General features: G+C 66.4%; 46 protein-coding genes, 1 tRNA gene, 1 rRNA gene and 1 other RNA gene. 38 read left to right on the top strand and 11 right to left on the bottom strand.

All coding sequences use genetic code 11. The annotated features are described in order from the left end of the window. The first annotated feature begins 164 nt into the window (after window positions 1–164). Together rrf and JL37_RS05700 are read left to right on the top strand one after the other, a co-directional pair. Window positions 165–277, top strand: a 5S ribosomal RNA gene (gene rrf, locus JL37_RS05705). 171 nt (window positions 278–448) lie between these two features. After that, entirely contained in the window at window positions 449–814 is a 366-nt protein-coding gene (locus JL37_RS05700) for a membrane protein (protein WP_043542576.1), read from the top strand. Between the two features lie 69 nt (window positions 815–883). On the opposite strand, the gene JL37_RS05695 is transcribed toward JL37_RS05700, so the two are convergent. After that, complete coding sequence (locus tag JL37_RS05695) at window positions 884–1,441, bottom strand: LysE family translocator (protein ID WP_231570302.1); 558 nt, start codon at window positions 1,439–1,441, stop codon at window positions 884–886. 191 nt (window positions 1,442–1,632) lie between these two features. Here JL37_RS05695 and gcvA point away from each other — a divergent pair, with 191 nt between their 5' ends. Beyond that, window positions 1,633–2,508, top strand: coding sequence for a transcriptional regulator GcvA (gene gcvA / locus JL37_RS05690; protein ID WP_043542574.1), 876 nt, complete (start codon window positions 1,633–1,635; stop codon window positions 2,506–2,508). 154 nt (window positions 2,509–2,662) lie between these two features. Here gcvA and JL37_RS05685 read toward each other — a convergent pair whose 3' ends face one another. Next, on the bottom strand, window positions 2,663–2,941 hold the full coding sequence (locus JL37_RS05685) for an SWIB/MDM2 domain-containing protein (protein WP_006217453.1): 279 nt from the start codon (window positions 2,939–2,941) through the stop codon (window positions 2,663–2,665). A 147-nt stretch (window positions 2,942–3,088) separates the two neighbouring features. On the opposite strand from JL37_RS05685, the gene JL37_RS05680 reads away from it, so the two are divergent. Together JL37_RS05680 and pyrC are read left to right on the top strand one after the other, a co-directional pair. After that, complete coding sequence (locus JL37_RS05680; RefSeq protein WP_043542573.1) at window positions 3,089–4,282, top strand: M20 aminoacylase family protein; 1,194 nt, start codon at window positions 3,089–3,091, stop codon at window positions 4,280–4,282. Between the two features lie 11 nt (window positions 4,283–4,293). Further along, complete coding sequence (pyrC, locus tag JL37_RS05675) at window positions 4,294–5,358, top strand: dihydroorotase (RefSeq protein WP_043542572.1); 1,065 nt, start codon at window positions 4,294–4,296, stop codon at window positions 5,356–5,358. 71 nt (window positions 5,359–5,429) lie between these two features. On the opposite strand, the gene JL37_RS05670 is transcribed toward pyrC, so the two are convergent. Continuing rightward, entirely contained in the window at window positions 5,430–7,256 is a 1,827-nt protein-coding gene (locus JL37_RS05670; RefSeq protein ID WP_043542571.1) for an ATP-binding cassette domain-containing protein, read from the bottom strand. A gap of 136 nt (window positions 7,257–7,392) precedes the next feature. Between JL37_RS05670 and rnpB the strand changes: the two genes are divergently transcribed. The 16 genes from rnpB (at window position 7,393) to lpxC (ending at window position 26,464) form a co-directional block, all read left to right on the top strand. Further along, window positions 7,393–7,798, top strand: an RNA gene (rnpB, locus tag JL37_RS29670) — RNase P RNA component class A. A gap of 353 nt (window positions 7,799–8,151) precedes the next feature. Beyond that, window positions 8,152–8,580, top strand: coding sequence for a division/cell wall cluster transcriptional repressor MraZ (gene mraZ / locus JL37_RS05665; RefSeq protein ID WP_043542651.1), 429 nt, complete (start codon window positions 8,152–8,154; stop codon window positions 8,578–8,580). Between the two features lie 7 nt (window positions 8,581–8,587). Beyond that, window positions 8,588–9,685, top strand: a complete 1,098-nt coding sequence (rsmH, locus tag JL37_RS05660; RefSeq protein WP_043542570.1) for a 16S rRNA (cytosine(1402)-N(4))-methyltransferase RsmH — start codon at window positions 8,588–8,590, stop codon at window positions 9,683–9,685. After that, window positions 9,685–9,975: a cell division protein FtsL gene (ftsL, locus tag JL37_RS05655; protein WP_043542569.1), complete on the top strand. Its 291-nt coding sequence runs from the start codon at window positions 9,685–9,687 to the stop codon at window positions 9,973–9,975. Before rsmH ends, ftsL begins: the two co-directional genes overlap by 1 nt. Further along, window positions 9,972–11,702, top strand: a complete 1,731-nt coding sequence (locus JL37_RS05650; RefSeq protein WP_043542568.1) for a penicillin-binding protein 2 — start codon at window positions 9,972–9,974, stop codon at window positions 11,700–11,702. The genes ftsL and JL37_RS05650 overlap by 4 nt, the downstream gene beginning before the upstream one ends. Continuing rightward, entirely contained in the window at window positions 11,699–14,560 is a 2,862-nt protein-coding gene (gene murF / locus JL37_RS05645) for a bifunctional UDP-N-acetylmuramoyl-L-alanyl-D-glutamate--2,6-diaminopimelate ligase MurE/UDP-N-acetylmuramoyl-tripeptide--D-alanyl-D-alanine ligase MurF (protein WP_043542567.1), read from the top strand. The genes JL37_RS05650 and murF overlap by 4 nt, the downstream gene beginning before the upstream one ends. Continuing rightward, entirely contained in the window at window positions 14,550–15,719 is a 1,170-nt protein-coding gene (gene mraY / locus JL37_RS05640) for a phospho-N-acetylmuramoyl-pentapeptide-transferase (RefSeq protein WP_043542566.1), read from the top strand. Before murF ends, mraY begins: the two co-directional genes overlap by 11 nt. Beyond that, window positions 15,716–17,248 (top strand): UDP-N-acetylmuramoyl-L-alanine--D-glutamate ligase, encoded by a 1,533-nt coding sequence (gene murD, locus JL37_RS05635; RefSeq protein WP_043542565.1) that lies wholly within the window; start codon window positions 15,716–15,718, stop codon window positions 17,246–17,248. The genes mraY and murD overlap by 4 nt, the downstream gene beginning before the upstream one ends. Continuing rightward, the gene (gene ftsW / locus JL37_RS05630; RefSeq protein ID WP_043542564.1) at window positions 17,245–18,438 is read left to right on the top strand and encodes a putative lipid II flippase FtsW; all 1,194 of its coding nucleotides are present in this window, start codon (window positions 17,245–17,247) and stop codon (window positions 18,436–18,438) included. The genes murD and ftsW overlap by 4 nt, the downstream gene beginning before the upstream one ends. Next, on the top strand, window positions 18,435–19,511 hold the full coding sequence (gene murG / locus JL37_RS05625) for an undecaprenyldiphospho-muramoylpentapeptide beta-N-acetylglucosaminyltransferase (RefSeq protein WP_043542563.1): 1,077 nt from the start codon (window positions 18,435–18,437) through the stop codon (window positions 19,509–19,511). The genes ftsW and murG overlap by 4 nt, the downstream gene beginning before the upstream one ends. Continuing rightward, the gene (gene murC / locus JL37_RS05620) at window positions 19,508–20,914 is read left to right on the top strand and encodes a UDP-N-acetylmuramate--L-alanine ligase (RefSeq protein WP_043542562.1); all 1,407 of its coding nucleotides are present in this window, start codon (window positions 19,508–19,510) and stop codon (window positions 20,912–20,914) included. Before murG ends, murC begins: the two co-directional genes overlap by 4 nt. After that, window positions 20,911–21,861: a D-alanine--D-alanine ligase gene (locus JL37_RS05615; RefSeq protein WP_043542561.1), complete on the top strand. Its 951-nt coding sequence runs from the start codon at window positions 20,911–20,913 to the stop codon at window positions 21,859–21,861. The genes murC and JL37_RS05615 overlap by 4 nt, the downstream gene beginning before the upstream one ends. A 12-nt stretch (window positions 21,862–21,873) precedes the next feature. After that, a complete protein-coding gene (locus tag JL37_RS05610; protein WP_043542560.1) occupies window positions 21,874–22,698 on the top strand; it encodes a cell division protein FtsQ/DivIB in 825 nt (274 codons plus the stop codon). 4 nt (window positions 22,699–22,702) lie between these two features. Then, window positions 22,703–23,929, top strand: a complete 1,227-nt coding sequence (gene ftsA / locus JL37_RS05605; RefSeq protein WP_043542559.1) for a cell division protein FtsA — start codon at window positions 22,703–22,705, stop codon at window positions 23,927–23,929. 188 nt (window positions 23,930–24,117) lie between these two features. Further along, a complete protein-coding gene (ftsZ, locus tag JL37_RS05600; RefSeq protein ID WP_043542558.1) occupies window positions 24,118–25,299 on the top strand; it encodes a cell division protein FtsZ in 1,182 nt (393 codons plus the stop codon). A 241-nt stretch (window positions 25,300–25,540) separates the two neighbouring features. Continuing rightward, on the top strand, window positions 25,541–26,464 hold the full coding sequence (lpxC, locus tag JL37_RS05595; RefSeq protein WP_043542557.1) for a UDP-3-O-acyl-N-acetylglucosamine deacetylase: 924 nt from the start codon (window positions 25,541–25,543) through the stop codon (window positions 26,462–26,464). 321 nt (window positions 26,465–26,785) lie between these two features. Here the strand turns inward: lpxC and JL37_RS05590 are convergent, their stop codons facing one another. Then, the gene (locus JL37_RS05590; RefSeq protein ID WP_081954982.1) at window positions 26,786–27,193 is read right to left on the bottom strand and encodes a DciA family protein; all 408 of its coding nucleotides are present in this window, start codon (window positions 27,191–27,193) and stop codon (window positions 26,786–26,788) included. Between the two features lie 127 nt (window positions 27,194–27,320). Between JL37_RS05590 and JL37_RS05585 the strand changes: the two genes are divergently transcribed. The 9 genes from JL37_RS05585 to JL37_RS05545 all read left to right on the top strand — a co-directional run bounded on the left by JL37_RS05585 (window position 27,321) and on the right by JL37_RS05545 (window position 37,929). After that, window positions 27,321–28,289, top strand: coding sequence for a M23 family metallopeptidase (locus tag JL37_RS05585; protein ID WP_043542650.1), 969 nt, complete (start codon window positions 27,321–27,323; stop codon window positions 28,287–28,289). Window positions 28,290–28,480: 191 nt separating this feature from the next. Next, window positions 28,481–31,216, top strand: coding sequence for a preprotein translocase subunit SecA (gene secA / locus JL37_RS05580; RefSeq protein ID WP_043542555.1), 2,736 nt, complete (start codon window positions 28,481–28,483; stop codon window positions 31,214–31,216). Between the two features lie 16 nt (window positions 31,217–31,232). Then, window positions 31,233–31,952: a VOC family protein gene (locus JL37_RS05575; protein ID WP_043542554.1), complete on the top strand. Its 720-nt coding sequence runs from the start codon at window positions 31,233–31,235 to the stop codon at window positions 31,950–31,952. A gap of 283 nt (window positions 31,953–32,235) precedes the next feature. Further along, on the top strand, window positions 32,236–32,988 hold the full coding sequence (locus tag JL37_RS05570) for a GntR family transcriptional regulator (RefSeq protein WP_043542553.1): 753 nt from the start codon (window positions 32,236–32,238) through the stop codon (window positions 32,986–32,988). Further along, on the top strand, window positions 32,985–33,971 hold the full coding sequence (locus JL37_RS05565) for a tripartite tricarboxylate transporter substrate binding protein (protein ID WP_043542552.1): 987 nt from the start codon (window positions 32,985–32,987) through the stop codon (window positions 33,969–33,971). Before JL37_RS05570 ends, JL37_RS05565 begins: the two co-directional genes overlap by 4 nt. A gap of 52 nt (window positions 33,972–34,023) precedes the next feature. Then, window positions 34,024–35,718: a thiamine pyrophosphate-binding protein gene (locus JL37_RS05560; protein ID WP_043542551.1), complete on the top strand. Its 1,695-nt coding sequence runs from the start codon at window positions 34,024–34,026 to the stop codon at window positions 35,716–35,718. A 127-nt stretch (window positions 35,719–35,845) separates the two neighbouring features. Beyond that, entirely contained in the window at window positions 35,846–36,628 is a 783-nt protein-coding gene (locus JL37_RS05555; protein WP_043542550.1) for an SDR family oxidoreductase, read from the top strand. A gap of 72 nt (window positions 36,629–36,700) precedes the next feature. After that, a complete protein-coding gene (locus JL37_RS05550; RefSeq protein ID WP_043542549.1) occupies window positions 36,701–37,159 on the top strand; it encodes an Lrp/AsnC family transcriptional regulator in 459 nt (152 codons plus the stop codon). Window positions 37,160–37,317: 158 nt separating this feature from the next. Then, window positions 37,318–37,929, top strand: coding sequence for a gamma-glutamylcyclotransferase (locus JL37_RS05545; protein WP_043542548.1), 612 nt, complete (start codon window positions 37,318–37,320; stop codon window positions 37,927–37,929). Between the two features lie 17 nt (window positions 37,930–37,946). Here the strand turns inward: JL37_RS05545 and pagP are convergent, their stop codons facing one another. The 4 genes from pagP to JL37_RS05525 form a co-directional block, all read right to left on the bottom strand. Next, window positions 37,947–38,504 (bottom strand): lipid IV(A) palmitoyltransferase PagP, encoded by a 558-nt coding sequence (gene pagP, locus JL37_RS05540; RefSeq protein ID WP_043542547.1) that lies wholly within the window; start codon window positions 38,502–38,504, stop codon window positions 37,947–37,949. A 137-nt stretch (window positions 38,505–38,641) separates the two neighbouring features. Then, window positions 38,642–40,114, bottom strand: coding sequence for a magnesium transporter (gene mgtE / locus JL37_RS05535; RefSeq protein ID WP_043542546.1), 1,473 nt, complete (start codon window positions 40,112–40,114; stop codon window positions 38,642–38,644). Between the two features lie 10 nt (window positions 40,115–40,124). After that, window positions 40,125–40,535, bottom strand: coding sequence for an acyl-CoA thioesterase (locus tag JL37_RS05530; protein ID WP_043542545.1), 411 nt, complete (start codon window positions 40,533–40,535; stop codon window positions 40,125–40,127). A 104-nt stretch (window positions 40,536–40,639) separates the two neighbouring features. Continuing rightward, the gene (locus tag JL37_RS05525; RefSeq protein ID WP_052096879.1) at window positions 40,640–41,725 is read right to left on the bottom strand and encodes a YeiH family protein; all 1,086 of its coding nucleotides are present in this window, start codon (window positions 41,723–41,725) and stop codon (window positions 40,640–40,642) included. A 113-nt stretch (window positions 41,726–41,838) separates the two neighbouring features. On the opposite strand from JL37_RS05525, the gene JL37_RS05520 reads away from it, so the two are divergent. After that, on the top strand, window positions 41,839–42,732 hold the full coding sequence (locus tag JL37_RS05520; RefSeq protein WP_043542544.1) for a LysR family transcriptional regulator: 894 nt from the start codon (window positions 41,839–41,841) through the stop codon (window positions 42,730–42,732). Between the two features lie 11 nt (window positions 42,733–42,743). Here the strand turns inward: JL37_RS05520 and JL37_RS05515 are convergent, their stop codons facing one another. Further along, window positions 42,744–43,940, bottom strand: a complete 1,197-nt coding sequence (locus tag JL37_RS05515) for a M20 aminoacylase family protein (RefSeq protein ID WP_043542543.1) — start codon at window positions 43,938–43,940, stop codon at window positions 42,744–42,746. Between the two features lie 78 nt (window positions 43,941–44,018). Here JL37_RS05515 and JL37_RS05510 point away from each other — a divergent pair, with 78 nt between their 5' ends. Then, window positions 44,019–45,716: an AMP-binding protein gene (locus JL37_RS05510; protein WP_043542542.1), complete on the top strand. Its 1,698-nt coding sequence runs from the start codon at window positions 44,019–44,021 to the stop codon at window positions 45,714–45,716. A 10-nt stretch (window positions 45,717–45,726) separates the two neighbouring features. Here the strand turns inward: JL37_RS05510 and JL37_RS05505 are convergent, their stop codons facing one another. Next, entirely contained in the window at window positions 45,727–46,602 is an 876-nt protein-coding gene (locus JL37_RS05505) for an inositol monophosphatase family protein (protein ID WP_043542541.1), read from the bottom strand. Between the two features lie 139 nt (window positions 46,603–46,741). Between JL37_RS05505 and mnmC the strand changes: the two genes are divergently transcribed. The 6 genes from mnmC to JL37_RS05475 all read left to right on the top strand — a co-directional run bounded on the left by mnmC (window position 46,742) and on the right by JL37_RS05475 (window position 54,119). After that, complete coding sequence (mnmC, locus tag JL37_RS05500) at window positions 46,742–48,625, top strand: FAD-dependent 5-carboxymethylaminomethyl-2-thiouridine(34) oxidoreductase MnmC (RefSeq protein ID WP_043542540.1); 1,884 nt, start codon at window positions 46,742–46,744, stop codon at window positions 48,623–48,625. 271 nt (window positions 48,626–48,896) lie between these two features. Beyond that, complete coding sequence (locus JL37_RS05495) at window positions 48,897–51,122, top strand: glycoside hydrolase family 31 protein (RefSeq protein WP_043542539.1); 2,226 nt, start codon at window positions 48,897–48,899, stop codon at window positions 51,120–51,122. A gap of 248 nt (window positions 51,123–51,370) precedes the next feature. Next, window positions 51,371–52,459, top strand: a complete 1,089-nt coding sequence (locus tag JL37_RS05490) for a methionine ABC transporter ATP-binding protein (RefSeq protein ID WP_043542538.1) — start codon at window positions 51,371–51,373, stop codon at window positions 52,457–52,459. After that, window positions 52,416–53,069, top strand: coding sequence for a methionine ABC transporter permease (locus JL37_RS05485; protein ID WP_043542537.1), 654 nt, complete (start codon window positions 52,416–52,418; stop codon window positions 53,067–53,069). The genes JL37_RS05490 and JL37_RS05485 overlap by 44 nt, the downstream gene beginning before the upstream one ends. A 40-nt stretch (window positions 53,070–53,109) precedes the next feature. Beyond that, window positions 53,110–53,907, top strand: coding sequence for a MetQ/NlpA family ABC transporter substrate-binding protein (locus tag JL37_RS05480; RefSeq protein WP_043542536.1), 798 nt, complete (start codon window positions 53,110–53,112; stop codon window positions 53,905–53,907). Between the two features lie 136 nt (window positions 53,908–54,043). Then, window positions 54,044–54,119, top strand: a tRNA-Lys gene (locus JL37_RS05475). A gap of 72 nt (window positions 54,120–54,191) precedes the next feature. Here JL37_RS05475 and JL37_RS05470 read toward each other — a convergent pair. Beyond that, a complete protein-coding gene (locus JL37_RS05470; RefSeq protein ID WP_043542535.1) occupies window positions 54,192–55,085 on the bottom strand; it encodes a LysR family transcriptional regulator in 894 nt (297 codons plus the stop codon). Window positions 55,086–55,096 lie beyond the last annotated feature (11 nt).

Below are 55,096 nucleotides of genomic sequence, written 5' to 3'. Positions count from 1 at the left end.
TCAGGCTTTTATTGCTCAAAACCCCACAGGTACATCCTGTGGGGTTTTGTTTTTTGTGAGAGCCCATTGTCAGCGTCTGTCGAGCCAGTCTCCAGGCGCCAGGGTTGGGCTTCAGATCCAGATTGGAGCGTTTGCCAGGCAAGGCGGGCGTTCAAACAGCTATGCCTGACAACCATAGCGAGGTGGTCCCACTCCTTCCCATCCCGAACAGGACAGTGAAACGCCTTTGCGCCGATGATAGTGGACGGACGTCCGTGAAAGTAGGTCATTGTCAGGCTTCAATCCCGAAACCCCACAGCATGCGCTGTGGGGTTTTTTCTTTGAGGATTGTCAGCTGCATACCAGGCTGCAAGCCGCGCCAGCATTGATTGTGCCCAAATAACAACGGCCGTGGGCGGGGTAGCTTTGTGCGGTAAGATTGACCGAGTCAATTCGTTGGAGCGTTATCGTGAGTGATCCCCAGACCCCCGTGCCCGGTACGACTTTAGACCTGCGCACGCTGACCCACGTTGCTTACGGCCTGTACGCGCTGGGCTTCCTGACGAGTGGATTTCTGGGCATTGCGACATTGGCGGCCGTTGTGCTCATGTACGTCAAGCGCTCGGATGCTGCCGGCACGGTCTACGCCTCTCATTTCGACTGGTTGCTGCGCACCTTCTGGTGGGCCTTGCTGTGGCTGGCCATCAGCGCCATCGCGACACTCATCTTCATCGGCTGGATCGGCTTGGCCGCCACTGTGGTGTGGGTGCTGTATCGCTTGATCAAGGGCTGGCTGGCCTTGCTGGAAGGCGCGGCGCCGACCACATACGCCTGAGCGCATCGATCCCCACGCATAAGGCCGGCTTTCGCCGGCCTTTTCAATTTACGCGTTGCCGCTGGGGTGTCAGGAAAGGATCACGTAGGCGGCGACGACAAGCATGGAGCTGCCGAACACCAGGGCCTGAATGCGCAAGGCGCGCGGAGAGGTAAAGCGACCGAGGACGATCTGTCCGCCGTAGATCCAGGGAAAATGGCAGAACAGGCCTAGAGCCACGAAGGCCATGCCCAACTGAGCCACTTGGCTCGCCAGGCCGGCGTCGGGCACAAGGAATTGCGCGAACATCACGATGATCATGGAATGGATTTTCGGGTTGAGGATCACGCAAACGAAACCGTCCAGCAACCCCAGCCGCCTGCCGCCGGCTTGTTGGCCTGGCGGCGTGGCGGAGGCCCGGAAGAAGCCCCACGCCAGGTACAGCAGATAAGCGGCGCCTGCCCATTTCAGCACGGCGTGCAGTTGCGGATACTCGTGAAGCGTGCCGCCCAGACCCAAGCCGTAGAAGGCGCAAAGCGAGGCGTTGCCGGCTTCGAAGCCAATCCAGAATGGCACGGAACCGCGCAGGCCATAGCGGCCGCCGGCGGTGGCCAGCAAGGTGTTGCCCGGCCCCGGGCTGGCGATCATAGGCACCGCATATCCGAGGAACACCGCCCAAACCTCCCACGCTATCATTGCCGCCGTCCTTTTATTGTGTGGCACGGGCCCGGCGGCAATCGGTGTCCGCAGGCCGGAAAGGGCTCTAGTAGATAGCGCTATGTGGCCGGCGCAAAACGATCTATTCTCATACGCTTCATAAATACAGCTAATCAAGCATCATGCGACGCCTGCCGCCTCTCGGAGCGCTGCGTGCCTTCGAGGCCGCGGCCCGCCACTTGAGTTTCACCCGTGCTGCGGGCGAGCTGTGCGTCACCCAGGCTGCTATCAGCCACCAGGTGCGCCAGCTTGAAGACTGGCTGGGCGAACCCATGTTTACGCGCCGGGGGCATGCTTTGACGTTGACCCGCAAGGGAGCGTCCTATCTGGCGGAGCTGTCGCTGGCGTTCGACCGCATTGCAGAGGCAACCGGGCAAGTGAGGAAAGCAAGAGAGGGGCCCTTGCGCATTACGGTGTTGCCCTCATTCGCCTCGCGTTGGCTGCTGCCGCGCCTTCCCGCCTTTCGTGCCCGCCATCCGGAGGTGGATTTGCGCGTGACGAGCTCGCTGGAGACGTGGGACGGTAGAGATGAATTCGATGCCGGCATTCGTTCGGGACTGGGCCGTTGGCCAGGCCTCAAGGCGGATCTGCTGGCTCGCGAGTCGTTGTCTCCCGTGTGCAGCCCCGCGCTGGCGCAAGGTCCGCCGTTGTTGGCCGAGCCGGCGGACCTGGTTGCGGCTCCACTGTTGCACGATCAGCCGCGAGCCGCGTGGGAGCAGTGGTGCCGCCATGCGAATGTCTCGCTGGATCTCTCGCAAGGCCCGGCATTCAACGATTCTGCGTTGGTGCTGCAGGCCGCGGTCGAGGGCCAGGGCGTTGCCTTGGGGCGTTTGACGCTGGCAGGCGACGACCTGCGCAAAGGGCGCTTGGTGCGGCTCTTCGATCTGGCTTTGCCAAACGATTACAGCTACTGGATCGTCTATCCGCGCCTGGCTACGCAGCGTCCGGACTTGGTGGCATTTCGCCGCTGGCTGCTCGAAGAAGCGCGCAGGGCTTGACGATTGGGGGATGCGGGTAAGGCGATGTAGGCGCGGTTGCCGCAGCCGGAGGGGGAATGGCGCCAGACACGGGTAAGGCGGGCTCGCCCGGCACTGAGCCAGGGCGTCGAGGCGAGCTGGAGGCAGGGACGTACGGGGTACGCCCTTTGCCTGCTTACTTCAGATGAGCGTTGACCAGCTTGGTCAATTCGAACATCGTGACCTGATCCTTGCCGAAGATCGGGCGCAGCTTGGCATCGGCGTTGATGTTGCGCTTGTTGCTGGCATCTTGCAGGTTGTGCTTCTTGATGTATTCCCAGATCTTCTTGGTGACCTCGGTACGCGGCACGGCTTCCGAGCCGATGACGGCAGCCAATTCGGCGCTGGGGGTCAGGGGCTTCATGAATGCAGCGTTCGGCTTGCGCGCGGTCGCGGGTTTGGAGGTTGTGGCCATAATGCGGCGCTCCTTCTCTGGCTGTTGGAAAAATTGTCCTGCGGCCGGAGCATAACGTGTCTCTCCCGTAAAGACAAAGGCATTTATCCTCTGTAGCAACTAAAATGCACAGATTGTCCTCCCTCTCTCGTCATTCTGTAACCTCCTATGTACGCACGATCTCCATTGGAATCAATTCGACTGTTTCATGACGAATTGACGGCGCTTCGGCGCGATTTGCATGCCCATCCTGAACTGGGATTCGAGGAGGTGCGCACATCCGGAATCGTCGCGGGCTCGCTCGAAGCGCTGGGCATCGAGGTGCATCGCGGCATCGGCAAGACGGGCGTGGTGGGCGTTATCCGCGGAAAACGCTGCGATAGCGGGCGCATGATCGGCCTGCGCGCCGACATGGATGCATTGCCCATGACGGAGGACAATGATTTCGGCCACAAGTCGACGAAGCCGGGCCTCATGCACGGCTGCGGCCACGATGGCCACACCGCCATATTGATCGGCGCGGCGAAATACCTGGCGCAGACGCGCAATTTCGACGGAACTGCCGTGCTGATTTTCCAGCCGGCGGAAGAAGGGCGAGGCGGCGCGCGCGCCATGCTGGAAGACGGCCTGTTCGACACTTTCCCATGCGACGCCATCTATGCGCTGCATAATTGGCCGGGCCTGAAGCCGGGCACCGTGGGGATCAACCCCGGGCCGATGATGGCGGCTGCCGACCGTTTCGAGATCCAGATCACGGGGCGCGGCGGGCACGGCGCGCATCCGTACCAGACCATCGATCCCGTCACCATCGCGGGCCAGGTCATCACGGCCTTGCAGACTATCGTGTCGCGCAACGTGAATCCGCTGGATTCGGCCGTGGTGTCCATCGGCTCCCTGCAGGCCGGGCATCCTGGCGCGATGAGCGTGATTCCGCGCGAAGCGAAGATGGTGGGCACGGTGCGCACGTTCCGCAAGTCCGTCCAGGAAATGGTGGAAACGCGCATGCGTGAACTGGTGTCTGCAATCGCGGGCGCCTTCGGCGGCACCGCCGAAGTGGTCTATGAACGCATTTACCCCGCGACCTTGAATACGCCGCAGCATGCCAATCTGGTGGCCGACATCGCCACCGAGATGATAGGCAAGGAGAATGTGGTGCGCGACCTGGTGCCGTCGATGGGGTCCGAGGATTTCTCCTTCATGCTGCAGAGCAAGCCGGGCGCATACTTCAGGCTCGGACAGGGCGGAGCCGATTCCGGCTGCGTGCTGCACAACTCGCATTTCGATTTCAACGATGCGGTCATTCCCCTGGGCAGCGCAATGTTCTGCGCGCTGGCTGAACGGGGCATGCCGCTGGCAGATTAAGAAGCCTTTTCATGTCTACTCAAAGCACGACTCAGCTCACCATTACCCGTCCGGACGACTGGCACCTGCACCTGCGCGACGGCGCCGCGCTGGAAGCCGTGGTGGCGGACACCGCGCGTCAGTTCGCGCGCGCGATCATCATGCCGAACCTGAAGCCGCCGGTGACTACCACCGAGCAGGCGCTGGCCTATCGCGGCCGCATCCTCGCGGCATTGGGCAAGGCGGGCGGCAATCCCGCGGCGTTCACGCCGTTGATGACGCTCTACCTGACGGACAACACGTCCGCGGAGGAGATCTTCCGGGCGCACGAGTCGGGCCAGGTCTATGCGGTGAAGCTGTACCCCGCCGGCGCCACCACCAACTCGGACGCGGGCGTGACCGATCTGCTGGGCAAGTGCACGAAGGCGCTCGAAGCGCTGGAGAAATGCGGCATGCCCTTGCTGGTGCACGGCGAAGTGACGGATCCGTCGATCGACGTGTTCGATCGCGAAGCGGTGTTCGTCGACCGCGTCATGAAGCCGCTGCGCCGCGCGTTTCCTGCCTTGAAAGTCGTGTTCGAGCACATCACGACGAAAGAAGGCGCCGAGTACGTACGGGATGCCGAAGGCCCCATCGCCGCGACCATCACGCCGCAGCACATGCTTTACAACCGCAACGCGATTTTCCAGGGCGGCGTGCGGCCGCATTGGTATTGCTTGCCGATCCTGAAGCGCGAGACGCACCGGCAGGCGCTGGTCGACGCGGCCACCAGCGGCAGCCCGCGCTTCTTCCTGGGCACCGACAGCGCGCCGCATGCGCGCGGGCTGAAGGAGCATGCCTGCGGCTGTGCCGGCTGCTACACCGCGCTGCATGCGATGGAGCTGTACGCCACCGCGTTCGAGGCGGCCGGGAAGCTGGACAAGCTGGAGGGCTTCGCCAGCTTCCATGGCCCCGACTTCTACGGCCTGCCGCGCAACACTGGCACGCTGACGCTGGTGCGCGAGGCCTATCAGGTGCCTGACGGCCTGCCTTTCGGCGATACGACGCTGGTGCCGCTGGCCGCGGGCGAAGCGCTGGCCTGGCGGGCGCACGCCTAGATGTCGAAACGGGCTGTCGCAAGACAGCCCGTTTTCATTGCCCCTCTATATGTATATAGAGCTGCCTTAAATCACAGCGTGCCCTCGCGGCGCGCCTCAAGCAGTTCCCAGCGGGCGAACCGTTCTTCCAGCTCGCTTTCCAGCTTGGCCAGTTCGCCGTTGATGCGCTCGACCTCGGCCGGCGCGTCGCGGTACAGGCTGCCATCCGCGAGCTTTCCAGCCAGTTCGGCCTGCTGCGCCTCCAGCGCGGCGATGGCGTCGGGCAGCCCCTCCAGTTCGCGCAGCTCCCAGGAGTTCATCTTGGCGGAGCGGGCGGGTTTGGGGCGGGCGGCCTTGGCGCGAGCCGCGCTGTCATCGGCGGGCCGGGCGGCAGCGCCGGCGTCTTCGGCGGGAGCGGCGGGCGCGGGGCGCTGGGCGACCCATTCGTCATAGCCGCCGACATAGTCGCGCCAGCGCCCATTGCCTTCGTATGCGATGGTCTGCGTGACCACATTGTTGAGGAAGGCTCGGTCGTGGCTGACGAGCAGCACGGTGCCCGAGTATTCCTGCAGCAACTCTTCCAGCAGCTCCAGCGTTTCAATATCGAGGTCGTTGGTGGGCTCGTCCAGGACCAGCACGTTGGCGGGGCGGGCGAACAGGCGGGCCAGCAGCAGACGGGCGCGCTCCCCGCCCGACAGGCTGCGCACGGGCGAGCCCGCGCGCGCCGGCGAGAACAGGAAATCGCCCAGATAGCTCATCACGTGCTTGCGGGTGCCGCCGATTTCGACCCATTCGCTGCCCGGGCTGATGATGTCGACGAGCGTGGCGTTCTCGTCCAGCTGCGCGCGCATCTGGTCGAAATAGGCGACCGACACGTTGGTGCCCATCCGCGTGGCGCCGCTGTCGGGCTGCATTTCGCCCAGGATCAGCTTGAGCAGGGTGGTCTTGCCGGCGCCATTGGGGCCGATGATGCCGATGCGGTCGCCGCGCAGGATGGTGGTGGAGTAGTCGTCCACCACGATCTTCTCGCCAAAGGCTTTGACCACGTGCTCGAGCTCTGCCACGAGCTTGCCCGAGCGCTGGCCTTCGGCCAGCGCCAGCGAAACATCGCCGACGCGTTCGCGGCGTTCGGCGCGTTCGACGCGCAACCGCTCCAGGCGGCGCACGCGGCCTTCGTTGCGAGTGCGGCGCGCTTCGACGCCCTTGCGTATCCAGACTTCTTCCTGCGCCAGCAGCTTGTCGAAGCGGGCCTGCTCAAGCCGTTCGGATTCCAGCCATTGGGCCTTGCGTTCCTGCCATTGCGAGAAGTTGCCGGGAAAGCTCAGCAGCCGCCCGCGGTCGAGTTCGACGATGCGCGTGGCGATGGCGTCCAGGAAGCGGCGGTCGTGGGTGATGATGACCGCGGCGCCTTTCCAGCCGCGCAACATGTCTTCCAGCCAGGCGATGCCTTCGAAGTCGAGGTGGTTGGTGGGTTCGTCCAGCAGCAGCAGGTCAGGTTCGTCGACCAGCGCGCGGGCCAGCGCGACGCGCTTGCGCGTACCGCCGGACAGGCCGGCGATCTGCACGTCGGCGGGCAGGCCGAGCTTTTCGAGCACGGCGCGCACGCGCGACGGGCGCTGCCAGTCTTCGTGGTCGCCTTCCACGTTGCAGACCACATCGAATACGGTGGCGTTCTCGTCGAGCTCGGGCTCTTGTTCGACGGTGGCCACGCGCAAGCCGGAGCTGCGCGCGATGTCGCCGTCGTCGGGCAGGGTCCTGCCATCCAGCAGTCTCAGCAGGGAGGACTTGCCGGCGCCGTTGCGGCCGATGAGGCCGATGCGCTCGCCCGCCTGGATGGCGAAATCGGCGTGGTCCAGCAACGGGTGGTGGCCGTAGGCCAGCTGGATGTCGGTAAGAGTGATGAGAGTAGCGAGGGCCATGTAATGGGGGTAGCGTCTGCGTCTGTGCGAATCAAGGCGTATTGTCGCAGGAACGCGCCGGACCGTTTGGCGCGGACGGTCCGCGGGGGGGGGGCTTCGGGGACGGAGCCGCCACCTGTACTAGAATACGAACCGCAAGGCGGGTCGGGCGATCGCGGTGGATGCGAATCCATCGAGGAAGGTCCGGACTCCACAGGGCAGGGTAACGGCTAACGGCCGTCCGGCCGCGTCTTCGGGGGCGGTTGAGGAATAGGGCCACAGAGACGAGTCTGCGGGGTGGGCGCGCATCGCGCGCACAGATACGGCCATCTCCGTATCGCGCCGTCCGGCAACGGGCGGCGGCATCGCAGGGTGAAACGCGGCAACCTCTATCCGGAGCAACATCAAATAGGCATGCGTGCGGTCTTCGGGCCGCGAAGGGCGGCTCCGTCCAAGCATGCGGGTAGATGGCTACAGCGGGCCAGCAATGGTCAGCGCAGAGGAATGATCGTCCGCCAGGGAAACCTGGTGTACAGAATCCGGCCTATAGATCCGTCTTGCAACTCATTCTCAAAACCAGCGGCCGCCGGGCGGTCTCCGGCGCCGCGCGGATCGGGTCGCGCCCTTTTTTTGGCGGTTGTGGGCGCTGAGCTCGCCGGGAAGCCTCGCCAATAGGCGCAAACGACCGATCGTAAAACAATGCAAAGTCATTGTTAGGCGCCACTTCTGAAGAAGGACTTTTAGATAATGTCGCAACCTCCTGATTTATTGGGAGGTTTTTGTTTTTGCGGATTTACATATTGATCTAAGTCCTTGTTGTGATTGAAAAAATTGCAACCACGCGCTTGACCGCCCCTGTCCCATACCGTAGAGTGGGAAATAGTAGGAAATTGTGCAATTAAGTGGGGTAAAAGTGGTGTTTCAGGGAAGCAGCGCGCTCACGCTGGATGCCAAGGGACGGATCTCGATTCCGACCCGGCATCGTGACGCGCTCATGTCGCAGGCCGATGGTCGGCTGACCCTGACTCGCCACCCTGACGGCTGCTTGCTGGTCTACCCGCGGCCCGAGTGGGAAAAGAAGCGCGAACAGATCGCCGCTTTTCCCATGTCGGCCCGCGCGTTGCAGCGGCTGTTGCTGGGCAACGCTCAGGACGTGGAACTGGACGGCTCCGGCCGCGTCCTGATCGCTCCTGAACTGCGCAACGCTTCCGGTATGACGCGCGATGTGATGCTGCTCGGTTTGGGCGCGCACTTCGAGCTGTGGGACGCCGCTACCCTGGCCAGCCGCGAGGCTGAGGACCTGGCCAAGGGTATGCCGGATGTGTTGAATCAGTTTTCGTTCTGAAAAAGTTATGGAATTCGAACATCGGCCCGTCTTGCTGGAGCCGACGGTGGACGCGTTACTGCTGGCCGGATTCGGCGGCAAGGGCGCGGCACGGTCGCAAGAGCAAGGCGGGCCGGCTGCGGCTACGCGAGCGGAGAGCGGCGTCTTCGTCGACGGCACCTTCGGGCGTGGCGGGCACAGCCGCGAGCTGCTTGGCCGTCTGGGCCCGGGCGCGCGGCTGGTTGTGTTCGACAAGGATCCGGAGGCGATCGCGGTGGCCAATGCGTTGGCGGCAGCGGACCCGAGGGTCACCGTGGTGCATGGGGGCTTTGCCACCATGGCCGAAGAGTTGGAGCAGCTCGGCATCGGCAAGGTCGATGGCGTGATGCTGGATCTGGGCGTTTCGTCGCCTCAGATCGATGATGCCGAGCGCGGTTTCTCGTTCATGCGAGACGGCCCGCTCGACATGCGGATGGACACCACTCGTGGTCCCACGGTGGCGGATTGGCTGGCGCAAGCCAGTGTGGATGAGATGCGGGAGGTCATAGCGGATTATGGCGAAGAACGGTTTGCTTTTCAGGTTGCAAAGGCGATTGCTGCTCGCCGCGCAACAAGGCCGCTGCGCACCACGCTCGAGCTTGCCGAGTGCGTCGCCAGCGCCGTCCGCACGCGCGAAAAGGGGCAGCATCCGGCCACACGCACCTTTCAAGCTTTACGGATTTACATCAATCGGGAACTCGAAGAGCTCGCGCGCACCCTCGCGGCAGCTCTAGACCTGCTGGCTCCGGGGGGGAGATTAGCGGTGATCAGCTTTCATTCGCTTGAGGACCGCATGGTCAAGCAGTGCATCGCGGCGGCGGCTCGTCCGGCTGCGGCGCACGCGCGCCTGCCTCTGCGCGAAAGCGAAATGCCCCAGCCCGTGCTGCGTTCCCTCGGGCGCGTGGTGGCCGAAGACGAAGAAGTCTCGTCGAATGCCCGCGCCCGTTCCGCCATCCTGCGCGTTGCCGAACGCACGGAAACCCCGCTGCCCGCCGAGGGCGGCTTTGCGTTCGTGAAGATCGGTTCCCTGCCCGGCAGCGACCTGGCTCCGCCGCCCCGGCGCGGCGGCAAGGGAGGGCGCCGCTGATGGGTCGCGTCAATCTGATCGTTGCGGCTTTGCTGATGCTGTCGGCCATTTCCCTGGTCACCAGCCGGTATCAGTCGCGCCAGCTCTTCGTCGAGCTGGGACGCGATCAGGCCCAGGCGCGCGACCTGGAAACCAATTGGCGGCGCTTGCAGCTCGACCGCGCCGAACTCGCCCGCAACGCGCGGGTGGACGCCATCGCGCGTGACGGCCTAAAGATGATCTCCATCGTTCCGGACCGCACGCTGTATATGAATCAGGCGCCCGTCTCCGCCAACGGAGGCGCGCAATGAAACGCGTTCCTTTCTTCGACAACCCCGTGCTGCGAGGGCAATTGCCCACGTGGCGCGCGCGCCTGGTGCTGATCCTGCTGTTCGGCGGGTTTACCGTGCTGGCCGGCCGAGCGCTGTTCCTGCAGGGGCTGTCGACCGAATTCCTGCAGCAGCAGGGCGAGCGGCGCTATGAGCGCACGCTGACCCTGGCCGCCACGCGCGGCAAGATCATGGACCGCAATGGCGCGGTGCTGGCCTCGAGCGTGCCCGCGCGCGCAATCTGGGCGATTCCCGAAGACACCAAGCAGGCCACTCCGGCCCAGCTGGATGCCTTGGCGAAGCTGCTGGATACGCCGGTGGCCGACCTGCGCCATCGCCTCGTCGACGAAGACAAGAATTTCGTCTACCTGAAGCGCCAGGTCGCCATGGACGTGGCCGACAAGATCAAGCAGTTGGGCATGCCTGGCGTGCACCAACAGCCCGAGACCCGCCGCTACTACCCGGACGGCGACGTGATGGCCCACGTGGTGGGCTTCAACAGCGTCGAGGATCAGGGGCAGGAGGGCGTCGAACTGACGTTCAACCAGCAGCTTTCGGGCCGCCCGGGCAGCCGCCGTGTCATCAAGGACCGGCTGGGCCGCGTGATCGAGGACGTGCAGGCCGTGACCTTGCCCGTCGACGGCCGCGACCTGCGCCTGTCGATCGACACGCGCTTGCAGTACCTGGTGTTCAAGGCGTTGAAGGACGCCATGGACAAGCACCAGGCCAAGGGCGCGACCGCCGTGGTCGTGGACGTGCATACGGGCGAGATTCTGGCCCTGGCCAACGTCCCCACTTTCGATCCCAACAAGCGCGAGACCTTTCACGGCGCCAATCTGCGCAACCAGGCGATCACCGACACGTTCGAGCCCGGCTCGATCATGAAGCCGTTCACCGCCGCGCTGGCGCTGGACCTGGGCCGCATCAGCACGAAGACCCTGTTCGAAACCGGCAATGGCCGCTTCCAGTACCAGGGCAGCACGATCAGCGACGTGAGCCGCAACGGCACGCTGGACGTGGCTGGCGTGCTGCGCAAGTCCAGCAACATCGGCATGACGATGATCTCGGAGAAGCTGGAAGCCCGCGAAATGTGGGACCGCTTCACGGAACTGGGCCTGGGCCAGGCGCCCCAAGTTGGATTTCCCGGCGCGGCGCCCGGCCGCCTGCGTCCCTGGGATCGCTGGCGCCTGATCGAAAAGGCCACGATGGCCTATGGCTACGGCCTGTCGGTGTCGCTGCTGCAGGTGGCGCGCGCCTATACCGTCTTCGCCCGCAACGGCGACATGGTGTCGCTGACACTGGTCAAGCGCGACAGCGACCCGACCAGCGTCAAGATCTATACGCCGAGGACCACCGAGCTGGTGCGAGGCATGCTGGAGGCCGCCGCCGGTCCCGAAGGCACCAAGGCCGCCCAGGTGCAGGGTTACCGCGTGGCCGGCAAGAGCGGCACCGCGCGCAAGATTGTCGACGGCAAGTACAGCACGCAGCGCTACCGGAGCTCGTACGTGGGCTTTGCGCCGGTGTCCGATCCGAAGATCGTGGTGGCCGTGTCCATCGACGAGCCGACGGTGGGCGGTTATTACGGCGGCGCGATCGCCGCGCCCGTGTTCTCCCAGATCGTGGGCGGCAGCCTGCGGTTGATGGGGGTGCGTCCGGACGCACCCTTCGAATCCACTATTGTTGCTGGTCTCAAGGAGCCAGGCAGATGAACGCCAAAGGCTTCCATACTTCTTCCCCCGTCGCCACGGTTGCCGAGATCGTGGCGTGGTTGCATGCGCGCGTTTCGTTGACGGCGCATCTCAAGCTGGACTCCCGCGAGATCGAGCCTGGCGACGTGTTCGTCGCCTGCCCGGGCCTGTCCAGCGATGGGCGCCTCTATATAGAGAAGGCGTTGGCGCTGGGCGCCAGCGCGGTACTGTTCGAAGCGCCCGCCAGCGAGGCCATCGAGGCTTCGGCAGCGCAGGCCCAGATGCTGCCGGTGACCGGTTTGCGCGCCCTGCTGGGCGAGCTGGGCGACACCTGGTATGGCCGGCCGTCCGCCGCGCTGGCCGTGGTGGCCGTGACGGGCACCAACGGCAAGACGTCGTCGGTGCAGTGGATCGCCCACGCGCTGAGCCGCAATGACAAGCCCTGCGGCACCATCGGCACCCTGGGCGCGGTGCTGCCCGACGGCCGCACGCTGGGCGGCGACCTGACGACGCCCGATGTGCTGACCGTGCACCGCACGCTGGCCGCGATGCGCGACGCGGGGGCGAAAGCCGTCGCGATGGAGGCATCGTCGATCGGCATCGAACAGGGCCGGATGGACGGAGTGCGGGTTGCGCTCGCGGCGTACACCAACCTGACCCGCGACCACCTCGACTATCACGGCACGATGGAGCGGTACGAAGCGGCCAAGGCGCGCCTGTTCCGCTGGCCGGGCCTGACGGCCGCCGTGGTCAACGCAGACGACGAGGCCGGGCGCCGCTTGATCGCGAGCCTGCCCGCTGACATGGCGATGGGCTACAGCCTGAGCGATGCGTCCGAGATTCCCGCCGCGATGCGCGCGCGCGATCTGCAGGCCACGTCCCAGGGCCAGATCTTCACGCTGGTGTCGCCGCACGGCGAAGCCCAGATCGTGACGCGCCTGCTCGGCGCGCACAATGTCTCGAACCTGCTGCTTGTCGCGGGTGTGCTGTATCAGCTTGGCCTGCCGTTCGCGCAGATCGCGCGCGAGCTGGCGGCGACCGACCCGGTCGATGGCCGCCTGCAGACCGTGGAGCCGCTTGGCTCCAGCGGCGCCCAGGCCGGCACCGGCCGCGGTCCGCTGGTAGTGGTGGACTACGCCCATACTCCAGACGCGCTGTCGCGGGCGCTGGCCGCCTTGCGCGCCGTCGCCGTGGCGCGTTCGGGCCGTCTGGTCTGCCTGTTCGGCTGCGGTGGCGAGCGGGATCCGGGCAAGCGCCCCGAGATGGGACGCATCGCCGCCGACCTGGCCGACCACGTGGTCGTGTCCAGCGACAATCCGCGCACCGAATCGCCCGAAGCCATCGTCCAGCAGATTCTTGCCGGCATCCCCGAGGCGGCGCATGCCGACGTGCAGGTGGATCGCGCGCGCGCCATCATGCAGACCATCTGGGCGTCTTCGCCCGAAGACGTGGTGCTGCTGGCCGGCAAAGGGCATGAAACCTACCAGGACATCGGGGGCGAGAAACTGCCCTTCGACGATCGCGAATGGGCGCGCCTGGCCATGCTGTTGCCGCAGGTCAAGGGCGTGTCCACGGACACGCGCCGCATCGGCGAGGGCGAACTGTTCGTGGCGCTGGTGGGCGAGAATTTCGACGCGCACGACTATCTGGACCAGGCCGAGGAACGCGGCGCGTGCGCGGCCGTGGTGGCGCATGCCGTGTCCGACTCCCGCCTGCCGCAACTGGTGCTGGGCGACACCCGCGTGGCGCTGATGCGCATCGGTTCGGCCTGGCGCGCGCGGTTTTCCCTGCCCGTCGTCGCGGTGACCGGCAGCAACGGCAAGACCACGACCAAGGAAATGATCTCGGCCATGCTGGCCGATTGGCGTGGCGAGGCGGGCCGCCTGGCCACCGCCGGCAACCTGAACAACGATATCGGCGTGCCGCTGACGCTGCTGCGCCTGCGTCCCGAGCACCGCGCGGCGGTGTTCGAGCTGGGCATGAACCATCCCGGCGAAATCGCGCAATTGGCGGCCATGGCGGCGCCCACGGTGGCGCTGGTGACGAACGCCCAGCGCGAGCACCAGGAATTCATGCACAGCGTGGAGGCGGTTGCGCACGAGAACGGCGCCGCCATCGCCGCGCTGCCCGAGGATGGCGTCGCCGTCTATCCGGGCGATGAACCGTATTCGAAAATCTGGGACGCCCTGGCCGAGCCGCGCCGCGTGCTGCGTTTTGGCCTGCAACCGGGCCTGGACGTGTACGCGGAGCAGATCCTGGCCGACGTGCATGCAACGCGCTGCCGCGTGGTGACGCCGGTCGGCACCGCCGACCTGGCGCTGCCGGTGCCCGGCCTGCACAACCTGCGCAATGCCTTGGCGGCCATCGCCAGCGCCATCGCCGCAGGGGCGCCGCTGGAAAGCGCGGTGCGCGCGCTGGCCGGTTTCAGTCCGGTCGCGGGCCGCATGCAGCACAAGAAAATGAGTGACGGTACGTTGCTCATCGACGACACCTACAATGCGAACCCCGACTCGGTTCGCGTGGCCATCGACGTGCTGGCGCGCATTGCCGGCACGCGTGTCCTCGTACTGGGCGACATGGGCGAGGTCGGGGACAACGGCCCCGCCATGCATGTAGAGGTGGGGAATTACGCGCGCGAGCAAGGGCTCGACGCGCTCATCACGCTAGGCGAAGCCAGCCGGGCGGCATCGGCCGCATTCGGTGTGGGGGCGCACGCCTGCGCATCGGTAGACGAAGTCGTTGCCGCCTTGCGCGGCCTGCGCCCGTCCTGCGTATTGGTAAAGGGATCGCGCTTTATGCGCATGGAGCGGGTAGTGACGGCTTTTTCCACGAATGAAAACACGGCGGCCCAGGGGCAGGGAGAGCACGATGCTGCTTGAAATCGCCCGCATGCTGTCTGACGATGTGCGCGCACTGGGGGTGTTCGAATACATCACCCTGCGCGCTGTCCTGGCATGCGCGACCGCGCTGCTTATCGGCCTGGTGGCCGGCCCGCGCGTGATCCGCAAGCTGACCGAGATGAAGATCGGCCAGGCCGTGCGCTCCTACGGTCCCGAAACCCATCTGGTCAAGACCGGCACCCCCACCATGGGCGGTGTGCTGATCCTCATTTCCATCGCCATCAGCACGCTGCTGTGGGCGGACTGGACCAACCGTTTCGTGTGGGTGGTGCTGCTGGTCACGTTCGGCTTCGGCTGGATCGGCTGGATGGACGATTACCGCAAGGTGGTCTACCGCGATCCCGAAGGCATGCCCGCCCGGCAGAAATTCTTCTGGCAAGCCTCCATCGGCATGGTGGCCGCGGTGTATCTGGCGTTCGCCGTGTCGGCCCCCGCCAATACTGAACTGTGGCCCCTTTTCAAGGCCTGGGTGGGCAGCGGTTTCACCATGTCGCTGCCGACGCGCGCCGACCTGATCGTTCCGTTCTTCAAGAGCGTGAGCTACCCGCTGGGCGTGCTGGGCTTCGTGGCGCTGACCTGGGCGGTCATCGTCGGCACCAGCAACGCCGTGAACCTGACCGACGGCCTGGACGGCCTGGCGATCATGCCCACCGTCATGGTCGGCAGCGCGCTGGGCATCTTCGCGTATGTGGTCGGCCGCGTGGACTATTCCAAGTACCTGCTGTTTCCCTATATCCCGGGCGCGGCGGAACTGATGGTCCTGTGCGCCGCGATCGGCGGCGCCGGCCTGGCATTTTTGTGGTTCAACGCGTATCCGGCGCAGGTCTTCATGGGCGATGTCGGCGCGCTGGCGCTGGGCGGAGCGCTGGGCACCATCGCGGTCATCGTGCGCCAGGAGATCGTGCTGTTCATCATGGGCGGCGTGTTCGTGGTTGAGACCCTTTCCGTGATGATGCAAGTGACTTGGTTCAAGTACACCAAGCGACGTTATGGAACAGGTAGACGCATTTTCCGCATGGCCCCGTTGCATCATCACTTTGAAGTGGGTGGCTGGAAAGAAACCCAGGTGGTCGTGCGTTTCTGGATCATCAGCATGATGCTGGTGCTGATCGGCCTCTCTACTCTGAAGTTGCGATGAATACGATGGAAACCTCCCGCGCAGACGCGCCGCTCGTCCTGATCCTCGGATTGGGCGAGACGGGTGTCGCCGCCGCTCGCTGGTGCGCCCGCCAAGGCGCCCGCCTGCGCGTGGCCGACACGCGCGCCGAGCCGGGCGGGCTGGCCGCGCTGCGCGAGTCGCTGGCGCAGAGCGACGTGGAATATCGCCTGGGTTGCGACGAGTCCTTCGACGCGGCGCTGCTGGACGGCGTGGACCAGGTGGTGCTGAGTCCCGGTCTGGCGCCCGCCCAGGCCCCCGCGGCCGATCTGCTGCGCGAGGCCGAGGCCCGCGGTATCGAGATCGTCGGCGAGATCGAATTGTTCGCGCGCGCGCTGGCCGGTCTGGCCGAAACGCGCGAGTACCGGCCGCGTCTGCTGACCGTGACCGGCACCAATGGCAAGACCACCGTCACCGCGTTGACGCGGCAGCTGGTTGAAGCCAGCGGGCTGTCGGCCGTGGCGGCGGGCAATATCAGCCCTGCGGCGCTGGCCGCGCTGATGGCGGCGCTGGACGCCGATACGCTGCCGCAGGTCTGGGTGCTGGAGCTGTCGAGCTTCCAGCTGGAAACCACGCGCTCGCTGATGGCCGACGCGGCCGTCGTGCTGAACGTCACCCAGGATCACCTGGACTGGCACGGCGGCATGGAAGCGTACGCGCAGGCCAAGGCGCGTCTGCTGAAGATGGCCCGGGTCGCCATCGTCAACCGCGACGACCCCTATACCGTCGACATGGTCGCCACCCTGAACGCGCTGAACGTGCGCAGCTTCGGCCGCGACGTGCCGGAGCTGGTCGGCGACATGGGCCTGGAACTGGGCCAGGGCGTGGCCTGGCTGACGGCCTGCGAACCCAACGATTTCGATGAGCCTGCGCCGCCTCCGCGCCGCAAGAAGGACGCGCCCGAACCGGTCCGCGCCAAGGGCCGCATGAGCCGCCTGATGCCCGTGGACGCCCTGCGCATCCGAGGCATCCACAATGCCTTGAACGCGCTGGCCGCGCTGCAGTTGGCGCGCTGTCTGGACCTGGGCTGGGGCGCCATGCTGCGCGCGCTGCGCGAGTACACGGGTGAACCGCATCGCGCGGCCTTCGTGCGCACGATCGGCGGCGTCGACTACATCAACGACAGCAAGGGCACCAACGTGGGCGCCACCGTTGCCGCGCTGGAAGGCCTGGGCCAGCAGGTGGTGCTGATCGCGGGCGGCCTGGGCAAGGGCCAGGATTTCTCGCCGCTGATTCCGGGCGTGGCTCGCCATGCGCGCGCCGTGATGCTGATCGGTCAGGACGGCGCCGAGATCGGCCGTGTGCTGGCGCCGACCGGCGTGAAGTGCATCACGGTCGAGACGCTGCGCGACGCGGTGCGCGGCGCCGCCGAACTGGCGCAGCCGGGCGATGCCGTGCTGCTTTCGCCCGCCTGCGCCAGCATGGACATGTTCCGCAACTATCCGCATCGCGGACAGGCGTTCGTGGAAGAGGTGGAAGACCTTGCCCGCGACCGAGGAGAGGTGGCATGAGCCTGATCGCCGATCTCACCGCCAGCGTCAACGCCGTACGGCCCGGCCGTACCCGCATGCGCAACTTCGATCTGCCGCTGGTCATCGCGGCATCGACGCTGCTGCTGCTCGGCCTGCTGATGGTGTATTCGGCGTCGATCGCGCTGGCCGACGGCCCGCGCTACGCGTCTTATGGCCGCTACTATTTCGTGATCCGCCACGGATTGTTCGTCAGCGCGGGCCTGATCGGCGCCGCCGTGGTGCTGGCCATTCCCATCCGCGTCTGGCAGCGCCTGGCGGTGCCGCTGTTCGGGGTGGCGATGGCGCTGCTGGTCGCCGTGCTGATCCCAGGCATCGGCCGGGAAGTGAACGGCGCGCACCGCTGGATCCCGCTGGGGCCGCTCAACTTCCAGCCGTCCGAGCTGATGAAGCTGGCCGCGCTGCTCTACGCCGCCGACTACACGGTGCGCAAGCAGGAGCACATGCAGGCATTCGCCCGGGGTTTCCTGCCCATGGCCGTCGCGCTGGGCGGCGTGGGCATGTTGCTGTTGCTGGAGCCCGACCTGGGCGCCTTCATGGTGATCGTGGCGATCGCCATCGGCATCCTGTTCCTGGGCGGCATCAACGGCAAGTATTTCAGCAGCCTGCTGGCGGTGCTGGTCAGCACGTTCCTGATGCTCATCTGGCTGTCGCCGTGGCGCCGCGCGCGTCTTTTCGCCTATCTGGATCCCTGGAACGAAGACAACGCCTACGGCAGCGCCTACCAGTTGTCGCACTCGCTGATCGCGCTGGGCCGCGGCGAATGGCTGGGCGTGGGCCTGGGCGCCAGCGTCGAGAAGCTGCATTACCTGCCCGAGGCGCACACTGACTTCCTGATGGCCGTGGTGGGCGAAGAGCTGGGCTTTGCGGGCGTGATGCTGGTCATCACGCTGTTCGCGATCATCGTGTACCGCGGCTTCGATATCGGCCGCCAGGCCATCGCCATGGAACGCACTTTCGCGGGCCTGGTGGCGCACGGCGTCGCCATGTGGTTCGGCGTGCAGGCCTTCATCAACATGGGCGTATGCCTGGGCCTGCTGCCCACCAAAGGCCTGACCCTGCCGCTGATGAGCTATGGCGGCTCGGGCGTGGTGATGAACCTGTGCGCGCTGGCCATGCTGATCCGGGTCGACGTGGAAAACCGCATCATGATGCGCGGGGGGCGCGTATGACCGCATCCCGCACCATCCTGATCATGGCCGGCGGCACCGGCGGGCACATCATGCCCGGCTTGGCCGTGGCCGACGTGCTGCGCGAGCGGGGCTGGCGCGTGCTGTGGCTGGGCAATCCCGAAAAGATGGAAGGGCGGCTGGTGCCGCCCCGCGGCATCGAGCTGGTGCCCCTGCGTTTCCAGGGCGTGCGCGGCAAGGGCGCGTCGGCGCTCCTGAAGCTGCCGTTCCTGTTGCTGCGCGCGTTCGCGCAAGCCTGGTCGCGCCTGGCCGACGTGCGCCCCGACGTGGTGCTGGGCATGGGCGGCTACGTGGCTTTCCCGGGCGGCGTGGTTGCCGCGCTGCGCGGCACGCCGCTGGTCGTGCACGAACAGAACGCCGTGGCCGGCACCGCGAACAAGTGGCTTGCCAGGATGGCGCGCCGCGTGCTCAGCGGCTTTCCGGGCGTGCTGCCCAAGGGCGAGGCCATGGGCAACCCCGTCAGGGCGGATATGTGCGCGCTGCCGGATCCGGCCGAGCGCTATGCCGGCCGCAGCGGCGCGCTGCGCGTGCTGGTAGTCGGCGGCAGCCTGGGCGCTCTGGCGCTGAACACCACGCTTCCGCAGGCGCTGGCGCTCCTGCCGCAGGAAAGCAGGCCGGAAGTCGTCCACCAGGCCGGCGAACAGCATTTGCCCGCGCTGCAGCAGGCCTACGCCCAGGCGGGCGTGGCGGCCGACTGCCGCGCGTTCATCGACGACATGGCGGGCGCCCTGGGCGCGGCCGACCTGCTGATCTGCCGCGCGGGCGCCATGACGGTGTCCGAAGTGGCGGCGGCGGGAGTGGCGGCGCTGTTCGTGCCGTTCCCGCATGCCATCGACGACCACCAGACCGCCAACGCGCGCTTCCTGAGCGACGCGCAGGCCGCCTGGCTGCAGCCTCAGACCGCCTTGACGCCCGAGTGGCTGGCGCAGTGGCTGGGCCAGCGTACCCGACAAGAACTGCAAGCCGTCGCAGAACGGGCCCGTGCGCATGCGCGCCCCGAGGCGGCGGCCCATATCGCCGACGCCTGTGAACAAGCAGCGGGGCGTTCATCATGAAACACAGAATCCAACATATCCATTTCGTAGGCATCGGCGGCTCGGGCATGAGCGGCATTGCCGAAGTGCTGCTCAACCTGGGCTACACGATCAGCGGCTCCGACTTGAACGAGTCGGCCGTGACGCGCCGCCTGGCCGCGCTGGGCGTGAAGATCTCCATCGGCCACGTGGCCAGCAATGTAACCGGCGCCGGCGCCATCGTGACGTCCACGGCGGTGGCCGGCGACAACCCCGAGGTGATCGCGGCCCGTTCGGCCCGCATCCCCGTGGTGCCGCGCGCCATCATGCTGGCGGAGCTGATGCGCCTGAAGCGCGGCATCGCGGTTGCCGGCACTCATGGCAAGACGACCACGACCAGTCTGGTGGCCAGCGTGCTCGCCGCCGGCGATCTCGATCCCACTTTCGTGATCGGCGGCCGCTTGAATTCGGCCGGCGCCAACGCGCGGCTGGGGCAGGGCGACTACATCGTGGTCGAGGCCGACGAATCCGACGCTTCGTTCCTGAACCTGCTGCCCGTGATGGCCATCGTGACCAATATCGATGCCGATCACATGGACACCTACGGGCACGACGTGGCGCGCCTGAAGAGCGCGTTCATCGAGTTCACCCAGCGCCTGCCGTTCTACGGCAGCGCCGTGCTCTGCCTGGACGACGCGAACGTGCGCGAGATCATGCCCTTCGTGTCCCGGCCGATCACTACCTACGGGCTCAACCCCGAAGCGCAGGTGCATGCCTACGAAGTGCAGCCGGAAGGCACGAGGATGCGCTTCAACGTGCAGCGCACCTATCTCGATACGCTGTTGCCGCCCCTGGAAGTGGAGCTGAACCTGCCGGGCCTGCACAACGTGCGCAACGCGCTGGCGGCGATCGCCGTGGCGACAGAACTGGGCGTGTCCGACAACGCGATCCGCGAAGCGCTGGCGTCGTTCAAGGGCGTCGGCCGCCGCTTCACCCAGACCGGCGAATTCCCGGTGCCCGCCAGCCATGGCGGCGGCACCTTCACGGTGATCGACGATTACGGCCACCACCCCGTGGAAATGGCGGCCACGCTGGCCGCCGCGCGCGGCGCCTGGCCCGACCGCCGCATCGTGCTGGCGTTTCAGCCGCACCGCTACACGCGGACCCGGGATTGCTTCGAGGATTTCGTGCGCGTGCTGAGCACGGCGGACGCCGTGCTGCTGACCGAGGTCTACGCCGCGGGCGAGCCGCCGCTGGTGGCGGCGGACGGCCGGGCCCTGTCGCGCGCATTGCGGGTGGCCGGCAAGGTCGAACCGGTGTTCGTCGAGGACGTGACCGAGCTGCCGCAAGCGGTGGTGGACTTTGTCCGTGACGGCGACGTCGTGGTTGTCATGGGAGCGGGTTCGATCAGCAAGGTCCCCGCCCAAGTAGGAGAGCTGGCATGAGCGCGCAATTCGGCAAAGTGGGTGTGTTGTACGGCGGGCGTTCCGCCGAGCGTGAGGTGTCCCTGATGTCGGGCGCGGGCGTGCACCAGGCGCTGCTCAGCGCCGGCGTCGACGCCCATCTGTTCGACACCGGCGAGCGCAGCTTGTCCGAACTGGCGGAGCAGGGGTTTGACCGCGTGTTCATCGCCCTGCATGGCCGCTACGGCGAGGACGGCACGATCCAGGGCGCGCTGGAGCTGCTGGGCATCCCCTACACCGGAAGCGGACCGCTGGCTTCCGCGCTGGCCATGGACAAGACCATGACCAAGCGCGTGTGGCTGCAGCACGGCCTGCCTACGCCCGAATTCGAAGTGCTGGATGCCGACACCGAGCTGCGCCTGGTGCCCGACCGCCTGAGCCTGCCGCTCATCATCAAGCCGCCGCATGAAGGATCGACTGTCGGCATCACCAAAGTGGTGGGCTATTCCGACATGAAGGAAGCGTATGCCGCGGCCGCGCGATTCGACAGCGAGGTGCTGGCCGAGCAGTTCATCTCCGGCCGCGAACTGACCGTGGCGGTGCTGGGTTCCGGCAAGGCCGCGCGCGCGCTGCCGGTGATCGAGATCGCCGCGCCGGGCGGCAACTACGACTACGAGCACAAGTACTTCTCCGACGATACGCAGTACTTCTGCCCGGCCACCCTGCCGCCCGAAGTGGCGGAGGCAGTCGCCGGGATCGCCGTGAAGGCATACCAGGCGCTGGGCTGCGAAGGCTGGGGCCGTGCCGACTTCATCCTCGACCAGGACAACCGGCCGTGGCTGCTTGAAATGAATACCTCGCCTGGCATGACCAGCCACTCTCTCGTTCCCATGGCCGCGAAGGCGGTGGGAATCAGCTATGCCGATCTGTGCGTGGCCATTTTGTCCGAGGCCGCGTGCAAGGTGCACAGCCCGGCCCGCAACGCTTGACCTGGATAATCTGTGTGGAACGACGCTCGCACTACCAACCTGATCGCCAACACGCTGGCCGTGCTGGCGGTTTGCGCCATGCTCGTCGCGGGCGTGGTGTGGGTAGCGCAACGTCCGTTCTTCACGCTGTCGGCCATCGAGTTGGAATCGATGCCGGACACCGAACTGCACTATGTGTCGCCGGCGGCGGTGCGATCGGCGATCGCCGGCCGCTTCAAGGGCAACTTCTTCACGGTGGACCTGGACGACGCGCGGGAGATCTTCGAGTCGGTTCCCTGGGTCCGGCATGCCACCGTGCGGCGCATCTGGCCGAACGTGCTGCGCGTGCGGATCGAGGAGCAGCAGCCCCTGGCTCTGTGGAACGAGAACCAGATGATCAACACCTGGGGCGAGGCGTTCACGGCGAACACGGGCGAGGTGGACGACGAGACCGTGCTGCCGCAATTCTTCGGCCCCGAGGGCACCGAGTCGCTGGTCGTGCAGCGCTATGCCGAACTGGCGCGCTGGTTCGCCCCGCTGGACATGCACGTCAAGCAGCTGGAACTGAGCCCGCGCTATGCCTGGCGCGTCGTGCTGTCCAACGGCATGTCGCTGGACCTGGGACGCGATCCGGGTGCCGATGCGCCCGACCCGCATGGCCTGCCCGGCGCGTTGCCGTTCGCGGCCCGTATTCAACGCTTTGTGCAGGCGTGGCCCGCCGTGGCGGGGCGCCTGGAAGGGCGCACCGTGACACAGGCCGACCTGCGCTATCCGAATGGTTTCGCCCTGGCGCTGGCTCCGTTGCCGCCGTCGGAAACCAAATCCAAATCCACACCGAAACCTCCGAAGAAACGCTAACGCCATGACCCGTGACATCAAGGACCTTATCGTCGCCCTCGATATCGGCACCAGCAAGGTGGTGGCTGTGGTGGCTGAAATTTTGCCTGAAGGGCGATTCGAAGTGCTGGGCCTCGGCCAGCACGAATCGCGCGGCATGCGCAAGGGCGTGGTCGTCAATATCGAGACCACTGTGAATTCCATCCAGCGCGCGCTTGAAGAAGCCGAGCTGATGGCAGATTGCAAGATTCGCGACGTCTACACCGGCATTGCCGGCAGCCATATCCGCAGCTTCAATTCCAGCGGCATGGTCGCCGTGAAGGACAAGGAAGTCACCGCCACCGACGTTGCCCGCGTTATCGAGACCGCCAAGGCGGTGAACATCCCGACCGACCAGCAGGTGCTGCACGTGCTGACGCAGGAGTTCATCGTCGACGGCCAGGAAGACATCCGCGAGCCGATCGGCATGAGCGGCCTGCGCCTGGAAGTGCGCGTGCACATCGTGACGGGCGCGGTCAGCGCCGCCCAGAACATCGTCAAGTGCGTGCGCCGCTGCGGCCTGGAAGTGCAGGACCTGATCCTGCAGCCGCTGGCCTCGAGCCTGGCCGTGCTGACCGCCGATGAAAAGGAACTCGGCGTCGTGCTGGTCGATATCGGCGGAGGCACCACCGACGTGGCGATCTTCACCGGTGGCGCGATCCGCCACACCGCCGTGCTGCCCATCGCCGGCGACCAGATCACCAATGACATCGCCGCGATGCTGCGCACGCCCACGCCCGATGCCGAGGAAATCAAGCTGCGCTACGGCGTGGCCAAGCAGGTCCTGGCCAGCCCGGACGAGTCCGTGGAAGTGCCCGGCCTGGGCGACCGCGGCCCGCGCCAGGTCAAGCGCCAGGCGCTGGGCGCCGTGATCGAGCCTCGCGTGGAGGAATTGTTCACGCTGGTGCAGCAAGTCGTGCGCGATTCCGGCTACGAGGATCTGCTGGCTTCCGGCGTGGTCCTGACCGGGGGCTCGGCGCAATTGCCCGGCATGATCGAACTGGCCGAGGACGTGTTCCTCAAGCCTGTGCGCGTGGCGGTGCCCGAATACGAAGGCAGCCTGGCCGACGTGATGCGCAATCCGCGCTTCTCGACTGTCATGGGCCTGCTGCAGGAAGCGCGGATGCAACGGGTGCGCGGCCGCAAGGTCGCCGCCCAGACCGGCAACTTCAAGACCTTGCTGGCGCGCATGAAGGAATGGTTCATGAATTAGGTAGAGGGGGGCAGGTTGGGGCCTGCTCCTTGGTCCGGTCGGCTGGCGGTATCGCAGGCCGGGCCAGAAGAGGGGAGGCGCTTCAAACCCGTTGCGGGCCATGCCGGCGACGTGTTTGAGGCGATTCACAAAAAATAGGTTGTTGGGGAATTTTGTGATTTGCAAATCGGACTTGTGAGGGAGTCATCATGATGAACTTTGAGATGCTTGAGAACACCACCAAAGGGACCGTTATTAAGGTCGTTGGTGTGGGCGGTGCGGGCGGCAATGCCGTGGCGCACATGATTCGCAGCGGCGTGAACGGCGTGGATTTCATCTGCGCCAACACCGATGCGCAGGCACTGGCGGCGACCAACGCCCCGGTGCAAATCCGCCTGGGCCGCACCGGCCTGGGAGCGGGCGCCAAGCCCGAGCAGGGCCGTGCGTCGGCTGAAACCGCGCGCGAGGAGATCCGTGCCGCCCTGAACGGCGCGCACATGGTCTTCATCACCGCCGGCATGGGCGGCGGCACCGGCACCGGCGCGGGTCCGGTCGTGGCCGAAGTGGCGAAGGAACTGGGCATCCTGACCGTGGGCGTGGTCACCAAGCCCTTCACCTTCGAAGGCAACAAGCGCCTGAAGATGGCCGAGGACGGTATCTCGGAACTGGCCAAGCACGTGCATTCGCTCATCGTGGTGCTCAACGAGAACCTCTATGAACTGATGGACGAGGACGCGACGCAGGAAGACTGCTTCCGTTCGGCCGACGACATCCTGCACAACGCCTGCGCGGGTATCGCCGAAATCATCAACGTCGAAGGCAACGTCAACGTCGACTTCGAAGACGTCAAGACGATCATGGGCGAGCAAGGCCAGGCCATGATGGGCACGGCATCGGCTTCCGGCGCGGACCGCGCCCGAGTGGCCGCCGAGCACGCCATTGCTTGCCCGCTGCTGGAAGGCGTGGACCTGAACGGCGCTCGCGGCGTGCTGGTCAACATCACCGCCAGCCGCTCGCTGAAGATGCGCGAAACGCGCGAAATCATGGAAACGATCCGCAGCTACGCTTCGGACGACGCCACCGTGATCTTCGGCACCGCCTACGACGAATCCATGGGCGAGAACCTGCGTGTGACCGTGGTCGCGACCGGCCTGGGCCGCGCGCAATCGCGTCCGCAACTGGTGCAGAACACGGCTGAAGTGCTGCGCACCGGTACCGACAACATGCCCATGGGCGCGATGCCGGCCGGCCAAGGCGATTACCGCAACCTGGACATGCCCTCGGTCATGCGCAATCCGCGCAGCCAGGCGTCTGCCCAGGTGCGCGCGCTGGAAAGCTCGGGCATGGATCACTTCGACATCCCGGCGTTCCTGCGCAAGCAGGCGGATTGAACCAAAGAGCCGGTCACAGGCTCTAAAACGCACTCCCTCATCTCCGGCCCGCCTGTCCCCTCGGGTGGGCCGGAGGCGGAGCGGTCCGTGTTTCCCTTGCACGTTAAAAATAGGGGACGGAGGTATAGACCGATCCAGACGCTTGATGGCGCCAGGAATCGGACAGCGTTACAATACGTCAGTTACGCCGGCAATCTATTGGCCATCTTGCCGGCTTCCTGGCTCAAATCACCCAAGTCTCATGTTCCGACAGCGCAGCATCCAGAATCTCGTCCGCACGACAGGCGTCGGCGTCCACTCCGGACGGCGGGTCGAGCTCACCTTGCGCCCGGCACAACCCAACACGGGTATCGTTTTCCACCGCGTCGATCTGCCGCAGGTCGTGGACCTGCCTGCCCAGGCGGCCGGCGTGGGCGACACGCGCATGGCATCGGTGCTGCAGCAGGGCAATGTCCGCGTGTCCACGGTCGAACACCTCATGTCGGCATTGGCCGGCCTGGGAATCGACAACCTGCATATCGACCTGACCGCCGAAGAAGTCCCGATCATGGACGGCAGCGCGGCGACGTTCGTCTACCTGCTGCGCTCGGCGGGAATCGTCGAACAGAATGCGCCCAAGCAGTTCATCCGCGTGCTGAGGCCCGTGGAAGTGCGCGAAGGCGAGGGCCGCAATGAAAAATGGGCCCGCCTGGAACCGCACGAAGGCTTCGCCCTGGCGTTTTCCATCGACTTCCGGCACCCCGCGATCGACTCCACCGCCAATTTCGCCGAGATCGATTTCGCGACGCACTCCTATGTGCGCGAGATCGCGCGCGCGCGCACTTTCGGTTTCGTGAACGAAGTCGAGGCCCTGCGCTCGATGGGCCTGGCCCGCGGCGGTAGCCTGGACAACGCCATCGTCATGGACGAGTACCGCGTGCTCAACAGCGACGGGCTGCGCTACGACGACGAATTCGTCAAGCACAAGATCCTGGACGCCATCGGCGATCTGTATCTGCTGGGCAAGCCCCTGGTGGCGCGCTACGTTGCGTGCAAGTCGGGCCACGGCCTGAACAACCAACTGGCCCGCGCGCTGCTGGAGCAGCGCGATGCCTGGGAACTGATCACGTATGAATCCCAGGCGGAGGCGCCGCAGGCGTTCCGCCATGAATGGAAGCTGGCGTAGGGGTCCACCCCCTACCCGCTGTGCGGGCCCCCTCAAGGGGGCGGCCCCGGCGGACCGGCAAAGCCGGGGGTGAGCGCACCCCCTACCCGCTGACGCGGGCCCCCTCAAGGGGGCGGCCCCAGCGGACCGGCAAAGCCGGCTCCGCGGCGCCCGCGCTGTCATTGTGCGAGGTCAGGCTTGGGATAACTTCCGGAGGATGGGTGGTCGTCATCCTCTCGCGCTTAAGGCGCAAACCGGCGGCAAACCATAGGATCAATCCGTCCGATAACTTGGTTTCGCTTCGTTTCGGAGCGCGATTCCCGCCGGACAATACCCCTGGCTTCAGCTACTCTTGTGGTGTTTCAGGAGTTTGGCGACCGCATCGGCCAACGGCCCGGGGCGCAGGTTTCCACGCAGCGTCTCGAACGCGCCCAGGGCGGTTTCGCCTAGTGGCTGCGCCTCTGTGGGAGGGCGCGGCTGGCGGGCGCCGGGTTTGGGCAAACCCGCTTGTACCTTGACGGCGATTTCGTTAAGGTTCCAGCCTTGGTCTGCCAGGGTCCGCGCGATGCGCGGAGCCAACTGACGCATCTTGGCCGCATGAGCGGCACTCGGCACCACCAGGTGCAGGCACTGGTTTTCCAGCTTGCCCACCTGGCATACGGCGCCCAGCGGGGCGGGCAGAACCGCCGCCACCGCGTACTGGATTTGCAAGTGCTTGCGGGCGGTTGCCAGAACGCCGGCTCCCCGCATGTCATGACCCAGCCATCCCAGGGCGGTATTTTCTTCGCGCCGGCTGGAACTGGAACGTTGACGGTATGAAGTGGGTCTATTCATCCCGGCTCTAAGAATTAGGAAGCAAACCTTGAAAATCGTGATTATGCACGCCCGCGACGGGCAGGACGGGCATTTCACCCTGCGCGGCGGGCACCTGGCCCTGTTGCTGGGGCTCGCCCTGATCACGGCGGCCATCTTCGGCGCCGCGCTGCAACGATACCTTACTCCGATCCTGCCGGCCGTACACACCGTGGGCTGGCCCTTGTCGAACCAGCCGGGGCGCGACGCCGATTTCCTGCGCGGAAACATGAACCTGTTGGCCGCCAAGGTGGGGGCGCTGCAGGCCAAGCTGGTCAGCATCGACGGCCTGGGCCAGCGCGTGGCCAAGGTCGCCGGCGTGGCTTATACCGACCCCGAATTGGCCAAGCAGCTGGCCGTCGCGCAGCCGGAAGCGCTGACCCAGCCCGAGGCCACCCAGGTCATGGACGACCTGTTCACCGATCACCCCCCGCCCAGCGCGGCGTCGGCCGAGGCCCTGGGCCGCCAGCTCGACGACATCCAGGCCAGGCTCTCGCAGCAGACGGACAACCTGAAGCTGCTGGATGCGGCGCTTACCCGGCGTTCCGCCGACCAGGCCCGCATGCCGACCGCCATGCCCATCACCGATTATCCCTATCTCACTTCGTCCTACGGCTGGCGCCGAAATCCGGTGACGGGCCGCACCGCCATGCACGAAGGGCTGGATTTCGCCGCGCCGCCCGGCACGCCCATCCTGGCCGCCTCGGGCGGCGTGGTGCTGGAGTCCAAGTTCCAGCCGGGGTACGGCAATATGGTCGAGATCGACCACGGCGACGGCCTGATCACCCGCTATGCCCATGCCTCGTCCCTGCTGGTCAAGCAGGGTGAGCTGATCGAGCGCGGCCAGCAGATCGCCCGCGTGGGAAGTTCCGGCCGTTCCACGGGCCCGCACCTGCACTTCGAGGTGCGTCTTGCGGGGCAGCCTCTGGACCCCCGCCTGTTCCTGGGCCCCCAGCAGAACGCGCCGCCCGCCGTGGCCCACGCCGCGCGGTGAACCGCCGGCGCGTTGGCCGGTCAAACTGGCCAACAGTGCTACCCTGGTGATAGATCCAGGCTATTGCGCTCCAGGTGCGTTAAACTGGTTCGTTTCCCAGCGGACCCCCGCTCAACCAATAACATCAAGTCACGGGCGACGCTGCCCAGCCCTTACGCGAGGGCGGCGTGTCCCGTGCGGCCGACATACGCATGGTTTCTCTGCTCAAAAAACTCATAGGCAGCCGCAACGACCGGCTGCTTAAGCAGTATCGCAAGCTGGTAACCCAGATCAATGGGCTGGAGCCCAAGATCTCCGCGCTCTCCGATTCGGAGCTGGCGGCCAAGACCGAGGAATTCCGTTCCCGCCACGCCCAGGGCACATCCCTGGACGACCTGCTGCCCGAAGCCTTCGCCGTAGTGCGCGAAGCCGGCAAGCGGGTGTTCGGCATGCGCCACTTCGACGTGCAGCTCCTGGGCGGCATCGCCTTGCACAACGGCAAGATCGCCGAAATGCGCACGGGCGAGGGCAAGACGCTCATGGCGACGCTGCCGGTCTACCTGAATGCGATCGCCGGCAAGGGCGTGCACGTGGTCACGGTGAACGACTACCTGGCCCGCCGCGACGCGGAATGGATGGGCCGCCTGTACCGCTTCCTGGGCATGAGCACGGGCGTGGTGGTGCCGCAGCAGCCCAACGAGGAGAAGAAGGCCGCCTACGTGGCCGACATCACCTACGGCACCAACAACGAATTCGGCTTCGACTACCTGCGCGACAACATGGAATACCGTGTGGAAGACCGCCGCCAGCGCGGTCTGTTCTACGCCATCGTCGACGAAGTGGACTCGATCCTGATCGACGAGGCCCGCACGCCGCTGATCATCTCCGGGCAGGCCGAAGACCACACCGAGCTCTACATCCGCATGAACGCGGTGCCGCCGTTGCTCAAGCGCATGGCGAGCGAGCCCAAGCCGCAGGAGCCGGAACCCGAAGGCGACTACTGGGTCGACGAAAAGAGCCAGCAGGTCTATCTGTCCGAAGCCGGGCACGAGAACGCCGAGGGCATCCTGGCGCGCCTGGGCATCCTGCCCGAAGGCGAATCGCTGTACGACCCGCGCCACATCGCGCTGATGCACCACCTGATGGTGGCGCTGCGCGCCAACACGCTGTTCTTCCGCGATCAGCAGTACGTGGTGCAGGACGGCGAGGTGGTGATCGTCGACGAATTCACCGGCCGTCTGATGGTGGGCCGCCGCTGGTCCGATGGCCTGCACCAGGCGGTCGAGGCCAAGGAAGGCGTGAAGATCCAGCACGAGAACCAGACGCTGGCTTCGATTACGTTCCAGAACTACTTCCGCATGTACGAAAAGCTGTCCGGCATGACCGGCACGGCCGACACGGAAGCGTACGAATTCCAGGAAATCTACGGGCTTGAAACGGTCATCATCCCGACCAACAAGCCCATGGTCCGCAAGGACCAGAACGACCAGGTCTTCAAGACCGACCAGGAAAAGTACAACGCCATCCTGGACGACATCCGGGACTGCCACGAGCGCGGCCAGCCGGTGCTCGTGGGCACCACCAGCATCGAGAACTCCGAGCTGCTGTCGGGCCTGCTGAAGAAGGCGAAGCTGCCGCACGAAGTGCTGAATGCGAAGCAGCACGCCCGCGAAGCCGAGATCGTGGCCGAGGCCGGCAAGCCGGGCCACATCACCATCGCCACCAACATGGCCGGCCGCGGCACCGACATCGTCCTGGGCGGCAGCGTCGACAAGCAGGTCGACCTGATCCGCGCCGACGAATCCTTGTCCGAGGCGGAAAAAGAGGCGCGCATCGAGAAGGTGCGCGCCGAATGGAAGCCGCTGAACGAGCAGGTCAAGGCCGCGGGCGGCCTGCGCATCATCGGCACCGAACGCCACGAGTCGCGCCGTATCGACAACCAGCTGCGGGGCCGCGCCGGCCGCCAGGGCGATCCGGGCTCGTCCCGCTTCTACCTGTCGCTGGAAGATTCGCTGATGCGGATCTTCGCGGGCGACCGCGTGCGCGCCATCATGGAGCGGCTGAAGCTGCCCGAGGGCGAGCCCATCGAAGCCGGCATGGTGACGCGTTCCATCGAGACCGCGCAGCGCAAGGTTGAAGGCCGCAACTTCGACATCCGCAAGCAGCTGCTTGAATACGACGATGTGGCGAACGATCAGCGCAAGGTGCTGTATTCGCAGCGTAACGACGTGCTGGAAGCCGCCAGCGTGGGCGAGACCGTGCAGAATCTGCGCGACGCCGCCGTGACCGAGATGTTCAACGTGCATGTTCCGCCGGAGTCGGTGGAAGAGCAGTGGGACGTGCCGGCGCTGCAGAAGGCGCTCGAGGCCGATTGGCACGTGCAGTTGCCGCTGGTGGAAATCCTGGAAAAGGAAACCAGCCTGACCGACGAAGACCTGCGCGAACGCGTGGTGGCCGCCGCGCGCGACGCCTACCAGGCCAAGGTGGACCAGGTCGGCCTGGAGTCGTGGTCGCAGTTCGAGCGTTCGATCATGCTGCAGGCGATCGACACGCACTGGCGCGAGCACCTGTCCGCGCTGGACTACCTGCGCCAGGGCATCCACCTGCGCGGCTATGCGCAGAAGAATCCCAAGCAGGAATACAAGCGCGAAGCCTTCGAACTGTTCTCGGGCATGCTGGACCGCATCCGCGACGACGTAGTCCGCGTGCTGATGACGGTGCGCGTGCAGTCCCAGGAACAAGTGGACCAGGCCGAGGCCGAAGCGGCACAATCGCACGTGCAGAACGTGCAGTACCACCACTCCGACTACGACGAAGCGCTGGCCCAGCCGGAAGCGCAGAGCGGCGCGCAACCCGTGCGCAACGCGATGCCCAAGGTCGGCCGCAACGATCCGTGCCCCTGCGGCAGCGGCAAGAAGTACAAGCAGTGCCACGGCAAGCTCGTCTGAGCAAGGAGAGGCGATCATGCTGCATTCCGTCGGCCGTACTGAATTCGATCACGCCGTGGTCATGGTGCGCGACCGGCTGGATGCGCTGGCCCCGCATTTCGAGCGCCAGGGCTTTCACCTGAGCGACAAGGCGGTGCACAACCTGGGGTCGTGCAACCGCCTGATCGGGCTGGAAGGCACGTACATCGAACTGCTGGGGTGGCCGCCGGGCGCGCCGCCCGCGCGCAAGGAGATCGCCGATTCGCCGTTTGGGCTGGAGGCGCTGGTGTTCCGTACCCATGACGCCGAGGCGACCTACGAACGGCTCCGCGCCGCGGGGTTCGCCGTCAATCCCGTCCAGGAACTGACCCGCCCGGCGATGCTGGACGGCGAAGAAGTCCAGGCCCGTTTCCACACCGTGCGGTTCGCCGAGCAGCCCTTGCCCGGCATCCGCATGTATTTCTGCCGGCACCTGACGCCGGAGTGCGTGTGGTCGCCCGAGCTGATGGCGCATCCGAACGGCGCGCGCAGCCTGCTGCGCATCGACGCGCGGGCGTCCGACGCCCGCGCGGTCGCCGAACGGCTCGCGCAGGTCGCCGACGTGGCCGCCGAGCCCGCGGGCGACGGCTGGGACGTGCCGCTGGCCAACCTGCGCATCCATGTAGGCCAGGACGCGGCTGCGACGACGCCCACGCTTTCCACGCTGACGCTGGAAAACCGCGACGGCGCCCACTACACGCTGGATACCGGCTCGTAGGATGGGTATAGCGCGCGGACAGTGCGCAGAAGAATAGAGTCCCCAACGCGCGGCACCCATCAAGCAGCCGTGGCGCTAGGCTGAGCCAGCCATGCATTGACCGCCGCCCGATGGGTGTCGCGCGTTCAGGAGCAGGGTTCTTCTGCGCACTGCCCGCGCGCTATACCCATCCTACCCAACTCGTGCTCTGGATTCCGGGCAAACCCTGCTTGCCCGTGAAGTGTATGCACTTTAGTATGCACTTCAATGCCGACGACCATATCGCAGCCAGCGATCCGGAACGATGCAAACCTCCAACGCGATCCGCCCCGCCGCCCGCACCCAGGCGGCCCAGGCCGAGCTGTACGGCGCCGTCAAGGCAATGGCCGTGCGCTTCGAATTCAAGCCCGGCGAACGCATCAACGAGGTGGAGCTGGCGCGCAGGCTGAATGTCAGCCGCACCCCCTTGCGGGAGGTGCTGAACCAATTGATGGTCGAGGGTTTCCTGACCCGCTCGGTGAACCGCGGCTTCATCGCCCGCCTGCTCGACGCGAAGCAGATCCATAGCCTGTACGAATACCGCGCGGTGCTGGAGGCCGGCATCGTGCGCGCCGCCTGCGAGCGCGCCACGGACGAGGAACTGGCCGGCCTGCGGGCGTTCGTCGAGCGGTCGCGGGATGTGCCCGAGGACAGCGAGGCGACGCGGCTGCTGGAACTGGACGAGGCCTTTCATCTGATGCTGGCCCGCTATTCCCGGAACGACGAATTCGTGCGGGCGCTGGAAAGCGTCAATGCCCGCATCCACTTCGTGCGCTGGATCGACATGCAGCAGGGACGCCGCGGCCATACGCAGGGCGAGCATCTGCGCATCGTCGAGGCGCTGGAGCGGCGCGACATCGACGCCTTGCCGGGGCTCATGACCGCGCACATCGGCCGCCGGCTGGATCAGATCACCGACGTCATACGCACCGGTTTTTCCACGATTTACATGCGGGACCAGGCCGAACCCGCCTCGGCAATGCCGGCCAACACCATATCAGCAGGGGAAAATCAATGAACCAGAGGTTGAAACGCGGTCTGGCGGCGGCATGCATGCTGGCCGCAGCAGGGGGCGCATTCACCGCCGCGCCCGCCATGGCAGAGGAGCGGCCGCTCGTGCTGGTGGTGCCTTATCCGCCCGGAGGCAGCACCGATATCCTGGCCCGCATCTTGCAACCGCGCCTGTCCGAGCAACTGGGCGGCCGCGCGGTCGTCGTCGAAAATCGCCCCGGCGCGGCCAGCCAGATCGCGACTGCGTTCGTGGCCCGAGCCGAGCCCGACGGCAATACACTCCTGGTCAGCTTCGACAATCACGGCATCAATCCCGCCGTGAAACCCAAGCTGCCCTACGACACTTTCAAGGATTTCGTGGCGATCTCGCAAACGGTGCGCTTCCCGCTGGTGATCGGCGCGAACCCGAGCGTGCCAGGCAACAACCTGAAGGAATTCCTGGCGGCCGCCGCCAAGCAGCCGCCCAACAAATTCAACTACGCATCCACGGGCGTCGGTTCGCTGAACCATCTGGCGCCCGAAGAGCTGAAGCGCCTGTCCAAGGTCGAACTGCTGCACGTGCCGTACGGTGGCGGCGGACCGGCCATCCAGGCCGTGGTGGGCGGACAGGCCAACATGACGTGGCTGAGCTTCGCCGCGCTGCGCGGCCAGATCCAGGCGGGCAAGATCAAGCCGCTGGCAGTGGCGGGCGACAAGCGCCTGCCGGAGCTGCCCAATGTGCCGACCGTGGCCGAATCGGGCTTCCCCGGTTTCGTCGCCTATTCCTGGAGCGGCATGTTCGCGCCGAAGGGCACGCCCGAAGCCTCCGTGAAAAAGCTGACCAAGGATTTCCAGGCCGTGCTGGCCGACCCCGAGATCAGGAAGAAGGTGACGGAGGCCGGCTTCGAGATAGTGGCTTCGGACGGTCCGGCTCTGGACGCCTACGTGAAGTCGGAATACGAGCGCTGGAGCGCGTTCATCAAGAGCAGCAACATCAATCTGGACAACTGAACGACGGGCGGCCGGATATCCCGGCCGCGCGCAAGCAACACGTGGAGATGACATGGAAAACCTGACCGGCGCCGAAGCCATGGTGCGGATGCTGCAGCACAACGGCGTCAAACATATTTTTGGCCTGTGCGGCGACACCAGCCTGCCGTTCTACGACGCGCTGTACCGCCTGGACCACGGCATGCGGCACATCCTGACGCGCGATGAACGCAGCGCCGGCTACATGGCGGACGCCTACGCCCGCGTGACCGGCAAGGTCGGTGTGTGCGAAGGCCCCAGCGGCGGCGGCGCGACGTATCTGCTGCCCGGGCTGGTGGAGGCCAACGAATCGTCGGTTCCCGTGCTGGGCATCACGTCGGACGTGGCGGTGGGCTCGCGCGGCAAGTATCCCCTGACCGAGCTGGACCAGGAGGCGCTGTACCGTCCGCTCACGAAATGGAACCGCACGATCGATCGCGCGGACCAGATCCCGGGCATGGTGCGGGCGGCTTTCCGTGCAATGACGACCGGCAAGCCCGGTTCGGCCCATCTGTGCTTTCCGTACGACGTCATGAAGCAGCAGGTGGATGCGTCGGACATCTGGGCCCAGCCCGAGCACGGCAGTTTCCCCTCGATGCGCTTCGCGCCGGACCCTGCTGATGTAGCCCGCGCCGCGCAGCGCCTGGTCGGCGCGCGCGCGCCGGTGATCATTTGCGGCGGCGGCGTGGTCATCGCCGGCGCCAGCGGCGCCCTGCAGCAGCTGGCCGAGGCGCTCAGGGCCGCGGTCTGCGTGACGGTGAGCGGGCAGGGCAGCCTGGCCGACACGCATCCGCTGAATGCGGGCGTGGTAGGTTCCAATGGCGGCGTGATGGCGACGCGCGATGTCGTGGCGGCCGCGGACGTGGTGCTGTTCGTGGGATGCCGCGCCGGATCGACGTCGACGGAACACTGGCGCTTCCCCAACCGCGATGTGCCGATCCTGCACATCGATATCGACCCGATGGTGATCGGCGCCAACTACCTGACCGAAGTCGGCATGGTCGGCGACGCCAGGCTGGCGCTGGAAGCGCTGGGGGCGGAAGTGGCGGAGCGCCTGGCGCATCGCCCCTCGGACGCCACCGATGGCGCGGTGCTGGCCGGCCGCGCAAAGGCAGCCCGCCAAGCCCAGCTGGAACCGCTGGCCAGCAGCCTGGACACGCCCATCCGCCCCGAGCGCGTGGTGCAGTCGCTGAACCGCCTGCTGCCCGACGACGCGATCGTCTGCGCGGATCCCGGCACGCCTTGCCCGTATTTTTCGGCCTACTACGATGTGTCGCGCCCCGGCCGCCACTTCATCACCAACCGGGCGCACGGCGCGCTGGGCTTTTCCATGTCCGCCGCGCTGGGCGCGTGGGTGGGCAGGCCCCAATCCAAGTGCGTGTCCGTGATGGGGGACGGCAGCTTCGGCTTTACCGTGGGCGAACTGGAAACCATCGTGAGGCACAAGGCGCCGCTGTTGATGGTGGTGTTTTCGAATTCGGTCTACGGCTGGATCAAGGCCAGCCAGAAGGCAGGCTACGACAAGCGCTACTACAGCGTGGATTTCGAGCGCACCGACCATGCCCGCATCGCCGAGGCCTATGGCGTGAAGGCATGGCGCGTGGAGGACCCGGCCAAGCTGGACGCCGCGATCAAGGCGGCGATGGAGCACGATGGCCCGGCGCTGATCGACGTGGTGGCCCAGCCGCTGCAGGACGCCGCGGCGCCCGTGAGCCAGTGGATGGGCTGACCTGAACGGCCGTGCCGGCGCTCGCCGGCGCTGCGGCGCCGCCTTTCCGGGCGGCGCCAGACCTATACTGAACTGCTTCGGCAGGGCGAGCCACCCGGGAGCGTCCGCAAAGACAGGGGAGTCAGGCATGGATCTGGGGATCAGCGGCAAGACGGCACTGGTATTCGGCGGCAGCCGCGGCATGGGCCGGGCATGTGCCCTCCAACTGGCGAAAGAGGGCGTGGCGGTCACGATCGCGGCCCGCAATCCGGCGACCCTGGAGCAGGCCGCCGCGGAAATATCCCGCGAAACCGGAATAGGCGTGGGCTGGGTATCGGCCGACCTGACGCAGCCGCACGGCCGGGACGCGGCCATGGCCGCCTGTCCGCAGCCCGACATCCTGATCAACAACGCCGATGGCCCGCTGCCCGGCGACTTCCGCGACTGGACTCACGAGGACTGGGTCGGCGCGCTGGATGCCATGATGCTCGGGCCGATCGACATGATCCGGCGCGTCGTGGACGGGATGATCGAGCGGCGTTTCGGCCGCATCGTGAACATCGTTTCCCGCAGCGTGAAGGCTCCGCATGCCGAGCTCGGGCTGTCCAACGGCGCGCGCTCGGGCCTCGTGGGCTTCGTGGGCGGGCTGGCGCGGCAGACCGTGCGCCACAACGTCACCATCAATAATCTGCTGCCTGGCGCATTTGCCACCGACGCGCAGGTCAGGCACATACAGGGCATGCTGGAGCAGTCCGGCGGCAAGAGTTTCGAGCAGCTTTGGGACGAGCGCGGGCGTTCGAATCCGGCGGGCCGCTACGGCCAGCCCGAGGAACTGGGCGCGCTCTGCGCCTATGTGTGTTCGGCCCATGCCGGCTACATGACGGCGCAGAGCATCCTGATCGATGGCGGCGGCTACCCGGGCACGTATTGACGGCAGGGCCGGACGGCTGGACGCGGGCGGACCGAACGGGCAAGATTGGGGCCGATCGCGTAAGGACTCTCCATGGACCAGACCGACATCAAGATACTGGCCTTGCTGCAAAAGGACGCCGCCTGTTCGGTCGCCGAGATCGCCGAGCAGGTGCACCTGTCCGTGACGCCGTGCTGGCGCCGCATCCAGAAGCTGAAGGATGACGGCGTCATCGCGCGCAACGCCATCCTGCTTGATCCCCGCGCGCTGGGCCTGAGCCTGACCGTCTTCGTGTCCATCAGGACCAGCCAGCACAACGAGAAGTGGACGCAAAGCCTGATCAACGCCGTGATGGCCCTGCCCAATGTGGTGGAGTTCCATCGCATGGCGGGCGACGTCGATTACCTGCTCAAGGTCGTGGTCGAGGATATGGCAGCCTATGACCGCTTCTACCGCCGGCTGATCGGCGCGGTGGATCTGCTGGACGTCAGCGCCAGCTTCTCGATGGAGGTCATCAAGAGCACCACCGAACTGCCGCTGGACTCGCTATAGGCGGGGCGCGCAATTTTATTTCCCGGGCCGCCGCCGCCGGGGATGCAAATTCCGTCCGGGGCCGCTGCGGCCTCTCATCTCGCAATTCTTTTGCGCGGGCAAGGGCGTAGGATATCCGCCATTCCAGGCATGGAACGAACGGGATATCAGAGGACCTTATGTCGTTGGCAGTACCCGCCGGCTGCGCCGGCCCGGCAAAACCAAGGCGCGCGCTTTCGGTGGACGACCTGCTGGCCGGCTGGAATGGCTCCGACGATCTGTGGGTGTTCGCCTATGGTTCCCTGATCTGGCATCCCGGTTTCGCGTGGCGCGAGCGCCGCCTGGCGACCGTGCGCGGCTATCACCGTTCCCTGTGTCTGTGGTCCCATGACCACCGCGGTTCGCCGGACAACCCCGGCCTGGTCTTTGGCCTGGACCGCGGCGGCTGTTGCCGCGGGGTGGCGTTCCTGGTGGCGGCTTGCGACGTGCCCGCGGTATTCCGGGCGCTGTGGCTTCGGGAAATGGTCACGGGCGCGTACTCGCCCCGCTGGCTGACCTGCCACACCGAGGCGGCGCCCGTGCGCGGGCTGGTGTTCCTGCTGAACCGGGCCTGCCAGGAGTACGCCGCGGGCCTCAGCGACGACCGCCTGCTGGCCTCTGTGCGCAATGCCGTGGGGCAATCGGGGCCTTGCCTGGATTACGTGGTGGAAACGGCGCGGGCGCTGCGCGCGCACGGTATCGACGATTGGCGCCTGGGCGACCTCGTCCGCAGGCTGGGCCTGGCCTGCTGAGGCCAGGCCCAGGCCGCTCAGAACTGCCAGCGGCCGAACATGAACAGCACGTTGCCCGCGCCGCTGGAGCCAGGGATGTAGGTCGCGTAGAGCATAGCGTCCTTGTAGCCCGCGCTCACCAGCGGCAGGATGCCGGGAAAGGGCACGTAGCTCATGATGTCGTGGCGCGCCGTCAGGAAGATGGTGTAGCCCGCGCCCAGGCGGAAGTTCTCGCTGACCTGGCCGATCTTCAGGAAGCCGTAGCCGGCAATGGGCTCGATCTTGCTGTGCGAATCCAGGAAGGCCATGGCGTACAGGCCTTGCCAGTCGCCGTCTTCGTCGTAGATGCTGCGGCCGTAGCCGCCGCCCCAGGCCAGTTCGTTGAAGCTGTCGATCTTCTCTTTGCTGTAGGTGGCCCGGTTGTGCCACGAATAGCCGGTCAGGTAGAGATCGTTGCCGCCCTCGGTCCAGATCTGGTCCAGGCGCTTGCAGGCCGATTGCGCCCACGAGGGCATGCTTTCACAGGCTTGGACGGCGGGGGCGAAGGGGAAGAAGAGCAGCAGGCACAGGATCGCTGCCCGGAGTCTGGCGGTCATTGCGGGCACGGAAGGGATGAAGATGACAATTCCATTACTGTAATGGAACAGTCGCCTTCGTCCCTGTCAGCCAGCTGTCAAGCGGCGCATCCCTCTGGGGGAACAGGACAAACGCGCCGGCATCTGTTGCGGAAGGGCTACAGCAGGAAGATCGTCGCCAAGCCCAGGAAGATGAAGAATCCCAGCGAATCCGTGGCGAACGTGAGCAGCACCGAGGAACCCATTGCGGGATCCTTGCCGAAACGCGCGCGCACCATCGGCACCAGCACGCCCACCGAGGCGCCCACGAGCATGTTGCAGACCATGGCGGCCATCATCACCAGCGCAATGGACACCGAATGCGAAATCACCCAGGCGAACAGCGCGGCCACCAAACTGCCGCACAGCCCCACCATGAGGGTCACGAAGAGTTCGCGCTTGACCAGCTGCCAGAGGTTGCGTCCGGTGATGCGGCCCATGGCCAGCGCCCGGATGATCAGCGTCATGGTCTGGTTGCCGGAGTTGCCGCCGATGCCCGCCACGATGGACATCAGGAATGCCAGGATGACGATCTGGCTGACCGTGCCTTCGAACTGTGAGGCCACGAAGGACGCCGTGGCCGCCGTACAGAGGTTGAAGAGCAGCCAGGGAGCCCGGTTGCGCAGCGCGGTGGCGACCGGCGCGAAGATGTCTTCTTCCTGCAGGCCGGCGCGCGACAGCGCCTGTTCCTGGGAGTCTTCGCGCATCACGTCCACCACGTCCGCGATGGTGACGCGGCCGATGAGCCGGCCCTGGTCGTCCATCACGGGGGCGGACACCAGGTCGTAGCGCTCGAAGGCGCCGGCGGCGTCGGCGTCGGAGTCCAGCGGGTTCAGCGCCAGGAAGTCGGAATTCATGACCGCGCGAACCTCGGTTTCGGGTTCGCTGACCAGCAGGCGCGACAGGGGCAGGATGCCTTGCAGCCTGTCCTGGCGGTCTACTACGAAGATCTGGTCGGTGTGGTCGGGCAGTTCGTGCAGGCGGCGCAGATAGCGCAGCACCACTTCCAGGGTCACGTCCTCGCGCACGCGGACCATCTCGAAGTCCATGATGGCGCCCACGCTGTCTTCCGGATAGCCCATGGCTTCCAGCAGCTGCGCGCGCTCTTCTTCGGTCAGGCCCTTCTGGACCTCCGCCACCACGTCGGGCGGCAGGTCGGGAGCCAGGTCGGCCAGCTCGTCGGCGTCCATGTTGCCGGTGGCGGCCACCAGGTCCTGGCGGTCCATCGCTTCGATGAGCGATTCCCGCACCCAGTCCTCGACCTCCAGCAGGACGTCCGCGTCATGCTCGGGGCTGACCAGGGCCCAGATGGCCTGCCGCTCGTCCTTGGGCAGCGACTCCAGGATGAAGGCGATGTCGGCGGGATGCAGGCCGTCCAGCAGGGTCTTGAGTTCGGCTTCGTGCTGGCGGTGCACCAGGTCTTCGACCAGCGAGGCCTTCGAGTCGCCTTCTTCCTGGCGATGCACGAGATCGGCGACGAGCTGCTGGCGGCGCAGACGTTCCTGCACCTCCGCCAAGGCGTGCTGGGCGTCTTCCGGGTCTAGGCGGCGGGGCGTCGCGGGCGGTTTCTGCGCGGCGGCGGACTGCGTCATGCGTTACGGCTCAAAGGGTAGGGAGGGGGCGGCCGCGCCGCGCTTCGTCGGTGGCGACGTAGGTCAGCGTGGCTTCGGTCACCTTGACGATCTCGGCGTCCAGGCGCTGGCGTTCCGCGTAGACCTCGACCGACACGGTGATGGAAGTCGTGCCGGTTCTGACGATGGATGCGTAGAAACTGAGCAGGTCGCCCACGAACACGGGCTGCTTGAACTGGAAGGCGTTGACCGCGACGGTGGCCACGCGCCCGGCGGCGCGGCGCGCGGCGGGAATCGAGCCGGCGATATCCACTTGGGACATGATCCAGCCGCCGAAAACGTCCCCGTGGATATTGGCATCCGCCGGCATCGGCATGACGCGCAATACCGCGTCGCGGTCGGCGGGCAAAGTCGTGAAAGGGGTTTTGTTGCTGGAGGTCATGCGGCTGACTCCACTGCTAGAGAACCAGCCGATTATGCAGGAAAAACGAGACAGCCGCGTGGGCGGAAGGCCCGCCGCGGCGCTTTGCCGCGACGGGCGGGGAATCAGTAGGCCAACTTGACGATGGCGTAGCCGCCAACCAACAGCCAGCCGTAGAGGATCAGGCCCAGCGCCATCACGCGGGGGCCGGCCTTCCTGATCTGGGCGAAACGGGTTTCGATGCCCAGCGCCGTCATGGCCATGGTCAGCGCGAAGACGTCCAGGCGGCGGATGGCGGCCACGACGTCGGCGGGAATGATGTCCAGCGAATTGACGATGGCCAGCGCCAGGAAGCCCACCGCGAACCAGGGGATGGGCAGCTTGGCGCCCTTGGACTGCCCGCCGGCATGGGAGGCCGCGCTGCGCAGGTACATGCCCAGCACCAGCAGGACCGGGACCAGCAGGGCGACGCGGGTCATCTTCACGATGGTGGCGACTTCCGTGGTGGCGGGGTCGATGTTGCTGGCGGCGCCGACGACCTGGGCCACTTCGTGGATCGTGCCGCCGATGTAGATGCCCAGCGCCTGCGTGTCGAAGTTCAGCCAGCCTGCGTGGTAGAACACCGGGTACAGGAACATGGAGAGCGTGCCGAACAGCACGACGGTCGCGACTGCCACGGCGCTCTTGTGCGGGGCGGCGCGCAGGGTCGGTTCGAACGCCAGGACGGCGGCGGCGCCGCAGATGGCGCTGCCTGCCGCGGTAAGCATGGCGGTGTCGCGGTCCAGGCCCAGCAGGCGCTGGCCCACCACGGTGCCGATCAGCAGGGTGCCCACCACCACGGCCACCGAGACGGCCAGCCCCGGCAGGCCCACGGCGGCGATCTGCTGGATGCTGATATTCAGGCCGTAGAAGGCCACCGCGATGCGCAGCAGGCGCCTCGCGGTGAAATTCACGCCCACGCCCCAATCGGCGGGCATGGTGCCGCGCAGGAAGTTGCCGTAAAGCATGCCGCAGACGATGCCCACGACCAGCGGCGAAAAACCCAGTTGCTTGATGGCGGGCAGGTCGGCGAGCTGCATCACGGCGCCGGCCATCAGCCCGACGAACAGGATCCCGTTGAGCTTGTCCCGCCAGGGCGTGGCCGCCGGCGTCGCGGCGGGCGCGGCCGGTGTGGTGGGCAGGGGGACGGCGGTGCTGGACGAATTGCTCATGGTTGGCCTTGGGGCATATCTAAATAACTAGACGAAATATTAATTTCCGCCCTGTTATTTGAAAAATTTTTATTTCGGATATGTAATATCGGTAATTCTGATAATTGTGCGACATGACACCGGACCAGTTGCTTACCTTCGCCTGCGTGGCCGATACCGGCAATATCAGCCGCGCCGCCCAGACATTGAATTTGTCCCAGCCCGCGGTATCCGGCCAGTTGCGGATGCTGCAGGAATGGTTCGGCGAGCCTCTGTACCGGCGCAGCGGGCATGGAATTGCACTGACCGAGGCCGGCGAGCGCCTGGCCGAGCAGGCCCGGCAACTGCGCCAGGTGTACCGGCAGGCCCAGGCCGTGCGGGAATCCTGGCGCGGCCTGGAGACGGGGGCCCTGCGCCTGGGGGCCAGCACCACGCCCGCCAGCTATCTATTGCCCAGCCTGGTGGCGGATTTTCGCCATGCCTTTCCCGCGGTCAGCCTGCACCTTTCCGACGGCAACACGCGCGAGATCGTCGAGCGCCTGCCGGCCCTGGACCTGGCGTTCATCGAGGGGGACGTGCCTGCGGGCCTGCCGGCGGACACGGCGGTGCACGCCTGGAGGCAGGACGAGGTGGTGGCGATCGTGCGGGCGGACCACGCCCTGGCAAGCAAGGGGGCGGTGACGCTGCGCGACCTGGCCGCATCGGCCCTGGTCATGCGTGAACCCGGCTCGGGGGTGCGCCGGCTGGTGGAGCGCGCCTTCGCCGACGCCGGGCTGACGCCTGCGGTGGGGCTGGAGCTGGCGGGGGTGGAGGGGGTCAAGCAGGCCGTGCGCGCGGGCCTGGGGGTGGGCTTCGTGTCCGTCATGTCGATGCGGCACGAGGACGGGGCGCTGGCGGCCCTGCGCTTGCTGCCCAGGCCGCTGACGCGCACTTTGAGCATCCTGGTGCCGCATGCGGACGCCGCCGCCCGCGCCGCCGAACGCTTCCTGGCGATGTGCCTGGCGGTCGGCGCGCCGGACGGCGTATAGCGTCTAGCGGATCAGGCCATAGCCAGGCGCTTGAGCGCCAGCTGGACCCAGTAGGTGCCGCCCAGCGGCAGCAGCTCGTCGTTGAAATCGTAGCTGCCGTTGTGCAGGGTGCAGGGGCCCAGGCCGTGGCCGCTGTCGCGGTGGTCGCCCGTGCCGTTGCCGATCCAGACGTAGCAGCCCGGCAGTTCCTGCAGCATGAAGGCGAAGTCCTCCGCGCCCATGGTCGGCTGGACCTGGTCGTTGACATTGGCTTCGCCGACGATGTCGCGCAGTACATCGGCGCAGAACGCGGCTTCCTCGGGGTGGTTGATGGTGGGCGGATAGTTGCGCTGGAAGGTGAATTCCACTTCGCAGTCCATGGCCGCGCAGGTGTGCCGCGCGATTTCTTCCATACGGCGTTCGATCAGGTCCAGCACTTCCAGCGTGAACGTGCGCACGGTGCCGCGCAACTCGGCGTCGTTGGGCACGACGTTGTCCGCGCTGCCGGCGTGGATCTGGGTAATGCTGAGCACGGCCGCGTCCAGCGGGTTGCGATTGCGCGTGATGATGGTTTGCAGCGATTGGGCCAATTGCACGGCCGCCATGACCGGATCGATGCCCAGGTTGGGCATGCCGGCGTGCGTGCCCTTGCCCTTCACGACGATGGAAAACTCGTTGCTGGACGCCATGATGGGGCCGGGAGTCAGGCCGAATTGGCCGGGTTTCATGCCGGGCCAGTTGTGCATGCCGAACACGGCCTCCATGGGGAAGCGCGTGAACAGGCCGTCGTCGATCATGCGCTTGGCGCCGCCGCCGCCTTCCTCGGCGGGCTGGAAGATCACGTAGACCGTGCCGGCGTAGTCGCGGTGCTGCGACAGGTAGCGCGCCGCGGCCAGCAGCATGGCGGTGTGGCCGTCATGGCCACAGGCGTGCATCTTGCCGTCGTTCTTGCTGGCGTGCGCGAAGGTGTTGACCTCTTGCATGGGCAGCGCGTCCATGTCGGCGCGCAGGCCCACGGCGCGGTCGCCGGGCTGGTTGCCGCGGATGATGCCGACGACGCCCGTGCCGCCCAGTCCGCGGTGGATTTCGATGCCCCATTCCTCAAGCTTCGCGGCCACCACGTCGGCCGTGCGGAATTCCTCGAACGCCAGTTCGGGATGCGCGTGGATGTCGCGCCGAATCTTGGAAATGTCGTGATGCCAGGCGACGATGGGTTCGAGGAGTTTCATGGGGAGGCGCTCGGGCGAAATAAGGGAACGCAACAAGGGTATCATCAATCAAAAACCAATTTAATGGAGACAAATACCATGACGCGTCCGTGGCTTGCCCATTACCCGCAAGGCGTTCCGGCCGAGATATCGACCGAGGGATATTCCTCTCTGACCGATCTGCTGGACCGGGCCTGCAAGCAATACGCCACGCGCATCGCATGCACCGCGATGGGCAGCGATATCACCTACGCGCAACTGGACGCCCATGCCCGGGCATTCGCCGCCTGGCTGCAAAGCCTGGGCCTGCCCAAGGGCTCGCGGGTCGCGTTGATGATGCCCAACGTGCCCGCCTACCTGGTCAGCATGCTGGGCACGCTGCGCGCGGGCCACGTCGTGGTCAACGTGAATCCGCTGTACACGGCCGAGGAGCTGCAGCGGCAATTGCTGGACAGCGGCGCGTCGGTCATCGTCATCCTGGAGAACTTCGCCCACACCCTGGAGCGCGTGACGGACCGCGGGCAGCTCCAGCACATCGTCGTGACCGGGCCCGGAGACCTGCTCGGCGGCCTGAAGGCGCCGCTGGTCAACCTGGCCGCCCGGTACATCAAGAAGATCGTTCCCGCCTGGCGCATCGACGGTGCCCGCATGCTGCCCAAGGCGCTGCAGGAGGGCGCGAACCTGCCGTTCACGCCGCCGGCCCTCTCGATGGACGACGTGGCGGTGCTGCAATACACCGGCGGCACCACCGGCGTGCCCAAGGGCGCCATGCTGTCGCACCGCAACCTGACCGCCAACGTCCTGCAGACCGAGGCGGTGGCGCAGCCCGTCGTGCACGATCTCGCGGGCCAGCAGCTCACCATCATCAGCGCGCTGCCGCTCTACCACGTATTCGCCATGACCGTCTGCGGGCTCTATGGCCTGTATGCCGGCATGCGCAACGTGCTCATCATCAATCCGCGCGACCAGCCGTCCCTGATCAATGCGTGGCGCAAGACACCCATCAATATTTTTCCCGGCGTCAATACGCTCTTCAACGCGCTGGCGCACAACGATGATTTCGCGCGCCTGGACTTCTCCGCGTTGCGGCTCACCCTGGGCGGCGGCATGGCCGTGCAGCGTCAGGTGGCCGAGCGTTGGCTGAAGATCACTGGCAGGCCGCTGGTCGAAGGCTATGGCCTGTCCGAGACCTCGCCCGTGGCGACGGTGAATCCCACCAACGCAACGGCGTACTCGGGTTCCATCGGCTTGCCGCTGCCGTCCACCGATGTGGCCATCCTGGACGACGAGGGCCGCGAAGTGCCGCTCGGAGAGCGGGGCGAGGTGAGTATCCGCGGGCCGCAGGTCATGCTGGGATACTGGCAGAAGCCCGAGGAAACCCGGCAGTCCATGACGGCGGACGGTTACTTCCGCACCGGCGACATCGGCATCATGGACGAGCAGGGCTACACCCGCATCGTCGATCGCAAGAAGGACATGATCGCCGTGTCCGGCTTCAAGGTCTATCCGAACGAAGTCGAGGCCGCCGTGGCGCAGCATCCGGGCGTGCTGGAGTGCGCGGCGATCGGCGTGCCCGACGAGCATTCCGGCGAGGCGGTCAAGGTATTCGTCGTGAAGAAAGACCCGTCCCTGACCGAGGCGCAGATCCAGGACTGGTGCCGGGAGCGCCTGACGGGCTACAAGCGCCCGCGCTTCGTGGAATTCCGCAACGAGCTGCCCAAGAGCAACGTGGGCAAGATCCTGCGCCGGGAACTGCGACCCGACGCCGCCGCGCCTGGAACGGGCAAGGCGGCGTAACGGCCGGAGGTCAGGCTTTCCTGTCGAGGTGCGGGGCGATCATCTCGTGCAAGGCGCGTTCGATGGCGCGGTTGCCGGCCACGACGCGCCCGCCGATGGGCCAGGGGTCCTGCTGGTGCATGTCCGAGCAGGCGCCGCCCGCTTCGCGCAGGATCAGCGTGCCCGCGGCCACGTCCCACGGCGCCAGCCCCATCTCCCAGTAGCCATCGTAGCGGCCGCAGGCGGTCCAGGCTAGGTCGAGCGCGGCCGCGCCCATGCGGCGCACGCCCCGGGCGCGGTTGATGGCGTCGTGCAGCATGGGCATGTATTGCCCGGCGAAGGAGAAGTCCCGGAAGGGGAAACCCGTGGCCAGGACCGCGTCTTCGATCGTCTGCGTGCGCGAACACTGGATGCGCCGGCCATTGAGCCAGGCCCCCAGCCCATGGACCGCGGTGAAGAGTTCCTCGCGGCTCGGATCGTAGACCACGCCCACCACGGGAGTGTCCTCCGTCAGCGTTTCGCCGGCCGAGACGGCAGTGCCCGCGTGGGCGATCAGCGCGATGGATACGGCGTAGTGCGGGATGTTGTGCAGGAAGTTGGTGGTGCCGTCCAGCGGGTCGATGTACCACGTGGCCGCGCCTTGCGCCTTGCCGCCGGTTTCCTCGGCAACGATGCCGAACTTGGGCGTGCGGGCCTGAAGTTCCTGGATGATCGCGGCTTCCGCCTCGCGATCCGCCTGGGACACGAGATCGTTGCGCGCCTTGCGGTCGATCACGAGATCTGCGCGGTGATGCGCGTAGGATTGCAGGATGGCTGCGCCGGCATGGGCCGCTGTGACGGCCGCGTCGATCGCGGCGCACAGGTCGATGGGCGAGGCCAGCGAACGGGGCTGATCGTAAGTATCCATGAAACCAGTGTAAGCCCATGTATGCGTCAAACTCGTGGCACGCGCCCGAAACCGGCGTGCCGCGTGGCGTCCAACCAACGAAGCGCCGCCCGCCATCCGATAATCCAGCTTGTTCCCATCTGTTTTTCCCGCCGCACCCATGTCCGTTACCTTTGTTCCCCTCGTCCCCGCTGTGGCCGAATTCGATGCTGACGGCCGGCTGTACAGCCCCGTCTACGGCGATGTCTACCACTCGCCATCCGGCGCCCTGGGGCAGGCGGAGCATGTGTTCCTGCGCGGCAACGGCTTGCCTGGGCGCTGGCGCGGACGCGAGGCGTTCACGGTCTGCGAGACCGGCTTCGGCCTGGGGCTGAATTTCCTGGCGCTGTGGAAGGCCTGGCGGGACGATCCCCAGCGTTCCTCGACGCTGCACGTGGTGTCGATGGAAGGGCATCCCTTTGGGCGCGAGGACCTGGCCGCCTTGCTGGAACGCTATGCGCCCGAACCGCTGGCGGAGCTGGGGCGGCGGCTGGCCGCCCAATGGCCCGACCTGCTGCCGGGCCTGCACCGCCTGGAATTCGAGGACGGCGCCGTCACGCTGACGCTGGGTTTCGGCGACGCGCAGGTACTGGCGCCGCGGCTGAGCGCGCGAGTGGATGCGTTTTTCCTGGACGGCTTTGCGCCCGAGCGCAATCCCCGGATGTGGGCCTTGCCGCTGCTGCGGGACCTGGCGGGGCTGGCGGCGCCAGGCGCCAGGGTGGCGACATGGGCCTGCACCGGAGAACTGCGCCGGGCGTTGCAGGAGGCCGGGTTCAACGTGCGGCGCGCCCCTGGCTACGGCGGCAAATGGCATATGACGGCGGGAGAAGCGGCCGCGGAGGGCCGGGTGGCCGCGGCGCTGCGGCCCGCTGCCGCACGGCATGCCGTCGTGGTGGGCGCGGGGCTGGCCGGGGGCGGCGTCGCCCAGGCGCTGGCCATGCGCGGATGGCGCGTCACCGTGATCGACGCCGGCCGCGCGCAGGGCGCGCCGGCGCACGCCGGGCATATCGCCGCGGCGCTGACGCCCGTGGTGGCGCGCGACGACAACGCGCGGGCCCGCTTGTCGCGAGCCGGCAGCCAACGGGCCCTGGCGCGGTGGCTGGGCCTGCCGGCGGGCGCCGCGCCCCGCGTCTGCGGCACCGTGCAGCTCGAGCGCGACGCAGGGCGTTCCGCGGCGATGGCCGGCACCCTGGAGGCCCTGGCGTTCCCGCAGCAATGGGTGCGCCAGGTGAGCCGGGACGAGGCCAGCGCGCTGGCGGGCCTGCCGCTGGCGCGCGGCGGCGTGTTCTTCGCGCGGGGCATGCTGGTGCAGCCCGGCCGCTTGATCGAGGCGCTGCTTGCGGCCCCTGGCGTGACGGTCCTGCCGGGCAGGGCGGAGCGGGTCGAACGGACCGGGCAGGGGGCCGGGCAGGGCTGGAGCGTGCGGGATGCCTCGGGCGCCGAGCTTGCGGGCGCGGATACGGTCATCCTGGCCAATGCGGCGGGCGCGCAGGCGATCCTGTCCGCCAGCGGCCTGCTGGATCCGCTGCCGCGGGTGACGCAGATGCATGCGCTGGCCGGTGAAGTAACACTGGTGCCGGCGGCGGCCCTGTCGGGCGGACCGCGGTGCATCGTCGGTGGAGAAGGCTACCTGTTGCCGGACACGGGCGAGGGTTGCGTCGTGGGCAGCACTTACGTGCACGGCGCAAGCGAGGCCCGGGTGAGCGCCGAAGGGCAGCGAGTCACCCTGGACAAGGCGGCGGGCCTGCTGGGCGGCTTCCATTCGGATCTAGACGCCCTGGTGCCCGGCAGCCTGCCGGGCTGGGCAGGATGGAGAGCCGTGCTGCCGGGGCGCCTGCCGGCCGTGGGCGAGTTGCCGCATGCTCCTGGTCTTTGGCTTGCCGTGGGGTATGCGTCGCGGGGGCTGTCGTGGTCGGCCCTGATGGGGGATGTGATTGCCGCGCGCCTGGGGGGCGAACCCTCGCCCTTGGAAACGGACTTGGCCAGATTGGTTTCCCCTCGCTGAAAAAAGCCGGGACGGAGAGCGGGGAAGGAGTCTTAGGTGGCGTAGAATGCAGGAATTGCCAGGATTTGGCGCCAATTGGGCCTGAATTGGTGCCAGACCCGGTGTTTTGGCGGCCCGGCAGGCATCAGCGCCCATGGGCGGTAGCCGGGGGCTTTAGACCCCTTTTATGGATGAGTTGGCCGTCCAAAAGAGGGACCGAGTTTATTTCAAAGCCCAAATCCGTCAAAATAGCGTCTTTTGATGGTTTTTGGCTTAAGCCGGGGGATGCTCTGTGCCGCCCAAGTTCGACTTTGCCCATACTACCCAGCTCGATAACGTCGAGCTGCTGACGTCCCGCCCCAGTCGCATCGATTTCGACGCGGGCGATGGGTTGCACCTGGTAGTCGAGGCGCATGCGCCTGGTGTTTTTCGCCTGCGCTGCGGCGAGGCGAACCACCTTACCGATGACAAGCCCGGCGCGCGTGCGCGCGCCGTGGCGGAAATGCTGCTCGCGCGCCAGGAGGCCGTGGGCGAGGCAACCATTGCTCCACGCGAAGATGGGGGCGGCTGGCGGATCGCCCAGGGCGACGTCGTCCTGGAAATCCAATCCAGCCCCGTGCGCGTGGCGCTCTACCGCAACGACGAGCTCGTGTTCGAATCCGAAGTGTCGGCGCACGCGCCTGCGTTCGGGCACAACGCGCTGGATCAGGCAGACGACGCCGTCTGGACGGTGGGATTCGGGCTGCAGGCCGATGAGCGCGTGTTCGGCCTGGGCGAGACCCCGGGCGATCTGAACCGCCGCGAGGAGTCCGTGGTGTCCGACGATCCGGAACACCGCGCGCTGCCGCTGGCCTGGAGCCCGCGAGGCTGGGGCGTCTATGTGAACACGATGCGCCGCGTCGAGCATTCGGTGGGCGCGGCGCCCGCGGACTCCGCGTACGTGCTGACCGTGGACGACGCCGTTCTCGATCTGTTCCTGTTCGTCGGCGAGCCCGGTGAAATCCTCAACCAATACACCGCGCTGACGGGCCGCGCCGGCCAGCCGTCGCTGTGGGCGATGGGCGCGTGGCTGCAACAGGCCGCGGGCGAGATGCCCACCGAGACGGTCGCCCTGGTGTCGCGCATGCGCGAAAACCAGATTCCGGTCGACGCCGTGACGCTGGCGCAGCCGGTGGCCTGGGGCTTCCAGGCGGACAAGACGGTTTTCGAATGGGACGCCCAGCGCTTCCCGGACGCCAAGCAGATGCTGGCGCTTTTCCACAAGCACAACGTGCATGTCGCCGCTTCCGGTTTCCCCGGCGTGCTGAAGACCAGCCCGCTGTTCGAGGAACTGGAAGACCGCGGCTGGCTGCTGACCAAGGATGACGGGTCCGCCCAGGTGTTCGACGGCAACGCCGCCACGTCGGGGCAGCCCTACGGCCTGCTGGACCTCACTTACCGCGACATCTACAACCTCTGGGTCGAGCGTCATCGCCAACTGGTCGAAGACGGCCTGGACGCGCCCGCGTGCGACGCCCAGATCGCCATTCCCGACGGCGTGACCGCCCGCAACGGCGAAACCGGCCCCGCGCTGCGCAGCATGTATCCGCTGCTGGTGCGCCGCGCGCTGTTCGACGCGGTCGCCGGGCTGAAGGTCCCGCCCGAAGGCGTGGTGCCCAGTTCCGATCTGTTCCCGGCCGCCCAGCGCCTGCCGTGGCAGGTGGGGCCGCAGGTCGAGAACAGCTGGGAAGGCTTGCGCCACACCTTGCGCACCGCCCTGTCGATCGGCGCCAGTGGCCTGCCGGTGCAAGTGCATAACATCGGCTCGGCCTCGCGCGACCGCGCGGGCATGACGCCCGAGCTCTACCTGCGCTGGCTGACCGCCGGCGTGTTCTCGTCGAACTTCTCGTTCCAGGGCGTGGAAGGCCTGATGCCCTGGGACTTCGGCGAGGAAACCCTGGCGCAGGCCAAGACCTGGCTGCAATGGCGCTATCGCCTGGTGCCTTATGTGCTGGGCGCCATCGAGGATTCCGCGCGCACCGGCCTGCCGGTGCAGCGTTCGATGGCCCTGTCGTTCCCGAACGATCCCTATGCGCACGACTGGGACCTGCAATACCTGCTGGGCCCGGCGCTGCTGGTGGCGCCCGTGACCGAACCCGGCAAGCAGGTGCGGGTGTACCTGCCCAAGGGCGAGGCCTGGTGGGACCTGAACACGGGGCACCGCTACGAAGGCGGCACCACCTGGACGATCGAGTGCGAACTTGGCCAGTTCCCGGTGTTCGGCCGTGAAGGGCACATGCTCTGTCTTGGACCGGCCGCGCAGCACACGGGCGAGTTCAATTCGGCCCGCATCCTGGACGAAGTCTGGATGTTCGGCATGCCAGTGCACAACCCGGTGGTCATGCGCAACAAGATCCGTGTGATGCAGATGCAGGGTTCCAGCTACATCAAGGGGCTGGAAGGCTTGCGCATCTCGCCGTCCGAGGGGCTTGAGGTCAAGCGCCGCGGCGCTGAAGTCCGGATCTCGCGGGCGCGTTAAGCTCCGCACCGAGCTCCTGGAGGCAGGAGCACCCCTCGCGAGGCGTCCGCTTGGTGGGCGCGAAGCCGGGAGGATCAGATGGGCAGTCAGGAGGGCCTTCCCTCCCGGCTGCCCATTTCCGCGTTATGGCTGGCGCCAGCCGGCAAGGCCGGCAAGCGGGAGCTCGGGCTTTTATATTACTTAAAGTTATTAAAAATGGAAAAAACGGTCGTTCTCTTTAGAAGAGAGAAGATACAAAATCGCTTGCCATGATTCACATCGAGAACCTATCCAAGACCTACGCCACGCCGCATGGCCAGTTCCAGGCGCTGCGGGGTATCAACCTGCACATCGAGCAGGGCGAGGTCTTCGGCATCATCGGCCCCAGCGGGGCCGGTAAAAGCACGCTGGTCCAGTGCATCAACCTGCTGGAACGGCCCAATGAAGGCTCCATCACCATCGGCGGGCAGGCCCTGACCGGCCTGGGCGAAGCGCAACTGCGCGCCCAGCGCCGCCGCATCGGCATGGTGTTCCAGGGGTTCAACCTGTTGTCGCGCCGCACGGTGTACGGCAATGTGGCGCTGCCGCTGGAAATCGCGGGCGTCGCCAAGGCCGAGATCCCGGCCCGCGTGGAGCGCCTGCTGGCGCTGGTGGGCCTGGAACACCTGCGCGACCGCTATCCCAGCCAGATCAGCGGCGGCCAGAAGCAGCGCGTCGGCATCGCCCGCGCCCTGGCCAACAACCCGGACGTGCTGCTCAGCGACGAGGCCACGTCCGCGCTGGACCCGGAAACCACGCACAACATCCTGGCCCTGCTGCGCGACATCAATCGCAAGACCGGCGTGACCGTCGTCATGATCACGCACCAGATGGAAGTGGTGCGCGAGGTCTGCGACCGCGTCGCCGTGCTGTCGCAGGGCGAAGTGGTGGAACTGGGCAGCACGCGCGAAGTGTTCGCGCAGCCGCGCCATGAAGTGACCCGCGCCATGGTGTCGGCCGCCACCGCGTCCGACCTGACCGACGCCACGCTGGCCGCGGTCAAGCAGCGCATCGATACCCTGGCGGCGGCCAAGCCGGGCCAGGCGTTGCGCCTGCTGCGCCTGTCGTTGACCGGCAACGACGCGTCGGGCTCCTTCCTGTCCGACCTGTACAAGCAGTTCTCGCTGGACGTGGACCTGATCCAGGCCCGCGTCGAAGACATCCAGGGCGTGGCCGTCGGCACGATGTTCGTGCTGGCCCAAGGCGCGCCCGCCGCCGTCAAGGAGGCGATCGCCGCCTTGACGGCCCGTGACATCACCGTTGAAGAAATCGCTCATGAGCCCGCAACTGATCGACCTGCTTATTACGTCGCTGCTTGACACCCTCCTGATGGTGGGCGTGGCCAGCGCCATTGCCGTGGTGGTCGGTATACCGCTGGGCGTCGTCCTGACCGTGACCGCTCGCGGCAACATGCTGGAAAACCAGTCGGTCAACCACGTGCTGGGCGCGGTGATCAACGCCACGCGCTCGGTGCCGTTCGTGATCCTGATGGTCGCGATCATTCCGTTCACGCGCTTCGTGGCGCAGACTTCGATCGGCACCACCGCCGCCATCGTGCCCCTGTCGGTCGCGGCCATTCCGTTCATGGCCCGGATCGCCGAGAACGCCATGCGGGAGGTCGACCCGGGGCTGATCACCGCCGCGCGCGCCATGGGCGCATCGCCCATGCAGATCATCCTCAAGGTGCTGTTGCCCGAGTCCTTGCCCGGCCTGGTGGCCGCCACCGTGGTGACGGTGGTCAGCCTGATCGGCTATTCGGCGATGGCCGGCGCCATCGGCGGAGGCGGCCTGGGCGACCTGGCCATCCGCTACGGCTACCAGCGCTTCCAGTCCGACGTGATGGCCGCGGTCGTCATCGTGCTGATCGTCCTGGTCCAGGTCATCCAGAGCTTGGGCGACCGCTACGTGCGCCGCATCTCGCATCGCTGAGCTTTCTTTCCCCACTTCCGACATTCGGGATATCCGCAACATGAGCATCAAGGTTTTGAAGTCGCTGGCCGCGTTCGCCCTGGGCGCCGCCGTATTCGCCCAGCCCGCGCTGGCGCAGGACAAGCCGCTGAAGATCGGCGTCACCGCCGGCCCGCACGCCCAGATCTTCGACGTGGTGAAGCAGGAAGCCGCCAAGCAGGGCCTGAAGATCGAGGTCATCGAGTTCTCGGACTACGTGCAGCCCAACGTGGCGCTGGCGTCCGGCGATCTCGACGCCAACAGCTACCAGCACCAGCCCTACCTGGACAACGCCAATGCCGACCGCGGCTACAAGCTGGTCAGCATCGCCAAGACCGTGATCTTCCCCATCGGCATCTACAGCAAGAAGATCAAGTCCTTGTCCGAGCTGAAGGAAGGCGCGCGCTTCGCGCTGCCGAACGACCCGACCAACGGCGGCCGCGCACTGTTGCTGCTGCAAGCCAGCGGCCTGATCAAGCTGCGTCCCGACGCTGGCCTGAAGGCCACCCCGATCGACGTGGTCGAGAACCCGAAGAAGCTGCGCTTCATCGAGCTGGACGCCGCCCAGCTGCCGCGCTCGCTGGACGACACGGACGCCTCGGCCGTGAACACCAACTTCGCGCTGGAAGCCGGCCTGAATCCCGCCAAGGACGCCATTGCCCAGGAATCGCCGGACTCGCCGTACGCCAACGTGCTGGTCGTGCGTGAAAAGGACAAGGACCGTCCCGAGTTCGCCAAGCTGGTCAGCATCTACCACAGCCCGGCCGTGAAGCAGTTCATCGAGACCAAGTACAAGGGCGCGGTGGTGGCCGCCTGGTAAGCACGCTCAGCCCTGTCATTCCTGGAAACGGCCGCCGCTGGCGGCCGTTTTCATTGGAACCCAGGGCAGGGGAAGGCATTCGGCCGTCTTTTTTTGACAAACGCCTCCAAGTGCGCCATAATTTCTGGCTTCGGTCGGGCTGATAGCTCAGTCGGTAGAGCAGCGGACTTTTAATCCGTTGGTCGCGAGTTCGAGTCTCGCTCAGCCCACCACCCCCACTTTTTAACGAAAGCGGGAAGAGAATCAAGCACTTGCGAGCGATCGCGGTGCTTTTTTTTCGCCCTTCAATCCTCGCTTGCGACTTCCCTCAGTACGGCGGCAAGCCGCTCGGCGGGCCGAGACAGCGACCGCCCCGCCCGCCGCAGGATGCCGATGTATCGGTACAGCGGTGGATCATCGATCGAAATGCGCCGCAGACGGCTGGTGTCTCCTCCGCGCGCAACCAGCTCCGAGAGAATGGCTACCCCGAGCCCTTGCGCCGCCATCGCCATGATCGTTGAGTTGTAGACGGCCTCATACGCCGCGGGCAGCGAGATCTTGTTCTTGTCGGCCGCCGCTTCAATGTGCATGCGGATGCTGCTTTCCCTCACGGGAAGGATAAGAGGCGGGCCGGCCAGGTCTCTGAGCGCCACTGTGTCGCGCGTCGTCCAGGGGTAATCCGGAGCGACAAAAGCGCAAAAGCGGTCAGTCATCAATTTTTCCCAGACCAGTTCCTGATCGCGCTTGACCGGGCTTCCCACCCCGAAGTCGACCTCTCCATTCCGGATCATGTAGGTAAGGCGCGAGGCGACCGTGTCCCGTATGCGGACGGTGATGCGTGGGTAATCACGATTCAGCCGGTGTATCGCGCGGGGCAGCAGGCCCGCCGCCAGCGAAGGCAAGGCGGCGACGGTCACCGTGCCGCGGTCTGGGTCGCTCGCCTCCCGGGCGTGGGTGACCAGGTCCTCAATTTCAGCAACCACACGCTCAATTCTTGGAAACAGCTCCAGGCCTTGCGGCGTCAGGTTTACGGACCGGCGATTGCGATCGAACAGCGGCGTGCGCAAATGCGCTTCGAGCTGCTGGATTTGTATGGTGAGCGCCGATTGCGAGATGTTCAGCTCGTACGCGGCCCGGGTGAAGTTACCGAGGCGAGCGATCGCGAGAAACGCGCGGAGTTGCTTGAGATCCCCCAGCATTGCCGAAACTC

It is taken from the genome of Achromobacter sp. RTa, assembly GCF_000757485.1.
Lineage (GTDB): Bacteria > Pseudomonadota > Gammaproteobacteria > Burkholderiales > Burkholderiaceae_B > Achromobacter.
The sequence above is the reverse complement of the archived record's forward strand: the minus strand, read 5'-3'. Positions and strand labels throughout refer to the sequence as shown.

What these genes read in the sequence shown, in the direction of transcription:
- JL37_RS05695 (WP_231570302.1), bottom strand. Translation starts at nt 1,441, where the DNA reads ATGATCGCCAGCCCGGGGCCGGGCAACACCTTGCTGGCCACCGCCGGC.
- gcvA (WP_043542574.1), top strand. Translation starts at nt 1,633, where the DNA reads ATGCGACGCCTGCCGCCTCTCGGAGCGCTGCGTGCCTTCGAGGCCGCG.
- JL37_RS05685 (WP_006217453.1), bottom strand. Translation starts at nt 2,941, where the DNA reads ATGGCCACAACCTCCAAACCCGCGACCGCGCGCAAGCCGAACGCTGCA.
- JL37_RS05680 (WP_043542573.1), top strand. Translation starts at nt 3,089, where the DNA reads ATGTACGCACGATCTCCATTGGAATCAATTCGACTGTTTCATGACGAA.
- pyrC (WP_043542572.1), top strand. Translation starts at nt 4,294, where the DNA reads ATGTCTACTCAAAGCACGACTCAGCTCACCATTACCCGTCCGGACGAC.
- JL37_RS05670 (WP_043542571.1), bottom strand. Translation starts at nt 7,256, where the DNA reads ATGGCCCTCGCTACTCTCATCACTCTTACCGACATCCAGCTGGCCTAC.
- rsmH (WP_043542570.1), top strand. Translation starts at nt 8,588, where the DNA reads ATGGAATTCGAACATCGGCCCGTCTTGCTGGAGCCGACGGTGGACGCG.
- ftsL (WP_043542569.1), top strand. Translation starts at nt 9,685, where the DNA reads ATGGGTCGCGTCAATCTGATCGTTGCGGCTTTGCTGATGCTGTCGGCC.
- JL37_RS05650 (WP_043542568.1), top strand. Translation starts at nt 9,972, where the DNA reads ATGAAACGCGTTCCTTTCTTCGACAACCCCGTGCTGCGAGGGCAATTG.
- murF (WP_043542567.1), top strand. Translation starts at nt 11,699, where the DNA reads ATGAACGCCAAAGGCTTCCATACTTCTTCCCCCGTCGCCACGGTTGCC.
- mraY (WP_043542566.1), top strand. Translation starts at nt 14,550, where the DNA reads ATGCTGCTTGAAATCGCCCGCATGCTGTCTGACGATGTGCGCGCACTG.
- murD (WP_043542565.1), top strand. Translation starts at nt 15,716, where the DNA reads ATGAATACGATGGAAACCTCCCGCGCAGACGCGCCGCTCGTCCTGATC.
- ftsW (WP_043542564.1), top strand. Translation starts at nt 17,245, where the DNA reads ATGAGCCTGATCGCCGATCTCACCGCCAGCGTCAACGCCGTACGGCCC.
- murG (WP_043542563.1), top strand. Translation starts at nt 18,435, where the DNA reads ATGACCGCATCCCGCACCATCCTGATCATGGCCGGCGGCACCGGCGGG.
- murC (WP_043542562.1), top strand. Translation starts at nt 19,508, where the DNA reads ATGAAACACAGAATCCAACATATCCATTTCGTAGGCATCGGCGGCTCG.
- JL37_RS05615 (WP_043542561.1), top strand. Translation starts at nt 20,911, where the DNA reads ATGAGCGCGCAATTCGGCAAAGTGGGTGTGTTGTACGGCGGGCGTTCC.
- ftsA (WP_043542559.1), top strand. Translation starts at nt 22,703, where the DNA reads ATGACCCGTGACATCAAGGACCTTATCGTCGCCCTCGATATCGGCACC.
- ftsZ (WP_043542558.1), top strand. Translation starts at nt 24,118, where the DNA reads ATGATGAACTTTGAGATGCTTGAGAACACCACCAAAGGGACCGTTATT.
- lpxC (WP_043542557.1), top strand. Translation starts at nt 25,541, where the DNA reads ATGTTCCGACAGCGCAGCATCCAGAATCTCGTCCGCACGACAGGCGTC.
- JL37_RS05590 (WP_081954982.1), bottom strand. Translation starts at nt 27,193, where the DNA reads ATGCGGGGAGCCGGCGTTCTGGCAACCGCCCGCAAGCACTTGCAAATC.
- JL37_RS05585 (WP_043542650.1), top strand. Translation starts at nt 27,321, where the DNA reads ATGCACGCCCGCGACGGGCAGGACGGGCATTTCACCCTGCGCGGCGGG.
- secA (WP_043542555.1), top strand. Translation starts at nt 28,481, where the DNA reads ATGGTTTCTCTGCTCAAAAAACTCATAGGCAGCCGCAACGACCGGCTG.
- JL37_RS05575 (WP_043542554.1), top strand. Translation starts at nt 31,233, where the DNA reads ATGCTGCATTCCGTCGGCCGTACTGAATTCGATCACGCCGTGGTCATG.
- JL37_RS05570 (WP_043542553.1), top strand. Translation starts at nt 32,236, where the DNA reads ATGCAAACCTCCAACGCGATCCGCCCCGCCGCCCGCACCCAGGCGGCC.
- JL37_RS05565 (WP_043542552.1), top strand. Translation starts at nt 32,985, where the DNA reads ATGAACCAGAGGTTGAAACGCGGTCTGGCGGCGGCATGCATGCTGGCC.
- JL37_RS05560 (WP_043542551.1), top strand. Translation starts at nt 34,024, where the DNA reads ATGGAAAACCTGACCGGCGCCGAAGCCATGGTGCGGATGCTGCAGCAC.
- JL37_RS05555 (WP_043542550.1), top strand. Translation starts at nt 35,846, where the DNA reads ATGGATCTGGGGATCAGCGGCAAGACGGCACTGGTATTCGGCGGCAGC.
- JL37_RS05550 (WP_043542549.1), top strand. Translation starts at nt 36,701, where the DNA reads ATGGACCAGACCGACATCAAGATACTGGCCTTGCTGCAAAAGGACGCC.
- JL37_RS05545 (WP_043542548.1), top strand. Translation starts at nt 37,318, where the DNA reads ATGTCGTTGGCAGTACCCGCCGGCTGCGCCGGCCCGGCAAAACCAAGG.
- pagP (WP_043542547.1), bottom strand. Translation starts at nt 38,504, where the DNA reads ATGACCGCCAGACTCCGGGCAGCGATCCTGTGCCTGCTGCTCTTCTTC.
- mgtE (WP_043542546.1), bottom strand. Translation starts at nt 40,114, where the DNA reads ATGACGCAGTCCGCCGCCGCGCAGAAACCGCCCGCGACGCCCCGCCGC.
- JL37_RS05530 (WP_043542545.1), bottom strand. Translation starts at nt 40,535, where the DNA reads ATGACCTCCAGCAACAAAACCCCTTTCACGACTTTGCCCGCCGACCGC.
- JL37_RS05525 (WP_052096879.1), bottom strand. Translation starts at nt 41,725, where the DNA reads ATGAGCAATTCGTCCAGCACCGCCGTCCCCCTGCCCACCACACCGGCC.
- JL37_RS05520 (WP_043542544.1), top strand. Translation starts at nt 41,839, where the DNA reads ATGACACCGGACCAGTTGCTTACCTTCGCCTGCGTGGCCGATACCGGC.
- JL37_RS05515 (WP_043542543.1), bottom strand. Translation starts at nt 43,940, where the DNA reads ATGAAACTCCTCGAACCCATCGTCGCCTGGCATCACGACATTTCCAAG.
- JL37_RS05510 (WP_043542542.1), top strand. Translation starts at nt 44,019, where the DNA reads ATGACGCGTCCGTGGCTTGCCCATTACCCGCAAGGCGTTCCGGCCGAG.
- JL37_RS05505 (WP_043542541.1), bottom strand. Translation starts at nt 46,602, where the DNA reads ATGGATACTTACGATCAGCCCCGTTCGCTGGCCTCGCCCATCGACCTG.
- mnmC (WP_043542540.1), top strand. Translation starts at nt 46,742, where the DNA reads ATGTCCGTTACCTTTGTTCCCCTCGTCCCCGCTGTGGCCGAATTCGAT.
- JL37_RS05490 (WP_043542538.1), top strand. Translation starts at nt 51,371, where the DNA reads ATGATTCACATCGAGAACCTATCCAAGACCTACGCCACGCCGCATGGC.
- JL37_RS05485 (WP_043542537.1), top strand. Translation starts at nt 52,416, where the DNA reads ATGAGCCCGCAACTGATCGACCTGCTTATTACGTCGCTGCTTGACACC.
- JL37_RS05480 (WP_043542536.1), top strand. Translation starts at nt 53,110, where the DNA reads ATGAGCATCAAGGTTTTGAAGTCGCTGGCCGCGTTCGCCCTGGGCGCC.
- JL37_RS05470 (WP_043542535.1), bottom strand. Translation starts at nt 55,085, where the DNA reads ATGCTGGGGGATCTCAAGCAACTCCGCGCGTTTCTCGCGATCGCTCGC.